This is a genomic window from Paraburkholderia pallida, from assembly GCF_004524855.1.
GTDB classification, from domain to species: domain Bacteria; phylum Pseudomonadota; class Gammaproteobacteria; order Burkholderiales; family Burkholderiaceae; genus Paraburkholderia; species Paraburkholderia oxyphila.
Window position 1 is genome coordinate 1,798,017 of sequence record NZ_CP038150.1, and the last position, 57,671, is coordinate 1,855,687.

The 57,671-nt window shown below is 62.7% G+C and carries 52 protein-coding genes (1 of these 52 only partly in view); 42 read left to right on the forward strand and 10 right to left on the reverse strand.

The genetic code is table 11. The features are described 5' to 3' along the window. From doeB to E1956_RS34510, 15 genes are all read left to right on the forward strand, one after another. Positions 1 to 88, forward strand: the 3' end of a protein-coding gene (gene doeB / locus E1956_RS34440) for a N(2)-acetyl-L-2,4-diaminobutanoate deacetylase DoeB (RefSeq protein WP_134757599.1). The gene continues 941 nt to the left of window position 1, outside the view; the window shows 88 of its 1,029 coding nt (coding positions 942-1,029); its start codon lies off the left edge, out of view; its stop codon occupies positions 86 to 88. 22 nt (positions 89 to 110) lie between these two features. Next, positions 111 to 593: an Lrp/AsnC family transcriptional regulator gene (locus E1956_RS34445; RefSeq protein ID WP_134757601.1), complete on the forward strand. Its 483-nt coding sequence runs from the start codon at positions 111 to 113 to the stop codon at positions 591 to 593. Between the two features lie 188 nt (positions 594 to 781). Continuing rightward, positions 782 to 2,323 carry an acetolactate synthase large subunit gene (locus E1956_RS34450; RefSeq protein ID WP_134757974.1) on the forward strand — a complete coding sequence of 514 codons (1,542 nt, stop codon included), beginning with the start codon at positions 782 to 784 and terminating at the stop codon, positions 2,321 to 2,323. A 43-nt stretch (positions 2,324 to 2,366) separates the two neighbouring features. Further along, a complete protein-coding gene (locus tag E1956_RS34455; RefSeq protein WP_134757603.1) occupies positions 2,367 to 3,833 on the forward strand; it encodes an aldehyde dehydrogenase family protein in 1,467 nt (488 codons plus the stop codon). A 53-nt stretch (positions 3,834 to 3,886) separates the two neighbouring features. Further along, positions 3,887 to 5,098 carry an aminotransferase-like domain-containing protein gene (locus E1956_RS34460; RefSeq protein ID WP_134757605.1) on the forward strand — a complete coding sequence of 404 codons (1,212 nt, stop codon included), beginning with the start codon at positions 3,887 to 3,889 and terminating at the stop codon, positions 5,096 to 5,098. 164 nt (positions 5,099 to 5,262) lie between these two features. Continuing rightward, positions 5,263 to 6,057: a CoA transferase subunit A gene (locus E1956_RS34465; protein ID WP_232071998.1), complete on the forward strand. Its 795-nt coding sequence runs from the start codon at positions 5,263 to 5,265 to the stop codon at positions 6,055 to 6,057. Beyond that, positions 6,054 to 6,785: a CoA-transferase gene (locus tag E1956_RS34470; protein WP_134757607.1), complete on the forward strand. Its 732-nt coding sequence runs from the start codon at positions 6,054 to 6,056 to the stop codon at positions 6,783 to 6,785. The genes E1956_RS34465 and E1956_RS34470 overlap by 4 nt, the downstream gene beginning before the upstream one ends. A gap of 15 nt (positions 6,786 to 6,800) precedes the next feature. Beyond that, entirely contained in the window at positions 6,801 to 7,994 is a 1,194-nt protein-coding gene (locus E1956_RS34475) for a CaiB/BaiF CoA transferase family protein (protein ID WP_134757609.1), read from the forward strand. Positions 7,995 to 8,139: 145 nt separating this feature from the next. Then, complete coding sequence (locus tag E1956_RS34480; RefSeq protein WP_134757610.1) at positions 8,140 to 8,490, forward strand: RidA family protein; 351 nt, start codon at positions 8,140 to 8,142, stop codon at positions 8,488 to 8,490. Between the two features lie 126 nt (positions 8,491 to 8,616). Beyond that, entirely contained in the window at positions 8,617 to 9,270 is a 654-nt protein-coding gene (locus tag E1956_RS34485) for a glutathione S-transferase family protein (RefSeq protein WP_232072000.1), read from the forward strand. A 25-nt stretch (positions 9,271 to 9,295) separates the two neighbouring features. Next, complete coding sequence (gene gorA, locus E1956_RS34490) at positions 9,296 to 10,690, forward strand: glutathione-disulfide reductase (protein WP_134757613.1); 1,395 nt, start codon at positions 9,296 to 9,298, stop codon at positions 10,688 to 10,690. Between the two features lies 1 nt (position 10,691). Beyond that, complete coding sequence (locus E1956_RS34495) at positions 10,692 to 11,252, forward strand: cysteine dioxygenase family protein (RefSeq protein ID WP_134757615.1); 561 nt, start codon at positions 10,692 to 10,694, stop codon at positions 11,250 to 11,252. Between the two features lie 90 nt (positions 11,253 to 11,342). Next, on the forward strand, positions 11,343 to 12,530 hold the full coding sequence (acdA, locus tag E1956_RS34500) for a 3-sulfinopropanoyl-CoA desulfinase (protein WP_134757617.1): 1,188 nt from the start codon (positions 11,343 to 11,345) through the stop codon (positions 12,528 to 12,530). 97 nt (positions 12,531 to 12,627) lie between these two features. After that, positions 12,628 to 13,917 (forward strand): MFS transporter, encoded by a 1,290-nt coding sequence (locus E1956_RS34505; protein ID WP_134757619.1) that lies wholly within the window; start codon positions 12,628 to 12,630, stop codon positions 13,915 to 13,917. An 80-nt stretch (positions 13,918 to 13,997) separates the two neighbouring features. Further along, a complete protein-coding gene (locus E1956_RS34510) occupies positions 13,998 to 14,888 on the forward strand; it encodes a LysR substrate-binding domain-containing protein (RefSeq protein WP_134757621.1) in 891 nt (296 codons plus the stop codon). A gap of 18 nt (positions 14,889 to 14,906) precedes the next feature. Here E1956_RS34510 and E1956_RS34515 read toward each other — a convergent pair whose 3' ends face one another. After that, complete coding sequence (locus E1956_RS34515) at positions 14,907 to 15,365, reverse strand: MarR family winged helix-turn-helix transcriptional regulator (protein WP_134757623.1); 459 nt, start codon at positions 15,363 to 15,365, stop codon at positions 14,907 to 14,909. Between the two features lie 164 nt (positions 15,366 to 15,529). Here E1956_RS34515 and E1956_RS34520 point away from each other — a divergent pair, with 164 nt between their 5' ends. The 12 genes from E1956_RS34520 to E1956_RS34575 all read left to right on the forward strand — a co-directional run bounded on the left by E1956_RS34520 (position 15,530) and on the right by E1956_RS34575 (position 30,503). Next, the gene (locus E1956_RS34520; protein WP_134757626.1) at positions 15,530 to 16,501 is read left to right on the forward strand and encodes an amidohydrolase family protein; all 972 of its coding nucleotides are present in this window, start codon (positions 15,530 to 15,532) and stop codon (positions 16,499 to 16,501) included. 26 nt (positions 16,502 to 16,527) lie between these two features. Further along, on the forward strand, positions 16,528 to 17,997 hold the full coding sequence (locus tag E1956_RS34525; protein ID WP_134757628.1) for a benzaldehyde dehydrogenase: 1,470 nt from the start codon (positions 16,528 to 16,530) through the stop codon (positions 17,995 to 17,997). Between the two features lie 19 nt (positions 17,998 to 18,016). Beyond that, the gene (locus tag E1956_RS34530; protein WP_134757630.1) at positions 18,017 to 19,381 is read left to right on the forward strand and encodes an MFS transporter; all 1,365 of its coding nucleotides are present in this window, start codon (positions 18,017 to 18,019) and stop codon (positions 19,379 to 19,381) included. 61 nt (positions 19,382 to 19,442) lie between these two features. Then, positions 19,443 to 19,913, forward strand: a complete 471-nt coding sequence (locus E1956_RS34535; RefSeq protein WP_134757977.1) for a (2Fe-2S)-binding protein — start codon at positions 19,443 to 19,445, stop codon at positions 19,911 to 19,913. Next, the gene (locus tag E1956_RS34540) at positions 19,910 to 22,135 is read left to right on the forward strand and encodes a xanthine dehydrogenase family protein molybdopterin-binding subunit (RefSeq protein WP_134757632.1); all 2,226 of its coding nucleotides are present in this window, start codon (positions 19,910 to 19,912) and stop codon (positions 22,133 to 22,135) included. The genes E1956_RS34535 and E1956_RS34540 overlap by 4 nt, the downstream gene beginning before the upstream one ends. Positions 22,136 to 22,303: 168 nt before the next feature. Continuing rightward, entirely contained in the window at positions 22,304 to 23,446 is a 1,143-nt protein-coding gene (locus E1956_RS34545; protein ID WP_232072002.1) for a porin, read from the forward strand. A gap of 958 nt (positions 23,447 to 24,404) precedes the next feature. Further along, positions 24,405 to 24,848 (forward strand): nuclear transport factor 2 family protein, encoded by a 444-nt coding sequence (locus tag E1956_RS34550; protein WP_167760205.1) that lies wholly within the window; start codon positions 24,405 to 24,407, stop codon positions 24,846 to 24,848. 387 nt (positions 24,849 to 25,235) lie between these two features. Continuing rightward, entirely contained in the window at positions 25,236 to 26,561 is a 1,326-nt protein-coding gene (locus tag E1956_RS34555; protein WP_134757636.1) for a gallate dioxygenase, read from the forward strand. A 123-nt stretch (positions 26,562 to 26,684) separates the two neighbouring features. After that, entirely contained in the window at positions 26,685 to 28,034 is a 1,350-nt protein-coding gene (locus E1956_RS34560) for an MFS transporter (RefSeq protein WP_134757638.1), read from the forward strand. Positions 28,035 to 28,070: 36 nt separating this feature from the next. After that, positions 28,071 to 29,096, forward strand: coding sequence for an amidohydrolase family protein (locus E1956_RS34565; protein ID WP_134757640.1), 1,026 nt, complete (start codon positions 28,071 to 28,073; stop codon positions 29,094 to 29,096). A gap of 2 nt (positions 29,097 to 29,098) precedes the next feature. Then, positions 29,099 to 29,782: a 4-carboxy-4-hydroxy-2-oxoadipate aldolase/oxaloacetate decarboxylase gene (gene ligK, locus E1956_RS34570; RefSeq protein ID WP_134757642.1), complete on the forward strand. Its 684-nt coding sequence runs from the start codon at positions 29,099 to 29,101 to the stop codon at positions 29,780 to 29,782. 13 nt (positions 29,783 to 29,795) lie between these two features. Beyond that, complete coding sequence (locus E1956_RS34575) at positions 29,796 to 30,503, forward strand: substrate-binding domain-containing protein (RefSeq protein ID WP_134757645.1); 708 nt, start codon at positions 29,796 to 29,798, stop codon at positions 30,501 to 30,503. Positions 30,504 to 30,575: 72 nt separating this feature from the next. Here E1956_RS34575 and E1956_RS34580 read toward each other — a convergent pair whose 3' ends face one another. Continuing rightward, the gene (locus E1956_RS34580) at positions 30,576 to 31,823 is read right to left on the reverse strand and encodes a LysR family transcriptional regulator (RefSeq protein WP_134757647.1); all 1,248 of its coding nucleotides are present in this window, start codon (positions 31,821 to 31,823) and stop codon (positions 30,576 to 30,578) included. A 432-nt stretch (positions 31,824 to 32,255) separates the two neighbouring features. On the opposite strand from E1956_RS34580, the gene E1956_RS34585 reads away from it, so the two are divergent. After that, positions 32,256 to 32,807 carry a hypothetical protein gene (locus tag E1956_RS34585; RefSeq protein ID WP_197732945.1) on the forward strand — a complete coding sequence of 184 codons (552 nt, stop codon included), beginning with the start codon at positions 32,256 to 32,258 and terminating at the stop codon, positions 32,805 to 32,807. 44 nt (positions 32,808 to 32,851) lie between these two features. Beyond that, complete coding sequence (locus E1956_RS34590; RefSeq protein WP_167760206.1) at positions 32,852 to 33,973, forward strand: porin; 1,122 nt, start codon at positions 32,852 to 32,854, stop codon at positions 33,971 to 33,973. A 37-nt stretch (positions 33,974 to 34,010) separates the two neighbouring features. On the opposite strand, the gene E1956_RS34595 is transcribed toward E1956_RS34590, so the two are convergent. Further along, the gene (locus E1956_RS34595; RefSeq protein WP_232072004.1) at positions 34,011 to 34,889 is read right to left on the reverse strand and encodes a LysR family transcriptional regulator; all 879 of its coding nucleotides are present in this window, start codon (positions 34,887 to 34,889) and stop codon (positions 34,011 to 34,013) included. Between the two features lie 194 nt (positions 34,890 to 35,083). On the opposite strand from E1956_RS34595, the gene E1956_RS34600 reads away from it, so the two are divergent. From E1956_RS34600 to E1956_RS34610, 3 genes are read left to right on the forward strand one after another with little or no spacing between them, the layout of a single operon-like run. Next, positions 35,084 to 36,217 carry a C45 family autoproteolytic acyltransferase/hydolase gene (locus E1956_RS34600; protein WP_134757651.1) on the forward strand — a complete coding sequence of 378 codons (1,134 nt, stop codon included), beginning with the start codon at positions 35,084 to 35,086 and terminating at the stop codon, positions 36,215 to 36,217. A gap of 45 nt (positions 36,218 to 36,262) precedes the next feature. Beyond that, entirely contained in the window at positions 36,263 to 37,129 is an 867-nt protein-coding gene (locus tag E1956_RS34605) for an alpha/beta hydrolase (RefSeq protein ID WP_232072006.1), read from the forward strand. Between the two features lie 4 nt (positions 37,130 to 37,133). Beyond that, positions 37,134 to 38,519: an MFS transporter gene (locus E1956_RS34610; protein ID WP_134757653.1), complete on the forward strand. Its 1,386-nt coding sequence runs from the start codon at positions 37,134 to 37,136 to the stop codon at positions 38,517 to 38,519. Positions 38,520 to 38,598: 79 nt separating this feature from the next. On the opposite strand, the gene E1956_RS34615 is transcribed toward E1956_RS34610, so the two are convergent. The 3 genes from E1956_RS34615 to E1956_RS34625 form a co-directional block, all read right to left on the reverse strand. Continuing rightward, positions 38,599 to 39,492: a LysR family transcriptional regulator gene (locus tag E1956_RS34615; RefSeq protein ID WP_134757655.1), complete on the reverse strand. Its 894-nt coding sequence runs from the start codon at positions 39,490 to 39,492 to the stop codon at positions 38,599 to 38,601. Between the two features lie 72 nt (positions 39,493 to 39,564). Further along, positions 39,565 to 40,944 (reverse strand): MFS transporter, encoded by a 1,380-nt coding sequence (locus E1956_RS34620; protein ID WP_134757657.1) that lies wholly within the window; start codon positions 40,942 to 40,944, stop codon positions 39,565 to 39,567. A 94-nt stretch (positions 40,945 to 41,038) separates the two neighbouring features. After that, positions 41,039 to 41,647 carry a flavin reductase family protein gene (locus E1956_RS34625; RefSeq protein WP_134757659.1) on the reverse strand — a complete coding sequence of 203 codons (609 nt, stop codon included), beginning with the start codon at positions 41,645 to 41,647 and terminating at the stop codon, positions 41,039 to 41,041. Between the two features lie 241 nt (positions 41,648 to 41,888). Here E1956_RS34625 and E1956_RS34630 point away from each other — a divergent pair, with 241 nt between their 5' ends. From E1956_RS34630 to gtdA, 7 genes are all read left to right on the forward strand, one after another. Beyond that, on the forward strand, positions 41,889 to 43,211 hold the full coding sequence (locus E1956_RS34630) for a CaiB/BaiF CoA transferase family protein (RefSeq protein WP_232072008.1): 1,323 nt from the start codon (positions 41,889 to 41,891) through the stop codon (positions 43,209 to 43,211). Beyond that, positions 43,208 to 44,428, forward strand: a complete 1,221-nt coding sequence (locus E1956_RS34635; RefSeq protein WP_134757661.1) for a CaiB/BaiF CoA transferase family protein — start codon at positions 43,208 to 43,210, stop codon at positions 44,426 to 44,428. Before E1956_RS34630 ends, E1956_RS34635 begins: the two co-directional genes overlap by 4 nt. Beyond that, entirely contained in the window at positions 44,425 to 45,804 is a 1,380-nt protein-coding gene (locus E1956_RS34640) for an MmgE/PrpD family protein (protein WP_134757663.1), read from the forward strand. Before E1956_RS34635 ends, E1956_RS34640 begins: the two co-directional genes overlap by 4 nt. Before the next feature lie 16 nt (positions 45,805 to 45,820). Next, positions 45,821 to 46,597: an enoyl-CoA hydratase/isomerase family protein gene (locus tag E1956_RS34645; RefSeq protein WP_134757665.1), complete on the forward strand. Its 777-nt coding sequence runs from the start codon at positions 45,821 to 45,823 to the stop codon at positions 46,595 to 46,597. 36 nt (positions 46,598 to 46,633) lie between these two features. Beyond that, positions 46,634 to 47,812: a thiolase family protein gene (locus tag E1956_RS34650; RefSeq protein ID WP_134757667.1), complete on the forward strand. Its 1,179-nt coding sequence runs from the start codon at positions 46,634 to 46,636 to the stop codon at positions 47,810 to 47,812. Between the two features lie 292 nt (positions 47,813 to 48,104). Continuing rightward, complete coding sequence (locus E1956_RS34655; protein ID WP_134757669.1) at positions 48,105 to 48,968, forward strand: fumarylacetoacetate hydrolase family protein; 864 nt, start codon at positions 48,105 to 48,107, stop codon at positions 48,966 to 48,968. A 65-nt stretch (positions 48,969 to 49,033) separates the two neighbouring features. Next, entirely contained in the window at positions 49,034 to 50,092 is a 1,059-nt protein-coding gene (gtdA, locus tag E1956_RS34660; RefSeq protein ID WP_134757671.1) for a gentisate 1,2-dioxygenase, read from the forward strand. A gap of 40 nt (positions 50,093 to 50,132) precedes the next feature. Here the strand turns inward: gtdA and E1956_RS34665 are convergent, their stop codons facing one another. Next, positions 50,133 to 51,053, reverse strand: coding sequence for a LysR family transcriptional regulator (locus tag E1956_RS34665; protein ID WP_134757673.1), 921 nt, complete (start codon positions 51,051 to 51,053; stop codon positions 50,133 to 50,135). A gap of 255 nt (positions 51,054 to 51,308) precedes the next feature. Then, complete coding sequence (locus E1956_RS34670; protein ID WP_335930014.1) at positions 51,309 to 52,433, reverse strand: porin; 1,125 nt, start codon at positions 52,431 to 52,433, stop codon at positions 51,309 to 51,311. Positions 52,434 to 52,853: 420 nt separating this feature from the next. Between E1956_RS34670 and E1956_RS34675 the strand changes: the two genes are divergently transcribed. Further along, on the forward strand, positions 52,854 to 53,168 hold the full coding sequence (locus E1956_RS34675; RefSeq protein WP_134757675.1) for a DUF4148 domain-containing protein: 315 nt from the start codon (positions 52,854 to 52,856) through the stop codon (positions 53,166 to 53,168). A 184-nt stretch (positions 53,169 to 53,352) separates the two neighbouring features. Here E1956_RS34675 and E1956_RS34680 read toward each other — a convergent pair whose 3' ends face one another. Together E1956_RS34680 and E1956_RS34685 are read right to left on the reverse strand one after the other, a co-directional pair. Continuing rightward, positions 53,353 to 54,489 carry an NAD(P)-dependent alcohol dehydrogenase gene (locus E1956_RS34680; RefSeq protein ID WP_134757677.1) on the reverse strand — a complete coding sequence of 379 codons (1,137 nt, stop codon included), beginning with the start codon at positions 54,487 to 54,489 and terminating at the stop codon, positions 53,353 to 53,355. Between the two features lie 53 nt (positions 54,490 to 54,542). After that, positions 54,543 to 56,054: a benzaldehyde dehydrogenase gene (locus E1956_RS34685; protein ID WP_335930015.1), complete on the reverse strand. Its 1,512-nt coding sequence runs from the start codon at positions 56,052 to 56,054 to the stop codon at positions 54,543 to 54,545. A gap of 354 nt (positions 56,055 to 56,408) precedes the next feature. Here E1956_RS34685 and E1956_RS34690 point away from each other — a divergent pair, with 354 nt between their 5' ends. Then, positions 56,409 to 57,107, forward strand: a complete 699-nt coding sequence (locus E1956_RS34690; protein WP_134757681.1) for a pirin family protein — start codon at positions 56,409 to 56,411, stop codon at positions 57,105 to 57,107. Positions 57,108 to 57,154: 47 nt separating this feature from the next. Then, a complete protein-coding gene (locus tag E1956_RS34695; RefSeq protein WP_134757683.1) occupies positions 57,155 to 57,577 on the forward strand; it encodes a DoxX family protein in 423 nt (140 codons plus the stop codon). Positions 57,578 to 57,671: the final 94 nt, after the last annotated feature.

The window sequence follows — 57,671 nt, forward strand, 5'->3', positions numbered from 1 at the left end:
CCGCCACTTTCCGGGGCTCGTGCAGGTCGGCGACACGGTGGCCGTGGTCGCCGACGTGGTCGAGCGCAACCTGCCGGTCGCCGCATGAATGCGATGAGTGAGCCGGCACCGTGATCAAACTCGACCGTTACGACCTCGCGATCCTGCGCATTCTCGAGCGCGACGGCCGCATCACCAAATCGAAGCTCGCCGAAGAGGTCAGTCTTTCGATCTCGCCCGCGTGGGAGCGCGTGCGCAAGCTCGAGGAGAGCGGCGTGATCCGCGGCTATCGCGCCGACATCGACTGGATCGGCGCCGTCAAGGGCAGCCGCATCGTGGTCGAGGTGACGCTCTCGCGGCACACCGCGTACGACATGCGGCGCTTCGAAGAGCGCGTGAGCGCCGCCGACGAAGTGACGCTGTGCTACGCCACAGGTGGCGGCGTGGACTACATGCTGCACGTGATGACGCGCGACATCGATCACTATCAGCGCTTCATCGACCGCTTGCTCATGGAGGATCTGGGCATCGAGCGCTACTTTACCTATATCGTGACCAAGGTCGTGAAGTGCGCGCCCGATCGCGCGCCGGCGTGGGTCAGCGAGGGGGCGTGAATTTATTGTGTAGACCCGCATTGCATTGGAAAAATCGCAAGCGTATGCGCCCGAAAACAAAAAATATCGCGACGCAGCGGGAAAGAGAATGAAGTACAGAGCATCTTCGATGACACATTCATCCAGTTCCATGAGATCTGGAATTTTTAAGGAAGCTAAAGATGACGTTCCCGGCATCTCCCAATGAAATGAATGGCGCTGAAAGTCTCGTGCATACGCTGTTGAAGTCGGGTGTCGACACGTGCTTCGCCAACCCTGGCACGAGCGAAATGCACTTTGTCGGCGCGCTCGACCGCATTCCCGGCATGAAGTGTGTCCTCGGTCTGCAGGAGAACGTGGTGACCGGCATGGCGGACGGCTACTATCGGATCGCGCGCAAGCCCGCGAGCACGCTGCTGCATTGCGGCCCGGGCCTCGCCAATGGCATGGCCAACCTGCACAATGCACGTCGCGCGCGTGCCGGCATCGTCAACATCGTGGGCGATCAGGCCACCTATCATCGTCCGTACGACGCGCCGCTCACTGCCGATACGGAAGGCATGGCCCGCACCGTCTCGCACTGGGTGCGCACCAGCATGCACGCTTCACAGGTCGGCCGCGACGCCGCCGCGGCGGTCCAGGCGGCGCGGGCGATCTCGGGGCAGATCGCGACGCTCGTGCTGCCCGCCGACGCGTCGTGGAGTCAGGGCGGCATGGTTGCCGAACCGCTGGCGGTGCCGGCTGCGCCGCCGATCGATCCGCATGCGGTCGTGAACGCCGCGCGCATCCTGCGTTCGAACAAGAACGTGCTGATGCTGCTCGCCGATCAGGCGACGCTTGGCCCCTCGCAACGGCTCGCGTGGCGCGTCGCCAGGGCAACCGGCGCAGATCTGCTGGCCAGTTATACGAATGCGCACATGGCGCGCGGGCGCGGGCGGCTGCAGCTCGAGCGGGTCCCGTACGGCACGGACGCCGCCATCCAGGCGCTGAGCCGCTACGAGCACATCATCCTCGTCAACGCGAATCCGCCTGTCGGCTTCTTTGCCTACCCGGGGAAGCCTTCCACGCACTATCCGTCGAATGCGCAGATCCATGTTCTGTCGCGGCATGATCAGGACTCCGATACTGCACTGCAGGCCCTTGTCGATGAGCTCGGCGCACCCGAAGCCGCGATCCCGGATCCGGGTCCGCGTCCGGAAGCGCCGGGCGGGGCGATTACCCAGGAAGGTCTCGCACTGACGCTCGCGGCGTCGATGCCCGAGCACGCGATCGTGTCGAACGAGAGCATCTCGTTTGGCCGCGACACGTACAAGCTCACGCATGCGGCGCCGGCGCACGACTGGCTCAATCTCGGCGGCGGGGCCATCGGCGACGGGTTGCCGGTTTCGACCGGTGCAGCCGTGGCCGGCGGCGGCGATCGCCGCGTGGTCAGCCTCCAGGCCGACGGGTCGGCCATGTATTCGTTGCAGGCGCTCTGGACACAGGCACGGGAGAAGCTCCCGTGCACGACGATCCTGTTGAACAACCGCAAGTACAACATCCTGATAGGCGAGTACAAGAACGTTGGCGCGGTGCCCGGCCCGACGGCGATGGGCATGCTCGACCTTTCGAATCCGGACCTCGACTGGGTCCGCCTCGCAAACGGCATGGGCGTGGAGGCGGCGCGCGCGACCACGCTCGATGAATGCGCGGACCTCATGAGGCAGAGTTTCCGCCAACCGGGCCCGTTCCTCATCGACCTCATCATTTGACGCCCGATCAGAAGCCGCCAAAAAGCCGATACAGGAGACGCTTATGCTCAACAAGACCCAGTTTTTTATCGACGGCGATTGGGTATCGCCCTATGTAGCGCGCGAGTTGTCCGTCATCGATCCGTCAACCGAACAACCGTGTGCGGTCATCTCCATCGGTGGCGAGCAGGACGCCGACCGCGCGGTGGCCGCGGCCAGCCGTGCGTTTGAGAGCTGGTCGAAGACCCGTCCGGCGCAAAGGCTCGAGCTCGTGGAGCGACTGCTCGAGGTCTACAAGCGCCGTGCGCCGGAAATGGCTCAGGCCATCAGCCTCGAGATGGGCGCGCCCATCGACATGGCGCTTGCGGATCAGGTCGGGGCCGGGACGTGGCACATCAGCAATTTCATTGCCGCGTTCAAGGACTTCAAGTTCGAGCGGCCGCTTGGCGCGCATGCGCCCGACGATCGCATCCTGATGGATCCGATCGGTGTCGTCGGCCTGATCACGCCCTGGAACTGGCCGATGAACCAGGTGACCCTCAAGGTCGTTCCCGCGCTGCTCGCGGGCTGCACCATGGTGCTGAAGCCCTCGGAGATCGCGCCGCTCTCGGCCATGCTGTTCGCGGAGTATGTCGCGGAAGCGGGGTTCCCGAGCGGGGTGTTCAATCTCGTCAACGGCGATGGCGCGGGTGTTGGCACACGGCTCTCGTCGCATCCCGACATCGAGATGATCAGCTTCACGGGCTCGACACGCGCCGGCATTGCCATCTCGACGGCGGCCGCGGCGAGTCTGAAGCGCGTCGTGCTCGAACTCGGTGGCAAGGGCGCCAATCTGATTTTTGCGGATGCCGATCCCGAAGCCGTGAAGCGCGGGGCGCTGCATTGCTTCAAGAACACTGGGCAGAGCTGCAATGCGCCCACGCGCATGCTCGTGGAGCGATCGATCTACGCACGCGCGGTGGCCGAAGCCAAAGCGGTGGCCGAGTCTCTGCCTGTGGATTCGGCGCACAAGACCGGCAAGCACATCGGGCCGCTGTCGTCGGACGCGCAGTTTGCGAAGGTGCAGGAAATGATTCAAAAGGGCATCGACGAGGGCGCCCGGCTTGTTGCGGGCGGACTCGGACGGCCCGAAGGGCTTGCGCAGGGCTATTTCGTTCGCCCGACGGTATTTGCGGACGTGAACAACCAGATGGCCATCGCGCGGGAGGAGATCTTCGGGCCCGTTGTGTCGATTATCCCGTTTGATGAGGAAGACGAAGCGATTGCCATAGCGAACGACACACCCTATGGACTTTCGAACTATGTCCAATCGACAGACGGCGAGAAGCGCAATCGTGTCGCTGCGCGCCTGCGATCGGGCATGGTCGAGATGAACGGCCGCGCACGCGGCGCAGGCTCGCCGTTCGGCGGCGTCAAGGCCTCAGGCCGTGCCCGTGAGGGAGGGGTTTGGGGGATCGAAGAATTCCTCGAGCCAAAGGCGGTATCGGGCTGGGCGGGGCCGCACGCCGCAAAGCATCCGCGCCAAGGCTAGAACTATCGAGGTCCGAAGGCGTTCGAGGTTTCAACAGGCTATCAGCGACGATCATGTACCCATTTTCCCGCGCGTTTATCCACCCCGCGAGCTCGCCCATACGGGATCTTTTCAAATATCTCAGCGATCCCGAGATGATTTCCTTCGCAGGCGGCTATCCGGATCCCCGGCTGTTCGACGTGGAGGGCCTGGAAGAGGCTTCCCGGCGAGCGTACAAAGACAGCCTCTCCTGTCTTCAGTACGGCAACACCGAAGGCATTGCCAGGCTGAAGACCGAGATCATCCGCCTCATGGAACAGCGTGGGGTGAAGACGAGCTCGGAAAACATCGTCGTCACGACCGGCTCGCAGCAAGCTTTCGACCTCCTGCTGCGGGTCCTCGTGAACCCGGGCGATGTCGTGCTCGTGGAGAGCCCGACCTATTCGTCGAATATCCAGGCCGCCCGCGTACACGGCGCGCGGGTCGTCCCGGTGCAAACCGACGCCGATGGGCTCGACGTGGCCGCCCTCGAGCGGCTGCTCGACGGTATCCGTTCCGAGGCAGACCGCCCGAAGCTGCTTTATACCGTGCCGACGTTCGGCAATCCCACGGGTGCAACGCTCTCACTGCAACGCCGCCTGCGCCTGCTGGAACTGGCCGTCAAGCATCGCCTCGTGATCGTCGAGGACGATCCCTATGGCGACCTTCGATTCTCCGGCGAGCGCATCCCCTCGTTGAAAGCGCTCACGGGCGAGCTCCCGGGCAGCGACGACTGGGTCGTGCACATGGGCAGCCTCTCGAAGATCGTCGCGCCGGGCTTGCGCGTCGGCTGGAGCATTTCACCGGCGCCGATCGCGTATCGCTGCTATATCGCCAAACAAAGCGCGGACGTTGGCAGCTCGCCGTGGACGCAGGGTATTGCGGCTGAATATCTCTCCAGCGGCGCGCTGGAGCCGCATATAGAAAGGATCCGTCGCGGTTATGGAGAGAAGTGCCGTGCGCTATGCGCCGCGCTACGCGAACTGATGGGCGACGCACTCACATTCCATGAACCCAATGGCGGCATGTTCGTGTGGGCCAGGCTCAACGGCGAGGTGCCGGCTGCCGAGCTGTTGAAGGCGTCCATCGACCGCAAGGTCATGTTTGTTCCCGGAGCGGGATTCCACGTCGACGATCCGGTTCTGTCGACGCTCCGGCTTTCGTTTGCCGCCCCGTCGGTCGCGAATATCCATGCGGGCGTCGGGCGTCTCGCCGACGCCTGGGAGGCGATTCATGCCCGCATTTGAATGGCGATGATTTAAAAAATCCGATGCTCAGCGATGCTTTTTTGCGCTTTTCATCGGATTTCGTAATCTATAGCATGAGTGGATGCCACTTCGATGGCAGCCGCGGCAAGCGCGAGCGATGCAAGCCATGCCAGAAAGGAGTAGTGGGTTTCATGAACAGACTAATGAACGTCGACGAGATCGCAGCGCAGGTTACGGATGGATGCCGGCTTGCCTTGCCCGTCGACTATGCAGGGGTCGCCATGGCTGTTACGCGCCCGCTGATCAAGCGCGCGCCGAAGCGCCTCGCGCTCGTGGGCGTGCCGACGGCCGGGTTGCAGTTCGACATGCTCATTGGGGCAGGGCTCGTTGAAAGCGTGGAAACCAGTGCCGTCAGCCTCGGCGAAGCCGGTGGCGCACCCTGTTTCATGCGAGCCGTGGCGCGAGGCGAGATCCGGCTGTTCGACAGTACCTGCCCTGCCATCCACGCTGGGCTGATCGCCGCGCAAAAGGGCGCGCCGTTCTTGACGCTGCGGGGACTGATTGGCAGTGACGTGCTGGCGAATCGCAAGGATTGGCGGGTCATCCAGAATCCTTTTTCCGACCATGACGACCCTGTGGTTGCGATCCCGCCGTTGACCCCCGACGTTGCGATCTTCCACGCACCGATGGCCGACCGCGAGGGCAACGTCTGGCTGGGGCGGCGTCGCGAGCTCGCCACGATGGCCTATGCCAGCCGCCGCACTTTTGTGACCGTGGAGCGGATCAGCGAGCGCAGCCTGTTCGAAAACGAAACGATGGCCGCGGGCGTGTTGCCGGGACTTTACGTGGACGGAATTGCGCTCGCGCCGCGGGGCGCGTGGCCGTATGGCCTGTGGGGCGAGTATCAGCCCGATACCGCTGAATTGCTGCGCTATGCGCAAATGGCTCGTACCGAAGAAGGTTTTCAGACCTGGTTGAACGAAGGAGACGCAGCATGAGCGATGCGACGCCGCGCGAGCTACTCATTGCCACGATTGCGCAGCTACTGGATGGCGTGCGTCACGTTGCGGTCGGCTCTTCATCGCCCATTCCCGCTGCAGCTGCGATGTTGTTGCGCGCGCAGAAGGAGATGGCCGGCGAGCCGCCGGTCAGGCTATCGATCCTTGGATCGGTGAAGCACAACTTCTTCACCAATGGCTCCGGGGAGCTGTTCGATTGCGCCGGCCAAGGTCGTATCGACGCGTTCTTCCTTGGCGGCGGTCAGATTGACGGCCACGGGAATATCAACCTCGTCGGGGTTGGCGACTACCCGGCCACCAAAGTACGATGGCCCGGTTCGTTCGGCTCCGCCTATCTATATTTCGTAGTGCCGAGGGTCATTCTGTTTCGCGAGGAACACACCCCGCGCGTGCTGGTCGACAAAGTCGACTTCATCAGCGCGCCAGGCGTGAGCGCGCCAGAGGTGTATCGCACGGGCGGCCCGCACGCGCTGCTGACCGGCATGGCGCTGTTCATGTTCGACAAGGATAAGGGGCGCTTTCGACTCGTCAGTCTGCATCCGGGGCGCACGCTTGGCGAAGTCCGCGAAGCGACCGGGTTCGAGTTCGATGTCGATAGCGGCCTGCGCACGACCCCGGATCCGGACCCGGCCACGCTTGCGTTGCTGCGGGGGCGTATTCGCGACGAACTGAGCGAAACGTATCCGGAATTCGTATCCCAACTTTGACAGAAAGGGCTACTCATGTGGAATGAGTCTACAGACTCGAAAGGCGCGCTTGCCGGGCTTAGGGTGATTGACGCGAGCCGCGTTCTGGGCGGGCCGTTTTGCGGCCAGATTTTGGCGGACCATGGTGCGGACGTGATCAAAGTCGAGCCCCCCGCAGGGGACGAGACCCGCACATGGGGGCCTCCGTTTGCCGGCGATGCGGCGAGCTATTTTATCGGTGTCAACCGCAACAAGCGCGGGGTGTCGATCGACATGAGCCAGCCGGCCGGCCAGGAACTGCTGATGCGGCTGCTCGAAACCGCAGACGTCCTGATCGAGAACTTCAAGATCGGGACCCTCGAGCGCTGGGGCCTGGGCAGCGAAACGCTGCAGGCACGTTATCCGCGTCTCGTGCACTGTCGAATTTCGGGTTTCGGTGCTGACGGTCCGTACGGCGGGCTGCCCGGCTACGACGCCGCCGTGCAGGCCATGACCGGCATCATGAGCGTGAATGGCGAGGAAGGGGGCGATCCGCTGCGCGTGGGCGTGCCCGTCATCGACCTCGTGACGGGCCTGAACGCCGTGATCGGCATTCTGCTGGCCGTCAACGAGCGCAACGAGAGTGGCCGCGGGCAATTTGTCGAGTCGACGCTCTATGATGCGGGCGTTTCGCTCCTGCATCCGCAATTGCCCAATTTTTACCTGAATGGCAAGGTTCCGGCCCGCTCAGGCAACAAGCATCCCAATATCACGCCCTACGATGCGTTTCAAACGCGGACGACGCAGCTGTTCCTTGCTGTGGGGAACAACCGGCAGTTCTCAACGCTTTGCCGCGTGCTGGGGCGTCCTGAACTGGCTGCCGAGGCCCGCTTCGCCACCAACGCCTTGCGCAACGAGCACAAGAAAGAACTCCGTGCGGAACTCGAGGATCTGTTGCGGCAACATGATTGCGCCGCGATCGCGCGTGAGCTGATTGGCGCCGGCGTGCCTTGCGGGCCCGTGCGCACGCTGGATGAGGTCGTGGACGATCCGCACACGCATCACCGTGGAATGATCGTGGATATGGGCGATTACCGCGGCACGGGGAGCCCGGTCAGGCTCTCGCGCACGCCAGCCGTTTATAAGCGGCGGCCGCCGGCATTCGCTCAGCACACCGACGAGGTCTTGCGCGAGCAGGGGTTGGACCCAGAGCACTATGCGTCGGTGCTGCCGCGTAGCCCAGGTGCGTGAGCAAAGGGCGGGGCCCGCAAGCATTCAGAAGTGAAATCGCGTACGAGACACGTGCGCGATCTTGATGCCGTTCCTGCTCACCGAGTGTGAGTCAATAAATAAGTAGTCTTTAGCATTGTTCAGCCAAATTACACGAGGCAAACCCATGTCGCAGATTACCCGACACGATCGCAACCACCGCCGCAGCCGCGCCGTGGTCCACGGCAACACCCTCTATATCGGCGGCCAGATCGGCACCGATCTCGATGGCGATATCACCACGCAGACCCGCCAGGCGCTCGAGCAAGTCGACCGGCTGCTGGCGGCCTCGGGCAGCGAGCGCAAGAAGGTGCTGTCCGTCACGCTGTGGCTCAAGTCGATGGACGACTTTGCGGCCATGAACGCGGTCTGGGACGCCTGGATCGACACGGACGAGCCGCCCGCAAGATGTTGCGGCCAGGTCGAAATGGCCAACCCCCGTATTCTGTTCGAGATCACGGCGGTGGCCGCTATCTAGACGGCGAACGGGGCTCAGCGCTTCGCGCTTCTCGTTATCGAAGGGTGAATCCCACCATTCATTTCTTCGGATGCTGAGCCCCACAAATTTGCGCTTTAGTTCACGATTACGAAAACATAAGATGACATGGAGATCACTCAGACACCCGGCATCGAGATGATGGAGCTCTATTCGTGGCCGACGCCGAATGGGCACAAAGTGCACATCATGCTCGAGGAATGCGAGCTTCCGTATCGTCTGCATCCGGTCAACATTCGCGAAGGCGACCAGTTCCGGCCTGAGTTTTCCGCGCTCACGCCGAATCAGAAAATACCGGTGCTCGTCGATCATTGCGGCCCGCAAGGGCAGCCCATCCGCATGTTCGAATCTGGCGCCATCCTGCTCTATCTCAGCGAAAAAGCCGGCCGCCTGCTTCCCGCGAGTGCGCGTGATCGCCATGAAGCCGTTCAGTGGCTCATGTTCCAGATGAGCGCAGTCGGGCCGATGTTTGGGCAGTCGAATCACTTCAGGTATGCATGCGCTGAATCCATTCCCTATGCAATCGAGCGCTACGGCAACGAAGTGCGGCGTATCCATGGGGTGTTGGACCGGGCACTGGCCTCGCGCGCCTATCTTGCGTCTGATGAATATTCGATCGCGGACATCGCGGTCTATCCCTGGCTGGTGTCGTCCGAAAAGCATGGCATCAACTGGAGCGATTACCCGAACTTGTACCACTGGCTGGAGCTAGTCGGCCAGCGCCCGGCTGTAAAAAAGGGGATGGCCGTTTTCTCGGCCTGACGTCGTTATCGAAACAGGGAGGCTCATGTCTGCGGATTTTGATCTCATCGTGATAGGCGGGGGTTCCGGCGGCATCGCCGCCGCAAGGCGCGCAGCCTCTTACGGCGCTCGCGTGTTGCTGCTGGAAGCCTCCCGAATTGGCGGCACCTGCGTGCTGCGTGGTTGCGTCCCGAAGAAGTTGATGATGTACGCGGCGTCCTTTTCTCGTGCCATAGCCGAGGCGAGTGGCTATGGGTGGTCCGGTGTCTCCGGGCGCTTCCAGATGGAAGACTGGGCCGAGGCGAAGGTGCGCGAGCTGGACCGCCTGGAACAGATTTACCAGAAGATGCTTGCCGATTCGGGCGTCGAAGTGCAAATCGGCCGTGCGCAGATTGCGGGGGCGCATTCCGTTGCCGTGGCGGGGCGCACGCTGAGTGCGGAGCGAATCCTGATCGCGACCGGCAGCGCGCCGGACCGCATGGCGCTGCCGGGGTTCGCGCATGCGTGGACCTCGGACGACGTGCTGGATTTGCGCAGCCTCCCATCTTCGCTTCTCGTGGTGGGCGGCGGATATATCGCGGTCGAGTTTGCAAGCATATTGGCCGGCCTCGGTGTTCCGGTGACCCTTGCGTTTCGCGCCGACCTTCCGCTGCGCGGCTTCGACGACGACCTTCGAAGCAGCGTTGCTGAAGGGCTGAAAGCGCGCGGCGTCAATGTGGCCGCCAGGTCGCAAATGCAGTCGATCAAGCGAACCGAGAGCGGTTTTGTGCTGCACCGGGCGAATGGTGAGCCGTTGCACGCGCAAGCCGCTCTTAATGCCACGGGCCGCAAACCTTGCGTCGAGTCGCTTGGTCTGGCCACGGCAGGCGTTCAGCTTGACGAGAAGGGCGCCATTGTCGTCGACAACCAGAGCCGCACGACGGCCAATGGAATATGGGCAATCGGCGACGTCACTAACCGCGCAAATTTGACGCCTGTTGCAATCGCCGAAGGCCGGGCCTTTGCGGACACGGAATTTGGCGGCCATCCGACTGAAGTGGACCACCGCATCATCGCGAGTGCGGTCTTTTGCGATCCACCTGCCGCGTGCGTGGGACTGACCGAAACGCAAGCCGGCGCAATGGGCCCCGTCGACATCTACGAGGCGCGTTTTCGGCCAATGCGTACCGCTTTCATCGGAAGCCAGGAACGCACCTGCATGAAGATGGTGGTCGATAGCCGTACCGGCCGCGTATTGGGTGTCCATATGGTCGGCACCGACGCGCCAGAGATTATCCAGGCGTTGGCCGTTGCCGTGACGGCCGGCATCAAGAAAGCGGATTTCGACCGGACGATGGCGTTGCACCCGACATCCGCCGAAGAATTTGTCCTCATGCGAGAGCCGACCCGCACCGCAGGCGGCATCGCCAGCAAAATTCAAGCAGATCTAAAGGAGACGTGAGATGGCTTTGCCCGCAGTGTTCACGCAATTTGTCGAAGGCATGACCCGCATCCTTGACGCGGGAACGCAGGACGAGCCTCGTATTCTTGAAGCGGGTGGAAAGCTGCTTCGCGACCTCGTCGCACGGGACGACTGGTTGCCGGACGAATTCGCCCAACCCCATCCGCAGTACTACGGGCAGTATTTGCTGTACGCCGACCCGGACGACAGGTTCTCGGTCGTCAGCTTCGTTTGGGGCCCGGGCCAGAAAACGCCTGTTCACGACCACACGGTATGGGCGTTGATTGGCATGCTGAGGGGAATGGAGCGCTCCGAACGGTTCTTGCCGCAGGGCGAAGGCAAGCCGATGAAGCTGCTTGACCATGAAGAACTGCATCCTGGCCAGGTCGATTGTGTCTCGCCGACGCTCGGCGACATACACCGGGTCTCCAACGGCTACGAGGACAAGGTCTCGATCAGCATCCATGCGTATGGCGGCAACATCGGCAAGATCCGTCGCCATGTGTACGACCCGGAAAACGGCGCGATGAAGGATTTCGTGTCTGGCTATACGAATGTATAGAGTTCGTATACCTAATTAAATGTACGCCGGTTCTGTCGCGCAATGCTCAAGAACGGTTTGTCGAATTCATCAAGAGTGTGAGGAAGCGTCATGTACAAGCTGACTGCCGAACAGCAGGATCTGCAACTGAAAGCCAGGGACCTGGCGAAACGCGCATTCGCGCCCTCCGCCTCCAATACCGACGTTACGGAAGCTTACCCGTGGGCCAACGTGGACCGCCTGCTCTCGGAAGGGTTCATGGGCATGACCATTCCCAGGGCATATGGCGGCCAGGGGCGCAGCTATCACGACACCGTGATTGTGATCGAGGAAATGGCGAAGGCATGCGCCACCATGGGGCGCATCACGGTCGAGGCCAACATGGGCGCGATCGGCGCGATCATGAGCTATGGCACCGACGAGCAGAAGAAAATTGCCGCCGCGGCCGTGCTTGGCGGAGACAAGCCCGCGATCTGCATTTCGGAACCGAATGCGGGGAGTGCCGCAAGCGAGATGACCACCCGCGCGGACCGCAAGGGCGATCACTATATCCTCAACGGGGAGAAGTACTGGATCACCGGCGGCGGCGTCTCGAAGCTGCACCTCATTTTCGCCCGCGTTTTTGACGATGGCGTCGATCAGGGTATTGGCGCTTTCATATGTCTACGCGAAGGGAGCGCGCCGGAGGGCCTGGTAGTCGGCCGCCGATTGTACGCGATGGGCGTCCGCGGGATTCCCGAGACCCATATCGAGTTCCGCGACCTCCAACTGCACAAATCCATGCTGGTCGTGCCCCCCGGCGGACTGAAGCGGGGCTTTGCTTCCCTCATGAACGCCTACAACGCACAACGCGTGGGGGCGGGCACGGTGGCGCTCGGTATCGCGCAGGGCGCGTTTGAGGAAGCGGTCGCTTACGCAAAAGACCGCGAGCAGTTCGGACGGCCGATCGCCGAGTTTCAGGGCCTGCAATGGATGATGAGCGACATGTCCATCCAGCTCGAGGCCGCGCGCTTGATGCTGCATGCGGCGGCGTGCAGCGGAGAATCCTTCCCCGATATCGCCATGGCGGCAAGGGCGAAGATCTTCGCAGCCGAAACGGCGAACAAAGTGACGAACGATTCGCTGCAGATCTATGGTTCGTCGGGCTATGGACGGCACAACGCGATGGAGCGGCACGTGCGCGACGCCCGCATGTTTACGATCGCAGGGGGCACCGCACAGATTCTTCGGACCCAGGTTGCCAGCAGTATTTTGGGCATGAAGCTACCGCAGACTCGCAATGGGTATATTGCCAAGTAGCTGCGGCGAACGGTGTAAAGAGATCATCCACGCGTGAGCCGCGCAGGCGGATTGCCAGGCGATGGTTGCCGGACCTGGTTTCAGGAAGGCGGGTTCAATGCATAAGGAACGTAGCGCTCGCTCTACGCGCGCCACGGCGTGGTATTTCGGGTGGAACATCGTGGTTGCGTCTGCAGTCGTGACACTGTTGACGGTTGGCATGCGAATGGGCATTGGCCCGTTCGTTTTGCCGATGACAAAAGATCTGGGTTTCGGTCGAAGTCTGCTATCGGCAATCGTCGCTGTTGGCATGTTGAGCTACGGCATCGCCATGCCCCTTGCGGGCTATCTGGTTGCCAAACTGCAGACCCGGACGGTGCTGCTGGCGGGAACGGCCATTGTCGTTTTATCGGCGATAGGGACAGTGTTCTCGCACGATCCAGGGAGCTTCGGATTTTCTTATGGAATCGCGATGTCCCTGGGGCTCGGCCTGTGCAGTCCCGTAGCCTTGACGCCCATTATCAGCAAGTGGTTCACGCGCAGACGCGGCATGGCGTTATTTTTCCTTGCGACTGGGTCGATGGCGGGCATCGCGGTCATGACGCCGTTATTCATGATGCTAATCGAGCACATCGGGTGGCGGCATACGATACTTTGCTACGCGTTCTTTTTCGCCGTGGTCAACGTGCCCGTCGCGGTTTTCATCATGAAGGACGATCCGCCACCGCAGACGGATCAACTTGCGGGCCAGCGCGAAGAGAATCGGGCGACCGCAGCCGCGAGCACGTCACCGATGTCGATACGGGAGGTGCTCGGCACCGCCCCGTTCTGGCAAATCGCGATTGGGCTGTTTGTTTGCGGCATCAGCATGAATCTGCTTGGAACGCATGCCGTTCCCATGCTCATGGACCATGGATTCGGCGCAACGGTTAGCTCATTGGGTGTTGGTTTGATTGGCCTCGTGGCGATCTTTAGCACGCTACTGCTGGGGCAGCTTTCTGATCGGCTCGAGCGCCGTGACATCCTTGCGGTGATCTATCTCGTGCGTGGGCTTGGCTTCATCGCGCTGGTTGCCGTGCATACGCCGGGGGAATTGTATGCTGCCGCGGCAATCGGCGGGCTGGCGTGGTCGGGGAGTGTGGCGATGTCCTCGGCGATTCTCGCCGATCAATATGGCGTGCGCCTCGTAGGATATCTGTATGGGTGGGCCTATCTGGGCCATCAAGTGGGCGCGATGTTGAGCGCGTGGTTCGGCGGCTGGGCATACGAGACCTTTGGCAGTCACTGGCCGGCATTCGGCGGGACAACCGTGCTGCTGCTGATGGCAGCGGCAATATCAAAGAGATTGCCCGCGAGGGGGACCCCGGCACAATTGGATTCAATCCGAAGACGCGTCCAGCACGAATAGGCCGCAAAACAGGGCCTCGCCGTGCAGACGCTTCGCGCGATCTGGCGTAAGATTGAGCGATCGATGGCCTTAGATAGACAATGCTCATACGCGCTCTACACTCGTTTCTGGCGCTGCACCGTTACGGTACGATCGTTGCAGCAGCGGAGAAGGTCCATCTATCGCAGGCCGCCGTCAGCGTTCAGCTCAAGAATATCGAGGAAGAGCTCGGGCTGAGTCTTTTCACCCGGACCAAGCGTTCACTCGAATTCACTCCGGCAGGCCATCGGCTGGTCCGGCTTGCCGAGCAAATGGTCTCCATTTACGAGGAAATGAAGGCGCTACAGCATGGTGGCGCCTTGGGCGGCGTGCTGACACTTGGCGTGATCAATAGTGCGCTTACGGGGGTGCTGCCGCGTTTGCTCAGAAAGATGATGCGCGAGAATCCCAATCTCGAGATCAAGATCATCGCGGGCATTTCGAGCGATCTGGTGGGCATGGTGGATGCGGGATCGCTTGACGCCGCCATTGTGACGCAACCGCCTGAACAGTTTCCGATCAATCTGAGCAACCACCATCTCTATAGCGAGCCGTTCGTCCTGATTACCCCGGCGGAGACGCCATACGATGACGTGGGCGAGGCGCTGGCGTCGCCAATTCCTTATATTGCCTTCGATCGCAGTACTTGGGCGGGGCGGCTCATCGACGAGTTCAGAATGAAGCGCGCAGTCATGACGCGTCCCTCCATGGAGCTCAATTCGCTCGACGCAATTGCCGCGCTCGTGAGCCAGGGATTGGGCGTCTCCATTGTCCCCCTGATCCAGGGGGCGAGCTGGCACAAGAGCGCCAACCTCAATGTCGTGAGACTGCCGAATTTCGATCGACCGGTGTCGCTCGTCGAGCGCAAGTCGCACGCTCGAGTTGCCCTGACGGCCATGCTGGTCTCATCGTTCGACACGTTGCTAGCGGATCCTGAGACGGCGCAGCCGTAGATAATCAGTACAACGACACTACAGCAGATCGTCTAGCGCCTCCGCGTTCTCGTAAACTTTGAGCAGCATCGCCCGCAGCGCCTGCACGTCGGTTGCATCGAAGTCGCGCAGCACGACCGCTTCATGCCGCTTCGCGATGGGCACGATGCTCTGGGCCAGTTCTTCCCCCTTTTCAGTCAGGGCAATCCTGATCGACCGCCCATCGGTCGCGCTTCTCTCCCGCTTGACCAAATCCTGATCCTCCAGACGGTCGATGATCCGCGAAAGCGCGGAGATGTCCGAAGTCGCATGCACGGACAGTTCGGACAGGGTCTGCCGCGGCACGTAGAGCAGCGAAGCGCAGACGCGCCACTCGCTGAGACCCAGGCCAAAGGGCTTGAGCGCCTTCGCAAAGGCGTTGCCCATCCTCCCGCCTGCCCGGGTGAGCAAGAAGGGGATGGCCAGTTCGAGTTCCTGCGGTCGCTTCGGTGTCTTCATGGTCGTCGGTGGACTGAGGGTTTACGTGGGGCATTCATATTTGATAAATCAACTATACTCCATTCCCAGATACTTGAATAATCAAGTAAAAGACGGGTGCCCTGGCCGGTACTGCGTCTTCCACGAGACGAGCAAGGCGGAACCCGCTGAACTGGAGCACATTCATGAAAGACAAGATTGCACTTGAAGAGCACTTTGCGATTGATCTGACGATTGACCAATCGAAAGGCTATGCACCCCCCCATGTCTGGGAGATGTTGAAGTCGAATTTGCTGGACATCGAGCAGCAGCGGCTCGAGCGGATGGAGCAGGGTGGAACCGCGTTTTCCATCCTGTCGCTCAATTCCCCCGGCATCCAGGGGATTCCAGACATCGCCGAATCGATCGATGTCGCCAAGCGCGCCAACGATGTCCTGGCCGAGCACGTGGCCCGTCATCCCTCACGTTTGGGCGGCTTTGCGGCGTTGCCGATGCAGGACCCGGAAGCGGCCGCCCGCGAACTCGAGCGCTGCGTGAAGGAACTGGGGTTCCACGGTTTCATGGTGAATGGCTTTTCCCAGGTCGGCAATGCGGAGCACGTCGTCTATTACGACGCGCCGCAATACACGGACTTTTGGGCGAACGCGGCTGCGCTGGGCAAGCCTTTCTATATGCATCCGCGCGATCCGCTGCCCTCGCGTGAACCGATCTACGACGGCTTTCCGTGGCTGACCGCCGCGACCTGGGCGTTCGCGGTCGAGACGAGCATTCATGCGTTGCGGCTGATGACTTCGGGTCTCTTCGATCGCAATCCGTCGTTGCAGATGATCCTCGGCCATCTGGGCGAGGGCATTCCGTTCAATGTCTGGCGCGTCGACCACATTCTGCAGAAGGCGCCGCGAGGGCTGCCGTGCCAGCGCAGCGTGGGCGAATATCTGCGGGAGAACGTCTACGTGACCACGAGCGGCAATTTCCGGACGCAGACGCTGCTGGCGACGATGCTCGAAATGGGCAGCGACCGGATCATGTACTCGGTCGACTATCCGTTCGAGACGCATGATGAAGCGTCGCAGTGGTTCGATCACTGCTCGATCAGCGAAACGGACCGCGTGAAGATCGGGCGGGACAACGCACGCCGTCTGTTCGGTCTTCAATGATGCACGCGGGCAACGGGAGAGATCTGATGCAAGCTAACGGGTTGGCGCCTGTGCAGGTGTGGCGCGAAAAGATCTACAGCGGTGGATGGAAAACCGCAGAGGCGGGCGTGCTCGAGGTGACGGAGAAGGCCACGGGCGAGCGAATGGGCGCAATCGGTTGTGCCTCGCCCGCGGACGTGTCGTTGGCCGCCGCCATGGCCAGGGACGCTCAGCGGGCGTGGTCGGCCACGCCGGGGCCGCAGCGCGGCGATGTCTTGCGCGAGGTCGCCCGGCTGATTCGCGAGCACCGTGAAGAGATCGCGCTGCAGATTGTTCGGGAGACCGGATCGATTCGGCCCAAGGGGCATGCCGAAGTGGAGCTGGCGATCCGCGAGATTCTCGAGGCCGCGGCGCTGGCCAGCCAGCCCACCGGCATGATCACCACCAGCGACGTGAAGGGGCGGCACAGCGTGGCGCGCAGGATTCCGCTGGGCGTGGTGGGCGTCATCACGCCGTGGAATTCGCCGTTCCTGCTGGCGGCGCGGGCGATCGCCCCAGCGCTGGCCACGGGCAATGCGGTGCTGCTCAAGCCCGATCCGCAATCGCCGGTCTGTGGCGGTGCGATCTATGCGCAACTGTTCGCGGCCGCGGGGCTGCCCGAGGGGCTGTTCCATGTGCTGCCCGGCGGCGTGCAAACGGGTGACGCGCTGGTCCGCGATCCGCTTGTCAACATGATCAGCTTCACGGGGTCCACGCAGGTCGGCAAGCAGATCGGCGCGGTGGCGGGCGGCCTGCTCAAGCGCGTGAACCTCGAGCTGGGCGGAAAGAACCCCTATATCGTGCTGGACGATGCGGATGTCGAAGCCGCCGCGAGCGCCGGAGCGTGGGGCTCGTTTCTGCATCAGGGGCAAATCTGCATGTCCGCGGGCCGGCACCTCGTTCACGAACGGATTGCCGAGGCCTACATCGCGAGCCTTGTGCGGCGAGCGAAGGCGCTAAAAGTGGGCGATCCCTTCAAGGGCGATTTTCACATCGGCCCCATCGTCAATGAACGGCAAGCCGCAAACGTCGAGCGCATCGTCGCGGATTCCGTGAGCAAGGGGGCGAAGATTCTCGCCGGTGGCTCGCGCGACGGGCTCTTCTTCGCGCCGACGGTCATGGTCGACGTAGCGCCTGGCATGCCGGTATTCGAGGAAGAGATCTTCGGCCCGGTCGCCGCGGTCACGGTGGTCAAGAGCGACGACGAAGCAGTCTCGCTCGCCAATCAGACCGGCTATGGCCTGGTGGCGGCCGTGGTGTCCGCCGATCTGCGCCGCGCACAGCGTGTCGCCGACCGGCTGCACGCCGGCATCGTCCATATCAACGACCAGACGGTCGTGCACGAAGTATTCGGGCCGATGGGCGGTCTCGGTTTGTCCGGCAACGGGCATAACTACAGCACGCTGACCAATGCGGACCAGTTCACGGAATGGCAGTGGATGACGAGCCGTGACGACGTCCCTGCCTATCCGTTCTAGACAAACCCACGCGAGGTGCATGGTGACTTCCGAAACCGCGCAGCGAGTGCAAGAGGCGCAATCGTCGATCGTCGACATTAGTGCGTTGATCGATAGCCAGCCACTGAGCAGGTTCCAGATCTGGATCATGGTCATGATCGGCTGCTCGGTGGTGATGGACGGCTTCGACGTGCAGACGATGGGCTTCGTGGCGCCCGCGATCGTGCAGGCGTGGCACATCAGCCCTGCGCAGCTTGGGCCGGTGTTCGGCGCGGGTTTGCTGGGGATGCTCGCGGGGTCGATCGTGCTCGGCGGCATGGCCGACAAGGTGGGGCGCCGGCCCGTTCTGGTGGGCGCGACCGTGTTCTACGGGTTGTGCATGCTCGGCACGACCCTGGTCCACTCGGTGCCGGAGTTCCTGGCCATGCGCTTGATGACCGGCTTCGGCATCGGCGGGGTGATGGGCAACGCCATCGCGCTGGTGAGCGAATACAGCCCGCAGAAGCACCGCGCGTCGCTGATGACGTGGGTGTCATGCGGCTTCACGGGCGGAGCCATCGCGGGCGGCCTGCTCTGCGCGGCGCTGTTGCCGCAGATGGGCTGGCGCTCGGTGTTCTTCGTCGGCGGCATCCTGCCTCTCTTCATTGCCGCGGCGATGCTGAGGTACCTGCCGGAATCGCTCCAACTGCTGGTGCTCAAGCAGCGCAGCCCGGAAACGATTGCCCGGTGGCTCGGCAAGATCGCGCCGGGCGTGCAAATCGGCGCGCAGACCCGCTTCGCTGTGCACGGGCAGGCGCGAGCGAAAGCCACGGTGGCCGAGCTCTTTCGCCATGGCCGCGGCGCGACCACGGTGCTGCTCTGGGGCATCAACTTCGCCAACCTGCTCGATCTCTTCTTTCTGTCGAACTGGCTGCCGATGCTGTCCTTGCGGGTCGGCCACGGCGTCTCGACGGCCGTGCTCATAGGCACCTCGTTGCAGATCGGCGGCACGGCGGGCGCGCTCCTCATGGGACCGTTGATGGACCGCTTCGGCTTCTATCGCGTACTCGCCTGCAGTTTTCTGGTGGCGACATGCTCGGTCGCAGCGGTGGGACTCCCCGATCTGTCGACGGGATTGCGCTACGCCGTCGTGCTGATCAGCGGAATCTGCATCGTGGGCGGGCAGCCGGCGGTCAACGCGCTGACGGCAACGCTCTATCCCACGCCGCTGCGCGCCACGGGTGTGGGCTGGAGTCTGGGCATCGGTCGCGCGGGCTCGATCATCGGCCCGGTCGTGGCGGGGCAGTTGATCAAACTGCAGTGGTCGAATACGGCGTTGTTTTTTGCGGCAGCGGTGCCCGCGCTGGCGTCGTGTCTGATGCTCGTTTTGCTCAGCCGCGTTGCGGCGAGAAATCAGGTCGGCTGAGCCGCACGCTAGTGGGTCACGACAGGCCGTGGCCCAGCAATGGGAAGTCAGGAGAGGCGAGATGCCCGTTTCTATCACGGTAAATGGCAAGCACCACCGTCTGGATGTCGCTGCGGATACGCCGCTGCTTTACGTGCTTCGTAACGATCTGCAGTTGAACGGTCCGAAGTTTGGCTGTGGCGAGGCGCAGTGTGGTGCGTGCACGGTCCTGGTTGGCGGCAATGCAACGTACTCCTGTGTATTTCCGGTTGGCGCGGTGGGCCAGGCCCATGTGAGCACCGTCGAGGGCCTGGGCCTGGGCGAGGGCGAACGGCTGCACGCCTTGCAAAAGGCTTTTCTCGCCGAACAGGCCGCGCAGTGCGGCTATTGTTCGAGCGGCATGCTGATGGCCGCCAAAGCGCTGCTGGCGCGCAACCCCAATCCGGACCCGGCAACCATACGGCGCGAACTGGCGGGCCAGAAATGCCGGTGCGGCGCGCACAACCGGATCGTGCGCGCGATCGAGCGCGCCGCGCAGGAGTTGCGCGCATGAATAACGTCCGGCTTTCGCGGCGCGCGTTCGGCAAACTGGCCGGCGCGGTTCTCGCGACGTTCACGCTCGCACCCTTTGCGGAGTTTGCGTTCGCCGAGCCCGACCTGCCGCGCGATCTTCATGCGAATCCGCGGCTCGACGGCTGGATTCGCGTCGACGAGGCGGGCACGGTCACGGTCTTCACGGGTAAAGCCGAGCTGGGGCAGGGGATACTCACGGCCCTTGCACAAATCGCCGCCGACGAACTCGACGTGGATCTGTCCCATGTGCACATCGTCTCCGCGGATACGGCCCGCAGCCCGAACGAGGGCTATACGTTCGGCAGCCAGTCGATCGAGCAGGCCGGCGCGGCGTTGCGTGTGGCCGCCGCGCAGGCGCGGGCGGTTTTACTAGGGGCCGCGGGAAGTCGGCTCAATGTTCCGGAATCCGAACTGCTCGTGGATGGAGGTGTCGTTCTGACCACCGACGGCCGGCGCCTGCGCTACGCAGACATCGTGAGGGACGACAAGGCGCTGCTTGCGCGCGAGGTGGCCGCAGCCACGCCAAAGCGTCCCGAAGAATACAAGCTGGTGGGCAAGCCGGTGCCGCGCATCGACTTTCCCGCGAAGTTCACGGGTGGGGCGGCGTTCATTCAGGATATGCGTCTGCCCGATATGTTGTTTGGCCGCATCGTGCGGCCCCCGCGGTCTGGCGCGAAGCTCCTCTCGGTCGATGTCGCTGCCGTCAAGCAGCTCCCGGGCGTGGTCTCGGTCGTTCGCAATGGCAGCTTTCTCGGTGTGATCGCCAAGCGGGAAGAGCAGGCGATAGCGGCGCGCAGCGCGTTGATCGAGGCGGCGCAGTGGAGTGCGGATTTCGTCGCGCTGCCCGACGTGGACCACCTCCAGACGGCGCTGCCGCAGTGGCGCAGCGAAGACAAGGTCATCGGTGTGTCGGGCCAGGACGTGCCCGCCGTCAATGGCACGACGCAACTGGAGGCGAGCTACGTTCGCCCCTATCTCTCGCACGCCTCGATTGGCCCTTCCTGCTCAGTGGCGTTGCTCAAGGACGGGCATATGACGGTCTGGTCGCACACGCAAGGCGCGTTTCCTTTGCGCGGCGATCTTGCGAAGGTGCTCGACATGCCGGCCAACGCCGTCGATGTCGTGCACACGCCGGGTTCGGGGTGCTACGGCCACAACGGCGCCGACGATGTGGCGCTCGACGCGGCGCTGCTGGCTCGCGAGGTGGCGGGCCGGCCGGTCAAGGTGCAATGGATGCGCGAGGACGAGTTCGCCTGGTCGCCCATCAGCCCGGCAATGGTCATGCGCGTGAAAGCGGCGTTGTCCAAAGACGGGCGCATTGCTGACTGGAATTACGACGTCTGGAGCAATTCGCATGCGATGCGGCCAGGCGAGCCCGGTGGCGTGAACCTGCTGGCCGCGTGGTCTCTCGAGACGCCATTTCAGCCTGCGCCACCTGCATGGATTCCGCAGCCGTACGGCAATGGCGACCGCAACGCGGTGCCGCTCTACGACCTTCCGCGCAAGAAGGTGACGAACCATATGCTTCTGGACGCGCCCATCCGCAATAGTTCGCTGCGCACGCTGGGCGCTTATGGAAACGTGTTCGCGATCGAATCGTTCATGGATGAACTGGCGCTCGCGGCTCAGGCGGATCCGGTCGAGTTTCGCCTGAAGCACCTGAGCGACCCGCGCGCGATTGCCGTGGTGCAGGCTGCCGCTCGCGAGGCAAGGTGGCAGCCCGGCTTGAAGGGCGACGGCCAGCGTGGACGTGGCTTTGCCTGGTCGCGCTACAAGAACATCGGGGCCTACGTGGCGGCCGTCGTCGATGTCCTTGTCGATCGAGCGACGGGGGCGGTCAGCGTGACGAATGTCACCGCGGCCGTTGACGTCGGCCGCGTGATCAATCCAGACGGCGTGAAGAACCAGATCGAAGGCGGCATTGTTCAGGCACTGAGTTGGGCGCTCAAGGAGCGCGTCATGTTCAGCCGCACCGAGATCACGACGCGCCATTGGCAGGACTATCCGATCCTGTCTTTCGAGGAAGTGCCGCCTGTCGATATCGTGCTGCTCGAGGGCAACGATGAAGCGTCGCTTGGGGCAGGGGAATGCTCGCTCGGTCCGACGGGCGCTGCGTTGACGAATGCCGTGGCGAATGCGTGCGGCGCCCGGTTCCGCGAACTTCCTTTGGTGCCGTCAAAGGTCAAGGAGCGTCTTACCTGACGCATACGGACTGCAGCCAGTCTGTAAGTATCTTCATATTAATTAGTATCGCATATCAATTGTATTTATATAAAGGAGCGCGAGCCAGTTAAATCGTAGTGCGAATAAATAACAAGTCCACGCTGTAAATATTAAAAGGCAATGGATTGGAGGCTGATGATGGGTTACATGTCGAATCGAATCAGGGCGGGCCGCGCGCGTCGGCGCGTGGCACGGTGCGGACTCGCGATGCTGGTGGCAGGCCTCGCGAGCGCGGCTCACGCGCAAAGCTCCGTGACCTTGTACGGGGTGATCGATACGGGTGTCGAATACGTGACGAATGTCGGGCCCAAAAAGTCCAGCGTGGTGCGCGTGCCGACGCTGACGGCTTCGCTGCCCTCGCTGTGGGGCCTTCGCGGCAAGGAGGATTTGGGCGGGGGGCTCAGCGCCGTCTTCGTGCTGGAATCGGGATTCGCGCCTTCGCAGGGCTCGCTGAATCAGGGCGGGCGTCTGTTTGGCCGGCAGGCCTATGCCGGTCTTTCTGGACCGTGGGGGACGGTGACGCTCGGCCGGCAATATTCGCAGATCTTCTGGACGGTGTTGACGGGCGACACGCTGGCGCCGAACATCTACGCCGCGGCCGACCTGGACCCTTACCTGACCCAGCCGCGCGTCGACAATGCGATCACCTACAACTTCACGTCATCGGGATTGACCGTGGCCGCGACGTATTCGTTCGGGCGTGACGCCGTGGACAGCGCGGCGGCGGGTGGTTGCGCTGGGGAGTCGCCCACCGACTGGCGGGCGTGCAAGTCGATGTCCGCCATGGTGAAGTACGACGCGGGGAAATGGGGCGTCGCGGCGGCCTTCGATCGCAACTATGGTGGCGGTGGCGCGGGCTCGCCGTTGCCCCTTAGCTCGCAGACCGATACGCGTGCCGTTATCGACGGTTTTGCGAAGTTTGGTAACGCGACTATTGGCGCGGGTTTCCTTCATCGGATTAATCATGGAGAGCAGACGCCTACCATTTTCGATGCGACCAGTAACTACTGGTGGATTGGCGGAAACTATCTCGTGCGACCCGATTTTTCGCTCGATGCGCAGTTTGGGCAGATTACCGTGAGCAATAAGGACGCAGGGGGCTCCGTCATTGCGGCGCGGGCTATGTACTTCTTCTCCAAGAGTACCTCGGTGTATGTCACGGCCGGGCATGTGTTTAACCAGCGTAACGGTGCGTTTACGATTGATGGCGGCACAGTGCCGCCTGCTTCCACGCCGTTGCCGGGTGTTGGGCAGACCGGTGCTATGGTGGGGATGCGGCACCTGTTTTGAATGCGGTGTGGGCGCATTGGACCATGCTGGTGGGTCCTGTGTTGGCCTTAACTTGTATTCGCGGCGGGCCGCAAGCGTTGCCCCTGTGCGGGGCGGCACCTACTTTTCTTTGCCGCGGCAAAGAAAAGTAGGCAAAAGAAAGCCGCTCACACCGCCAGTGTGACGCAGTTCACCACTGCCCTGTATATCGGAGCGGCTCCGGGGCGTCTGTCATCACTTGCTACTCGCCGGAGTGACTAAGGACTCATTCATCCGGCGGCGCTGCGCGCGCCGTGAGGCATGTCCAAAACCAGTGGGATGCACACGCGTTCGTCGCTCTAAAATATATTCGCTCGGCGCCTTGCCCACGCATTCGCCAGCCAGCCAGCACGCCCGTGCGTTAACCGATTAGCATCCCAACGCATTCACTGATTGGCACTCCAGTGCATTCAACGGTTAGCTCTGCAGCGCATTTACCGGTCAGCACCGCCACGTAATTACCTGGTGGCATCCCTAACGCAATCGGCAGCCCGCCCGGTTTTCTTGCAGACCCTTCCGCCCGCGCGTAGCGCGCGGCGGGAAGGATGAGCCCTTTGTCACTAACGTGAAGTGTGCGAGGTGACGGATGCCCCGGAGCCGCTCCGATAAGAAGGGCAGTGGTGGACTGCGTCACACTAGCGGTGTGAGCCGCTTTCTTTTGCCTACTTTTCTTTGCGGCTGCAAAGAAAAGTAGGTGCCGCCCCGCACAGGGGCAACGCCTGCGGCCCGCCGCGAAAACAGGTTAAGGCCACCGGCCGTATTACCCACAACAAATGAACCTTGCCCCATTGCCATTAAAATTTTACGAGTGTATAGTTAAGCGGAAATCCACCGAGCATCAAGCGCCGATCGCAGCGGCCATAGCGGGCGTCTTGCTGCCGATCACCCGGCGCACGTCTCGCGCCCCCAGCAACCGCATAGTCTGATGAAAAGGTTCGACATGGCACCCCAGAACGGCGATTCGAGAAATCTCGCCACCGTAAAGGAATATTTCGTTCGCCTGGACGCAGGACAGGCAGACATGCTCGATCTGTTCGCGGACGATTTCCAGTTCTATTTTCCAAAATTCGGTGTGGGCAAAGGCAAGGCCGAGCTTGCGGAGCTCGCGGGCGGGCTAGGGGCCACAGTCAACTCGGTCTCACACGACCACAACGCAATGAACTTCTTCGAGGGCCCCAACTTTGTCGTGGCCGAGGGCCTCACCAGGGGCGTGCACAGCGATGGCACCGCGTGGCAGGGTGGCGAGACGCCCGGCGGCCGCTTCTGCAATGTCTTTGAATTCGGCAACGACGGACTCATCCAGCGTCTGCACATCTATCTCGACCCGGATTACGCAGGGCACGACGCTGACCGGTTCCTCTGGGGAAAGAACCGCTCCTGGTAATAACAGGGGCACCAAGCTCGCGCTCGAAGGCGCGAACGCGCTTCGCTCAAAGCCGGCAGCGCGCCCGTCACGCCACCGAATGCCGTGCCGGCACCGGCCAGTCCCGCAATGCGGACGCAATCTTCCGTCGCGTCTTGCGACTTCATTGTTCCGCTATCGAATTCCTTTATCCCTGTCTTTTTCCGGTGCGCCTCGGCTTGAGGTCCACCGGATCTTGCCTTTTCCGGGCCTGGCAAGGGGTTTCGGCGCTTCTACCCGGCCGGTGACCCGCCAGAACAGGCCAGAATCGGCACTTTTTCCCGATCGAATCTCGCTAACCCCTACTTCCAACGCAAGGGCCGCCCACATAACCTCCGTGCAACGATCCGCACACGGAGTACGACTGACATGGCGAAGATTATCGGAGGCATCGCGGCCTCGCATACGCCCACCATTGGATTTGCGCTCGACAAGAACAAGCAGGACGACCCGGTCTGGGCGCCGATCTTCGAAAACTTTGCCCCCGTAGCGTCCTGGCTGGCCGAAAAGGGGCCCGACGTCTTGCTGCTCATTTACAACGATCACGTCACCTCGTTTTTCTTCGACCACTATTCGGCATTCACGCTGGGCGTCGGCGAGGAGTGGAAGGTCGCCGACGAGGGCGGCGGCGCGCGCGATCTGCCGCCGATCAAGGGACATCCGGCGCTGGCCGCGCATATCGGCCACTCGCTGATGACCGATGAATTCGACATGGCCTTCTTCCAGAACCGGCCGCTCGATCACGGCTGCTTTTCTCCGCTCTCGATGCTCTGCCCGCACGAGCCTGAATGGCCGGTCAAGCTGATTCCGCTTCAGATGGGGGTGCTGCAGATGCCCATTCCCAGCGCGCGGCGGTTTTATAAGCTGGGCCAGGCGCTGCGGCGCGCGATTGAAAGCTATCCGGAAGATCTGCGCGTGGCGATCGTCGCGACAGGCGGTCTGTCCCACCAGGTCCACGGCGAGCGCGCGGGCTTCAACAATCCCGAATGGGACCAGCGTTTCCTCGATCTTTTCGAGCGCGACCCCGAGCAACTGGCCGATATCACCCTTGCCGAATACGCCGAGCGCGGCGGCTTCGAGGGCGCCGAGGTCGTCATGTGGCTCGCCATGCGCGGCGCGCTGCCGGCCGGTGTCGTTTGCAAGCATCGCAGCTACTACCTGCCATCCATGACCGGCATAGCGACGGCCATCTACGAGGGCCTGGAGGACGACGCAGCGCCCGCCAACCTCGAGCGGCACCGCAATCGCATGGCGAGTCAATTGGCCGGCATCGAAAAGTTGCAGGGCACCTGGCCTTTCACGCTGGAGGTCGCGGTGAGGGCGTTCCGGATCAACGACTACCTGCATCGCATGATCGAGCCGGCCCATCGCAAGCAATTCCTCAGCGACCCGGAGGCGAGCTTCGAAGCCGCACGTCTCACCGAAGTAGAGCGCGACATGATCCGCCGGCGCGACTGGCGCGGTTTGCTCCATTACGGGGTCATCTTCTTCATGCTCGAGAAGCTCGGTGCGGTGACGGGCGTGTCGAACCTCCACATTTACGCCGCGATGCGCGGGGAAACGCTGGAAGTGTTCCAGCGCACCCGCAACGCCCCTGGCGCCCTGTATTCCGTGGCAGGCAACGCCGCCGGAAATCTGAGCTGGGATCAGGCAACCGCGCGGGACAAGCACCAAGAAAGCGCTCAAAAGCGTTGAAAGGCGCAAGGACGCCTAGGCCCCCCGAGCGTCCGCGCTACGTGCTCGCGAGTGACCGGATCGGATCGCAAAGACAGCCCGGGCGGTCAGCCGGTGCGTCGCCATAGACCAAGGAGACAGGTGATGACAAGCGGAAAAACAATCGATATCAAGTCCTTCATTGATGAGAGGCCGATCTCGGCCTACCAGTGGTTGCTGGTGGCACTGTGTTGCCTCGTGGTCGTCGCCGATGGCATGGACGTGGCCATCATGGGCTTTGTCGCCCCTTCGATCATTCATGATTGGGCCATTTCGCGGCCCGCGTTCGGCCTCGTGATGAGCGCCGCCCCCATCGGCCTCGTGATCGGCGCATTGGCGGCGGGCCCGAGTGCCGACCGGTTCGGACGGAAGCCGGTTCTGATCCTGTCCGTTTTCTTCTTCGGCATCCTCACCATTGCGACCGCCCATGCCGCCTCGCCGGTGCAAATGGCCGTGCTGCGTCTGTTGACGGGTATCGGTCTTGGCGCGGCGATGCCCAATACCACGACGCTGCTGGCCGAGTACGCCCCCCAGCGCAAACGCGCCCTGATGATCACCCTCATGTTCACGGGCTTCAACCTTGGCTCGGCGCTGATCGGCTTCGTGGCCGGCTGGCTCATTCCGGTCCACGGTTGGCGGGCGGTGCTGGTGTTCGGCGGCGCCTTGCCGCTCGTATTGATCCCGCTACAGGTGTGGCTGCTGCCCGAATCAGCACGCTTGCTGGCGGTGCGCGGCGCGCAACCGGCCCGCATTGGTCAGGTGCTCGGCCGCGTGTGTGGCATGCGATTTTCGGGCAATGAGGTGTTCGTCTCGAACGAACCGCCGTTGCCGACGCGCAAGCCGATCGGCGTGCTCTTTTCGCAGGGCTACGGCTTCATGACCGTCATGCTCTGGGTGACCTATTTCATGGGCCTGCTCGTCATCTATCTGCTGACCGGTTGGCTCCCCACGCTGATCAAGGACGCAGGCCTCTCCGTCACCACGGCTGCGAACGTGACGGCGATGTTCCAGATCGGCGGAACGATCGGCGCCATTGCGGTGGGCTGGCTCATGGACAAGGTGCGGCCGGCGCCCGTCATCGGCGCCGCTTACCTGGGGGGCGCCGTGTGCGTGCTCGGCCTCGCGTGGATCGGGGCATTGTCCTCGTCGCTCGCGTTACTGGTCTTCGCCGCGGGCTTTTGCATGAGCGGCGCGCAGACGGGCCTGAACGCCTACGCACCGGGGCGCTATCCAACGGTTGCGCGCGCAACGGGTGTGAGCTGGATGCTGGGGATGGGGCGCTTCGGCAGCATTTTTGGATCAGCGGTCGGCGGCGCGCTGCTCGGGATCGGCTGGGAGTTCGGCGCCATTCTCGCGATGCTCGCCGTGCCGGCGACCCTCGCCGCGATCGCCATCGTGTTGACACAGCGCGCGCGTGCCGTCGAGCCGACCGTGCAGGCGAATACCGCCCATTGAAAACGCGTGCAATGAATTCGGTTTTTGGGAGCAAAGATGATCATTGATGTTCATGGCCATTACACCACGGCGCCGAAGGCGCTGGAAACGTGGCGCAATCGCCAGATTGCCGGCATGGCGAATCCGTCGGAGATGCCCGCAGCGTCCGAGCTGCGGATCAGCGACGACGAGCTGCGCGAATCGATCGAATCCAATCAGCTCAGGCTGATGCGCGAGCGCGGCATCGATCTCACGGTGTTCAGCCCGCGCGCGAGCTTCATGGCGCATCACATCGGCGACTTCGAGGTGTCGAGCACCTGGGCGGCAATCTGCAACGAGTTGTGCTTCCGCGTGAGCCAGCTGTTCCCCGATCATTTCGTTCCGGCCGCGATGTTGCCGCAGAGTCCTGGCGTCGATATCGCCACGTGCATCCCCGAGCTCGTCAAGTGCGTGGAGCAGTACGGCAACGTGGCGATCAATCTCAATCCCGATCCCTCGGGCGGCCACTGGAGCGGGCCACCCTTGTCGGACCGCAGCTGGTACCCGATCTACGAGAAGATGGTCGAGTACGACATCCCGGCCATGATCCATGTGAGCACGAGCTGCAATGCCTGCTTCCATACGACGGGCGCGCACTACCTGAACGCGGATACGACCGCGTTCATGCAGTGCCTCACGTCCGATTTGTTTCGCGATTTCCCGACACTGCGCTTCGTCATTCCGCATGGCGGCGGCGCGGTGCCGTACCACTGGGGCCGGTTTCGCGGACTCGCGCAGGAGCTCAAGCGGCCACCGCTCAAAGACCATCTGCTCAACAATATTTTCTTCGATACGTGTGTCTACCATCAGCCGGGCATCGACCTGCTAACGCGCGTGATTCCCGTGGACAACATCCTGTTCGCCAGCGAAATGATAGGCGCGGTGCGCGGCATCGATCCCGAGACGGGCCACTATTTCGACGACACGAAGCGCTATATCGAAGATGCAGCGCTCGACGCGGGCGAGCGGTACAAGATTTACGAGGGCAATGCGCGACGGGTGTTTCCGCGTCTCGATGCCATGCTAGAAAGCAAGGAGCACTGATCATGTATGAGCTGGGAGTCGTCTACCGCAACATCCGGCGCGCGGATAAGGAGGTGGCCGGGAGGCTCGGCGCATTCGGCGCGGCCACGGTGCACGAAGCCATGGGACGCACGGGTTTGCTCAAGCCGTATATGCGCCCGATCTATCATCACGCACAGGCTTGCGGAACGGCCGTCACCGTGCTGCTGCAGCCGGGTGACAACTGGATGATGCATGTCGCCGCGGAACAGATTCATCCGGGCGATATCGTGGTCGCGGCGGTCACGGCCGATTGCACCGACGGCTACTTCGGCGACCTGCTCGCCACGAGCTTCCAGGCGCGCGGCGCGCGGGCCCTCATCATCGACGCGGGCGTGCGCGACGTCCGCGTGCTGGAAGACATGAGGTTTCCGGTCTGGAGCAAGGCGATATCGGCCAAAGGCACGATCAAGGCGACACTCGGCTCCGTCAACATCCCGGTCGTCTGCGCGGGCGCGCTCGTCAATCCCGGCGACGTGATCGTCGCGGATGACGATGGCGTGGCCGTCGTTCCCGCGGCTCGCGCCGCCGAGGTGCTGGAAAAGGCGCAAGCGCGCGAAGCCAATGAGACGGCCAAGCGTGCGAAACTGGCCTCCGGCGTGCTGGGCCTCGACATGTACGACATGCGCGAGCCCTTGAAGCAGGCTGGACTGCGGTACATCGATTGAAGCAGGGCGGGCAATGGACGTGCAACACATTGAGGGTGACGCGATCACCGGCATCTCGTCGATGGCGACGCGCCACGTGCTGACCGCGCTCGCCGGCGCGTACGAGCGGCAGTCGGGGCAGCGGGTGCGCATTGAGTCCACCGGCGGCGTCGATGCGGCGCGGCGCGTCCTTGCGGGCGAGCCGTTCGATTTCGTCGTGCTGGCGTCGCAAGCGCTTGAGGGGCTTGCTGCCGCCGGCCGCATCGATCCCGGCAGCCAGATCGGCATCGCCCGTTCGCGGATGGCGATCGCGGTGAAGGCCGGCGAGCCGCTTCCCGAAACCGGAACCGAGACGGCGCTGCGCGAGGCCTTGCTGTCCGCGCGTAGCATCGGCTATTCGACGGGGCCGAGCGGGTCGCATCTGCTACGGTTGTTCGAGCGGTGGGGCGTTGCCGAACGCGTCGCGCCGCGTATCGTGCAGGCGCCGCCCGGGGTTCCGGTTGGGACGCTCGTGGCGCGCGGGGAGGTCGCGCTGGGTGTTCAGCAGCTAAGCGAATTGATCGATTTGCCGGGTATCGATGTCACCGATGCTCTCCCGCCCGAAATCGAGGCCACGACGCTTTTTTCGGCTGCACTGTGCGCGCCGTGCCGGCGGCATGAGGCCACCAGGGCGTTGCTCGCGTTTCTCGCCTCGCCGGAAGCCGGCCCAGCAAAACTTCTCCACGGCATGGAACCGGCTTGAGCCGTATGAGCCGCATGAGGCGCTCGCCTCGCGCGACCGAAGCCGCACACGCGCCCACAAACTTCGGCACCCCTAACGACGAATGACGCGTGTCGTCCGGGCGACCTCGCCCACCACGACCCGAATGGCGTCGATCAACGCGCGTGCCGCGGGCGATGGCGTCCCGCCGGCGCGCAGCGTCAAGCCGATGTCGCGGCTCGTGTCGCGTGTCGGCGCATCGAGCACCACGAGCTGGCCGGACTGGCATTCGTAGTGCAACTGCTGGGCCGACAGCACCGCGAGCATGTCCGTGCGCAGCAGCAAGCCGCGTATCACCGCGAGATCGGCGGATTCGACGGACGGCATCGGTGGCTTGACTTTCACGCGCTTGAACATCGCTTCGAACAGGCCGCGCGTTGGCGACTGACGACGCGAGAGGATCCATTGCGCCGCCGCTAGCTGCCGGATCGACAAGTTGCGCTCGCGGGCCAGCGGATGGTCGTGACGGGCCAGCACGACGAGATCCTCCGTCATCAATTTCTCGTTCTCGAGGCCGCTCGCCGCATCGTTTGCGCGCAGCGCACCAAGGATGAAGTCGACATCCCCCGCCCGCAGGCCGCCCACCAGCATTTCGTATGCGCTTTCGTCCGTTACCACCCGTACGCCCGGATACTGCCCGACCACGCGCGCGATGGCCTCGGGCAAGATCAGCGTGCGCCCGAGCGGCAGCGCACCCACTGTCACGATGCCCTGAATGCTGCCTTTCAAGGCCGCGACGTCGTCCGAAATGTGGCGCAACTCGTTCAGCGCGCGGCGCACATGGAGCAGAAAGGTCTCGCCGTCGCTCGTCAGCAGGAGTCCGCGCGGGTTTCGCGTAAAGAGCGGCATGCCGGCGCCGCTTTCGAGAATGCGAATGGCACTGCTCACGGCAGGCTGCGTGATTCCGAATGCTCGCGCCGCGCCGGGCATGTGCTTGTGCCGCGCGAGCGCGACCAGCAATTGAAGCCGGCGCGTGTTGAGCAGGTACGGCGGCAAGTTGCCTGGCACGAGCGCCTGCCTTGGCGACTGCCGGGCCCGGCTCCATCGCGCCAGTTCCTCGAGTTCTCCGAAAACACGCTCCGCGCGCTTGAGCACCGTGCGACAGACGGGCGTCGGCAACATGCCTGAGGGCTTGCGGTCGAACAGCCGCTCTCCGAGTGCGGACTCGGTCTCCTGAACCGCTCGCGTGACGGCGGATTGCGCGCGATACAGCGCAACGGCGGCCCGGCTCACGCTGCCCATTTCAGCAATGAGGCGCACCGCGTAGAGATGGGCGAGGTTCAGCAGGTCGCTATCGTTCATAAATCCGGGTTGCCACGCTCATCGCGCCGGTCTTGGCTGGCAGGAAGTATAGCCGCAAGCGCACTGGACAGGCACGCTCGCGCACCGACTTGCGAGTTCGTTCTCGCGCCATCGTTTTTCTTTATCGGAGGTCCTGCACAAGGGGGCGCCGCACAAACGCGCGAGGGAACCGCGGGAAGCTTCCGGACCCTTGCTGCACGGGGCTTTCAGCGCGCCATGCCCGGCACGGCAGGGACCAGGCGGCGCATTCCAAAGACGCGATCGCTTGCCCGTTCACGTTTACCCTCGCTGTCGATGGACACCACCCACTTCGTATCGTTGCGTCCATGCGGGGCGCGCTCTGCTAGCGGAAGGCAGCACGTACTGCGGCAGCGCACAAGCCACGTCATCCAGAAACGGGGCCATCGAGCCAACATGATAAGGAGAGCGAACGTGAGTGGACATTACAGCATGAGCAACGGCGATGTAGGTGGTGAGCGCAACAGCGTCGTGCCGGACCAGCCCGGCGTGAGGCTGACCCTTCGCGCAGGTCTGGCCGGCGGACTGACCGGGGCCGCGCTGATCTGGGTCTACGAGGCGCTGGTCTGGGTGGGCGTGCAGCACCTGATGCCGCTTGCCGGGATTCCCCGCAACGCGACAGGCCTCGTATTCGGCAAGGCCGTGCAGGACGAGCTCGGCATCTGGGCGCATTTGCTCGGCACGGCGATTCACTTCGTTTTCGCGCTTTCGTGGGGTGTCCTGTTCGCCGCGATCTGGCCATACTTTCGCCGCCGCGGTTACGAAGCAACTTTTATTGCGCTGTTCTACGCGATGTTCGCGTGGATCGTGATGCACACCCTCATCATGATCGCTTCCGCCAATCACCCGAATTACTTCGACCCGAACGTGGTCATTGGCGGGTTCATGTCGCATTTTGTCTTTACCGTGCCGCTCGCGCTGGTCGTCAAGCGCATGCTCGCACCGCATCAGGGCGCTCAAAGCTGACAACACGAATTTCGGTGCGGTTCATGGAGAGACCTGGAGACAAAATGCATAACAAGACCACGGCGGTAGTATTCGGCACGTTGATTGCAAGCTTCTGCGCAACGCAGGCTTATGCGCAATCATCGATTACGTTGTACGGCATTCTCGACGAGTTCGTCGGCTACCAATCGGCGAAAAGCGGCGGCAAGAACACGTCTTTGACCACCCTGGGCAACAACGGCGAGCTCACGAGCCGCTGGGGGATACGCGGCTCGGAGGATCTCGGCGGCGGATACCGCACCACCTTCGATCTGGAGAACGGTTTCGATCCCGGAACCGGCAAGCAGCAGAACGCGTATCGATTCTTTGACCGGCAAGCATGGGTTGGCGTGGCTGCGCCTTATGGCGAAATCAGGTTTGGCCGCCAGAATACGCCGATGTTCGCGTGGAGCGGCAACATGGACGCGTTCGGCGCGGCGACGTACGGCTCCGGCTTCAACGATTTCGCCAACTGGCTCGCGCGTGTCGATAACGACATCAGCTATCTTTCGCCGAAGCTGGGGACGACCCAGGTCGAACTCCACTATTCGGTCGGCGGGCAGCCGGGAACGCTCGCGGGCAATGCGGTTTATCAGGCCGGTGTGCAGACGACGCTCGGGCCGGTCTATGTCGCGGTGGCCTACCTGAATGCGGCGAACAGCACGACAAGCAATCGCGTTCAGGAAATCATGGCCGGCGGCAACTACGACTATGGCTGGGGCAAGATCTACTTCGGCTATTTCAGGGCGAACGACGTGATCTCTGCCACAACCGGCAATGCCTTGAGCAATCCCGCCGGCAAATACGACCCGTCCGTGGGGCCGGTAGGCAACACGCCCGGCAACTGGCACAGCACCTATTCCATTTCGGCCGACTACCGCTTCAACCCGTTCCTTTCCGTGGGCGCTGGCTATGCCTATATCAAGGACAGTTCGTCGTTGGGCAACGACGCCAGCCAGATGAGCGCAATCGTCAACTACGACCTGTCGAAACGCACGCGCCTGTATGGCGTGGTCTCGCGCCTGAACAACTACAAGGGCGCCCAGTTCAAGATGGCGGGGGCCAGCATCACGACGGGCTCATTTCTCACGCCGGACGCGGGACAGAACGAAACGGGCGTGCAAATAGGCATTCGGCATCTGTTTTGAGCCGTGTTTCAATCCGGCACGACGATGGCGAACAGCATTACTCAGCCAGCGCCGCGAGCAACTGGTTCTTGACGATTGCCGTGGCGCGGGGCTGGCGGCCAAACTCGTACCACACGACCGGCCGGCGCCAGGTCGTGCCGGGAATGGACCTGGCGATCAGCCGTGGATCGTTGGTCCATGCAGCGTGCCGCAGGCGCGGCACGATCGAGAGTCCCACGTTCTGCCGCACCAGATCGGCAATGGCGGCGATCGAATTCATTTCCAGCACCGGGGTGACTTCGACGTGCAGCCGGCGCAACAGGCTCGTGACATGCCTGCCGGTGAGCGAGGCCGCTTCGAAGCCGATAAACGGAAAGCGCTTGAGCAGCGAGGTCACCGAGGCCTCGTCGGGGGCCATGGCGGGATTGGCCAGCAGCACGAGCGGCTCCTCGTAAAGACGCTCCCACGATTCGGGCAGCGTCGTCGTGCGAGGCTCGCTGATGATGACCGCGGCGTCGATCTCGCCGGAGCGCACCTGACGCTCGAGCTCGGGGCTGCTGCCATGCGTGAGGCGCACGTTCAAGGCGGGATACGGCACCTTCAGCTTGATGACGTTGGCGGCGAGAAAACCCATCGACGATACGGTTGCACCAATCGTGACGGTGCCCTCGACGCCGTGCGTATCGGCAACGCCGCGAAGCAGCGAGTCATAGGCCGCCACCACCGTGCGCGCCTGCTCGAGGATCGAGCGCCCGGCATCGTTGAGCTGGATGCTGCGGCCGCTGCGGTCGAATAGCTGGCGCTGGCATACGCGCTCCAGCGTGCGCATCTGTGCCCCGACCGCCGCGTGGGTCAGCGCCATGCGATCGGCGGCGGCGGCCATCGTGCCGTGCTGCTCGATCGCCAGAAAGGTCCGCAGCATCCGGATTTCGCTCATGTTCTGTCTCCTCGGCTATTCGTCTGAACCTCCCGCTCGCGGCGCTGGCGCGCGGTGTTTCCGTGCCCGCATGATCGCACGAAACGAAAAAAAATCTTTCCTTTCAATAAAGAAAATAACGCTTTTTATTTTGTTTTCATCGACTGAAAATCACTGCGTCACAAGCACATCCGTTTCAGCTTGGGAGTCGCACGATGCCGCAGATTCAGCCGTTTCCTTTTGTTTCCGTTTCCGGCAATGCTTACGAGCGCGGGGTGCAATATGGCCGCGCGGTAGGCGACCGTGTTCGCCTGAGTGCGTCGCGCTATGGCCAGACGCTACGCAACGCCGGCTATAGCGAGGCTTCGCAAAAAGCGCTGATCCGGGCGCTCGAACAGGCGATCGGCGAGTTCCAGCCGGCGTATCTCGAGGAAATGCGTGGCATCGCGGCGGGGGCGGAGGTGCCGTTCGACGACATCGTCATGATCAATGCCCGTACCGAAGTGCTGGCGAAGGCGCGCGCCGAAAAGACCCTGCCCGCCGACGCGGAAGACGAGGACGGTTGCACCGGCGTGCTGGTGCTGCCGTCGCGTTCGTCGACGGGGCAGTTGATCCACGCGCAGAACTGGGACTGGAAAGCCGATTGCGTGGACACCGGCATCGTCCTGCGCGTGCGCAACGACGAGGGGCCCGACTATCTGACCTTCGTCGAGGCGGGCGGCCTCGCGCGCAGCGGCCTGAACGCGGCGGGCGTGTCGATCACCGCGAATTACCTCGAATCCGACCGCGACTTCACGCAACTCGGCGTGCCGCTCTCGCTGCTGCGCCGCCGCGTGCTCGAGGAGCCGGTGTTCGCCAATGCGCTGCGCGTGATCGCCACGACGCCGAAGTCGTGCTCGAACAACCTCATGCTGGGCATGGCCGAGGGCTTTGGCATCGATTTCGAATGCGCACCGGACGAGGCGTTTCCGATCTGGCCCGGCGACGATCAGTTGATCGTGCACGCGAACCATTGGGTCAATCCGGTGGCGCGCACGAAGCTGCGCGACACCGGCTGCGAGAGCTCGCCCGACAGCTACTACCGCGACTGGCGCGTGCGCCAGTTGCTCAACGCGGCGCCGAAGCTGGACCGCAACGCGGTGAAGGCCGCGCTATTCGACGCGTTCGGCACGCCGTATTCGGTGTGCCGGCCGCCGCGTCCGGGCACGCGTCACACGATGTCGGCAACGGTTGCGATGATCGTCATGCAGCCAGCCAGCGGCGAGATGGACGTCGCGCCGATGCCGGCGCTGAACCGCGTCTTCACGCGCTACAGCCTGCAGCACGATCCGGTTGCCGAGGCGGTTTGAGCCTCGCTGCACGCCATAACAAAAGCCATGATGGAGGAGACACCGATGTCCGAGGTTGCCGAAAAGCCGCCCGCAACGGGCCATGCGAAAGCCGAAGCGCTTTATGATCTGGGCGCGACGACCGTGTATGCGAGCCGCTACGATGCGCGCTTTCCCTACACGCTCTACGTGCCGCCGGAAGTGACCGTGCCCAGCAACGACGTCGAGCTGGTCGTCGTGATGCACGGCACCGGCCGGCAATTCATTCAGTACCGCGATGCATTCGCCGGGTTCGGCCGCTGGCATCGCTGCATCGTGCTGTGCCCGCTCTTTCCGGTGGGCGTGCGCGGCGACGGCGATCGCAACGGCTTCAAGCGGCTCGCCGAAGGCGATATCCGTTATGACAAGGTCCTGCTCGAGATGGTGCGCGAAGTTGGCGAGCGCTATGGCAAGCGCTTCGACACCTTCGCGCTGTTCGGCTACTCGGGTGGCGGCCAGTTCGTCAACCGCTTCGCCTATGCGCACCCGGAGCGCCTGTGGGCTGCCTCCATCGGCGCGCCGGGCAACGTGACCCTGCTCGACGAGTCGAAAGCGTGGTGGCTGGGCGTGGGGGGCTTCGAGCGCCATTTCGGCAAGCCCTTCGATCTCCCCGCATTGCGCCGCGTACCGGTGCAGATGGTGGTGGGCCGGGCGGATCTCGAAACCTGGGAGATCACGGTGCGCGAGGACAGCCCGATGTACCTGCCGGGCATCAACGACGCCGGCAGAACTCGCCCGGAGCGGCTGAGGGCGCTCAAGGCCTCGTTCGAAGCGGCCGGTATTGGCGTACGATTTGACGAGCTCGACAATATCGCCCACAACGGCCTGCAGGTGGTCGAGGTGGTCCAGGACTTCTTCGCAGACAGCCTGCGCACGCTGCGCACGGGAGACTGAGCCCATGGACACCACGAACGAAGCCCGCAGGATCCGCAAAGTCATCATCACGACCGTGGCAGGCGGCACGTTCGAATGGTTCGACTTCGCGGTGTACGCCTATTTCTCGGGCTTGATTGCGCGCACGTTCTTTGCCGGCGTGAATCGCGGCGAGTCCTTGCTGCTGACCTTTGCGACGTTCGCGGTCGGGTTTCTCGTGCGGCCGATCGGCGGCGTCGTAATGGGCATGTACGCGGACCGGGCAGGGCGCGTGAAGGCGCTGTCCTGGATCATGGTGGCGATGTCGGTGGCCTCGCTGCTGCTCGCGTTGACGCCGGGCTACGCCACGCTGGGGCTGGCGGCGCCCATCCTCGTGGTCATCGGCCGCCTCGTGCAGGGCTTTGCGGTGGGCGCGCAGTTTGCGCTCTCGTCGGTCACGATCTACGAAGTGGCGCCGCCCGGCAAGAAGATGTACTACGGCAGCTTCAACATGGTGTCGCTCGGCGTGGCGGCCATGATGTCCTCGGGCTGCAGCTACCTGCTGACGAGCCATCTCTCGCATGCGGCGCTGGCCGCCTGGGGATGGCGCGTGCCGTTTCTGATCGGCGCGCTGGTCGGACCGATCGGCTTTTATATCCGGCATCAAATTGGCGAGTCGGACGATTATCAGCGCATGCAGGCGCGTCCGGCCGCGCAGGCGCCGGCGCTCGCGCGTGCGCGCCAGTTCTTGCGCGAGAACGGCGACGCGCTCGTGTGCGCAATGGGCGTCATGATTGCCGGGACATCGCTCAATTACGTATGGAACGCGTATCTGCCGAACTACGCGCAGTACCAGCTGCACCTTTCGCTGGGCTCGACACTGCGCGGCGTGTTCGTCACGAGTCTCGTGACTGCGGTGCTCTCGCCCGTTTTCGGCAAGCTTGCGGACCGCATTGGCGCGTATCGCTTGTTCTGCTTCTTCATCGTGGGATGGATGACGTGCGTCTTTCCACTGTTCTGGTACCTGCTCGGCGAGCCGACCGAGCACAGGCTGATCTTCGTGCAGATGGTCGGGATGTTGTTCCTGACGCTGCAAGGCGCTGCTCACCCAGGGATGCTCGTGAAGATCTTCACCGTGCAAGGGCGCTCGACCGGTGTTGCAATCGCCTATAACACGGCGGTGATGCTGTTCGGCGGGCTGGCGCCTTTCTATATCTCGGTCGTGGCCCGGTTCACGGACGCCCGGTTCATTCCGCCAGGCTATCTGTTTGGCACGAGTCTGCTCGCCATCACGCTGGTCTTGCTGACGCGCACGGGGCGGCGGGTTTTGCGCGACGACCGCGCGGAGCGCGGCCATGCGGCGTTCGCGAATGACGCCCCCGATTCGAGCAGCGCTGTGTCTGCTCGTGAACAAACGCATCTACGTATGTAGCGGCGAGCGCCGCGGCGACGCTGCGCCAGGCGCGCACAGGACACGCGCGCTTGGCCCTGCCAAAAGCGGCGCAATAGCGCTAGCGATTCAACAGGGAAACGAGGGTTTCCATCGCGAGGCGCGCCGCTTCCACCGGCAGTGCGGTGTGGGGTCGCTTGACGGGCGTGATCATCGAAAGCGTCACCTCGATCTCGGGCGCGACGATCCGTTGCCAGTGCAAGGTGGGATGGTTGCTGGCCCGTATCGAGTTGATCGGCATGACGGTGTAGCCTATGCCGCGCTCGACCAGCTCGATGATGGAGCGCACCGCGTCGATCTCGAGTTCCATGTTCAACATGATGCCAAGACGCGCTGCCTCGAACTGGAGCAGCGGCTTGATCGCATGCGAAGCGTGGGGCATGATCAACGGGATTCGGGCGAGCTCGCTCAACGCGACTTCTTCGGCCGAAGGACCGATCGGATGCAAGCCGATCAGATAGAGCCCCTGCGTTGCAATGGGTTCGATGACGAGGCTAGGCGACGTGGCAGGGTTTAGAACGATGGCAAAATCCAGTTGCCCGAGCAGCATCTGCTCGTGGAGCGGAAGCGAATAGCCTTCGACCAGACTGAGCGAGGCCTTCGGAAAACGCTCGACGAAGCGTTCGACGAATGTCGGGATCAAGGTTCGGCCGACACTTGGCGTGAGGCCCGCCACCACGCGCCCTTCGTAGACCGCTGTGCCGTCCTTCAACGCAATCAGCGCCGAGTCGGCGGCGTGAAGCACACCGCGTGCATGTTCGAGAAACCGGCGGCCCGCCGGCGTCAAGATGACGCCGCGCCCGTTGCGCGAGAAAAGCGACGTCTTGAGCTCGACCTCGAGCGCGCGAACCTGCCTGCTCAAAGTGGGCTGGGCGATCGACAAGACATCGGATGCCTTGCCGACGCTGCCCAATTCAGCGATGCGGACGAAATAGCGAAGCTGCTTGATGTCCATGGTTGGAAAAGACCGCTCTAGTAGGGCCCCATGCCTGTCGTCGTGACCATTCTAGCGTGATCCACGCGGGCCCTACGCGGATTTCTCGCTTTCGGCGCCGGGCCGGGACGCAAGCCTTGCCGGGCCCGATTCATCGGCAGATTCGTTGGGAATTTGAGCGGTAGTCCTGACTACAAAGAGAATCACGCATGCGCCGAGTGCGAGCAGGAGCGCCATGAAGTACAGGCCGAAATCGAAGCTCCCGGTATACGTTTTGACCCAGCCCACGACAAACGGGCTCAGGAAACCACCCGTCTGGCCAATCGAATTGATCAACGCGATGCCGCCGGGAGCCGAAGAGCGCGGCAGCAGGGTCATGGGCACCGAGAACAGAATCGGCATGGCGCCAAAGACCGAGATCGTAGCCACGCTCAATGAAGCGAGCGCGAGCGGAAAACTGGACCAGACGAACGGCAGCGATCCGAGCGCGGCGGCGCCCGCCAATGCGCAGCCCGCGGCATGCCAGCGGCGCTCCAGTGTGCGATCCGAATGAAGGGACAGCACTAGCATCCCGATTGCGCCGAGACCATAGGGAATGGTGGACCACAGGCCGATTTGCGAAGCCGTGTGCAGCCCCGCATGGCGCAGCATCAGCGGCAGCCAGAACGAAATCACATAGGTTCCGCAAATGACGGTGAACCAGGCGAGCGCGATCGCGTAGACGTTGAAATCGCGCAGCGCGCCGGCAAAGCCAGCGTGTTTCCCGTGACTTTCTTGCGACGCCCCTTCCAGGACGGACTGCCGTTCATCGTCCGAAAGCCATCGTGCCTCATGCGGGCCGTTCGGCAACCACAGCAGGCAGGCCAGGCCAAGCAGCACGGACGGCACGCCTTCGAGCAGGAAAAGCCATTGCCAGCCGCGCAGGCCGTGCAATCCCGCCATCGAATCGACGATCAAGCCGGAGAGCGGCGAGCCCACCAGGCCGGCAAGCACGCCGCCGCTCAGGAACAGCGCCGTGACCCTCGCGAGCCTGGCCTTGGGATACCAGAGCGTCAGGTAGAACACCACGCCGGGCGTGAATCCCGCTTCGAACATTCCGAGCAGGACACGCAGCGTGTAGAACATCGCGGGCGTGCGCACGAACATCATGCAGCTCGAGGTGATGCCCCAGCAAATCATGATGCGGGCCAGGGTCAGGCGGGCGCCAATTTTCTGCAAGAGCAGATTGCTCGGCACTTCAAAGGCCAGATAGCTCGCAAAGAAAATCCCCGCGCCCAGTCCGTAGACGGCGTCGGTGAATCCGAGGTCTGCCTTCATGTGCAGCGCGGCGAATCCGATGTTGATGCGATCGAGGTAGGCGAAGATATAGCCCAGCAGCACCAGTGGAAAAATTCGCCAGCCAATGCGCGAATAGAGCTGCGTTTCATCGCGTGATGGCGCCTGCGCGACGGCCGGCGCAGCACTGTCTGCCATAGGTGTCTCCAGAAGGATGGCAAAGGGGAGCGGATCGGACCATATCTTTGACTTCAAGTCCGTATCCTGTTGCAGGTGTGTGTACCCGGCGGCCTCAAACGCTCAAGGTATCCTGCGTGCGGCAATAGCTGCGGCCTGCAATCCGGCCCAACGGGCGCAGCGCGTCGTGATTGACCCGGTGCCCTTCGCGTACTCCTTCCGCGCAGTGAACCAGCACGACTTCGCCGACGAGCATTGTCGTGGGCGAGCCCTCCGTGCCGAATTCGTGGTGCTCATGAAGGCGGCATTCGAATTGAAGCGGCGATTCCTTGATTCTTTTCGGCAGCACCGTAACGGAAGGCAGCGTGCTGAATCCGACCTCTTCGACCTCGCTGACCGTCGACGGATATTCGACCGCGCATTGCTGCACCTGCTCCGCCATGTTTTCCGACACCACGTTGATGACGAACTGGCCGCTACGCAAGATGTTGCGCACGGTGTCCTTGTACCCGGTGGTGCGAGTCTGGGCGACGATGCCGAGCAACGGCGGGGTCACGCACAGAATCACGAACTGGCTGAACGGCGCGGCGTTGAGGACGCCTTCGTCGTTCTGGGACGTCACCAGCGCGATGGGGCGCGGAACGACGGAGCCCGTGAGGAATTTATAACGATTTTCCTCGGTGAAACCCAGAAGGTCCACCGTTTCGTATGAAGTATGGTCCATATGCCGAAGTGAGCAGTGTTGGTTGATCCGCTTCCAGCTTGAGCGGGTGAGTCCATGCTAGGGAAGGCGGCCCGCACCAACAAGAACGGAATGTTTCTTTCTGATATGCCGTTTCTTGCTGCTTTCTGTTCTCGCGCGAGCGACGCGCGCCTTTCTATGCCGCGCATGCATAACAGAAAGAAGGTTTCCGTTCTTGTTCCGTTGCCTGCGTGGGCATAACTTTCACTCCGAAAGCGCTGGCATGCGCCAGCATGGTGGAGAGAGAGAAGGCATCTACATGAACAACACAGTGAATAGTGGCGTGGCCGACGCTCACGAAGCGTTGAAGAGACCTTCGGCGCTCGAAGGGCTCAGGGTCGTGGACATGTCTGGCCTGGCCGGACAATATTGCGGCAAGCAGTTTTCGGATCTCGGCGCGGAGGTGATCCTCGTGGAGCCGCTGAACGGGTCGAGCGTGCGTCGGGAAGGGCCATTCCTCGACAACCACGTCGATCCGGAATACAGCCTCCCTTTCACGTATTTCAATGCCGGCAAGAAGAGCGTCTGCCTCGATCTCGACCGGCCCGAAGGGCAGCGCGCTTTTATCGAGCTCGTCAAGCGAGCGGATTTGCTGATCGAATCCGAGAAGCCGGGCGTGATGGCGAAGCGGGGCCTGGATTACGCATCACTGGCCGCGGTGGCGCCGGATCTCGTCATGACCAGCATCACGCCGTTCGGTCAAGACGGTCCGTATTCGAATTACGAGTCCGAGGATATCGTCGCGCTCGCGCTGGGCGGCATGCTTTACCTCGGCGGCTACCCAGATAGTCCGCCGATCGCGGCACACGGCAATCTGGCCTATCTGGCCGCTGCGCAATTCGCCTCTGTCGCTTCCATGATCGCGCTGCTGGGTCAAACCGGCGAGCCGGGGCGTCAAGGCGGCTCGCATATCGATGTCTCGATCCAGGAGTGCGTGGTCATGGGGATGGAAAATGCCATCCAGTTCTATGACCTCGAACGCGTCGTTCGCAAGCGGGAGTCCGGCCAGCTGAAAATGGCCGGAACCGGAGTCTTCGACTGCGCGGACGGACAAATCTATCTGATGGCCGGGGGAATCGCGTCGGCGCGATTCTGGGAGTCGACGGTGCAATGGATGATCGACGACGGCGTGTCCGAAGCGGCCCAGCTACTCGAAGACGCGTGGAAGGATCACGACTATCTCGTCACCGATGAAGCCAAGCATCGCTTCTCCGAGCTGTTCGTGCCGTTCGCCAAGAAGCACACCAAGGTCTGGCTGTATCAAACCGGCCAGGAGCGCCGCATCCCGGTCTGCCCAATTAGCATGCCGAAGGACATCATCGAGAACCGACAGCTCGCTTATCGGGAGTTTTTCGGCTCGATCAAGCATCTGCCTTCCGGGCAGGACATCGTCGCTCCGGGCGCGCCTTATCGATTCTCGGAGACGCCATGGCGCGCACCGTCGCCCGCCCCGCTCATGGGTCAACACACGGAAGAGATTCTGGCCGGGATCGGCTACGGCAAGGCAGAGCGCTCGGCGCTACAACAGGCAGGAGTTTCGAATTGAACAAGCTTCCTCTTGAAGGCATTCGGATTGCCGACTTCACATGGATCGGCGCGGGCTCGTTCACGACCAAGCTCTTCGCCGATCACGGTGCGGACGTCATCAAAGTCGAGAGCGCGGACCGCCTCGATGCGCTGCGAGGCAGCCGTCCCTACGCCCAGGGTGTGCCAGGCGTCAATCGCAGCGGCTACTTCGCCGACCGCAACAGCAACAAGAAGAGCATCACGCTCAACCTCAAGACCGCAGAGGGTCAGGAATTGGCCCGGCAACTGATAGCAACGAGCGACATCGTCGCCAATAACTTCACTCCGGGCACGATGGAGAAGTTCGGTCTCGGCTATGAGGCGGTGAAGAAGATTCGCCCTGATGTGATCTATCTGGCGATGTCGATGCAAGGTTCGTCCGGCCCGGAGCACAAGTACCTTGGGTTCGGCCTGACGATCGGCGCGCTGACCGGGCTTCAGTTTCTCTCCGGGTTGCCGGACAAGGAGCCGGCCGGCACGGGCACCAACTTCCCCGACCATATTCCCAATCCGTGCCATGCCGCCTTTGCCGTGCTGGCGGCCTTGCGCCACCGCCGGCGCACCGGGCAGGGGCAGTACATCGACGTGGCGCAGACCGAGCCTACCGTTGCACTGCTCGGCCCGACGATGATGGATTGCGCGGCAAACGGCAAGGTGGGCGGCCGTACGGGCAATCGGCATCCCGCGGCTGCGCCGCATGGCGTCTATCCGTGTGAGGGCGTGGACCGGTGGATCGCCATCTCGGCGGGGACCGAAGCGGCATGGAGCGGCCTTGTTGCGGCGCTTCCCGAAGCGGATGGGCTGCGCGCGGCGCAGTTCTCGACCGCACAAGATCGCATGGCAAACGCGGATGAACTCGACGCGGCGCTGGCGCAGGCGACCAGCCGCTATGAAGCGGATGCGCTGATGGCGAAACTGCAGCGTCATGGCGTGCCGGCTGGGGTCGTGCGCAGCGCGGAGGATATCGTGGAGCGCGACCTGCAGTTGCAGCATCGGCAGCACTGGGTCCGGCTGCAACACCCGGAGATGGGCGATGCGATCTATAACGCACCGCCATTTCGTATCGGTGGACACACGGAGACCGTGCGCTGGCCGGCGCCGCTGTTGGGACAGCATACCGACGAGGTTTGCCGGGACGTCTTCGGCATGGATGAAGCCGGGGTCGCGAGCTTGCGCCTGAAGGGGGTGTTGACATGAGAACGGCGCAGCCTTCGACGAGTGAAATACTCGCGCAATTCGCCTGCTCGTTTGATCCCTCGAGGGTTAGCGAAGGACACCTGAGCGTGTGCGCCAGAGCGATCGCGGATACCTTTGCGGTCTGCGTAGCAGGGAGCAAGGAGCCAGCCGCGACCCGCGTGAAGAACTACCTTCACGGCCTTTCTGGCGACTTCAGCGGCGCGCAGAAGGCACGCCTGTGGGGATTGGGCGTCGCAACGACGGTAGAGGAGGCCGCGCTATACAACGGCGTTGCCGCTCATGTGCTGGACTTCGACGACGCATCATCGTCGATGGGCGGCCATCCGAGCGTGGCGTTACTGCCGGCGCTGATTGCGTTGGCTGAGTCGCGCGATATCAGCGGATTGCGGTTGGCCAGCAGCTACGTGGTGGGATATGAAATCGCGAGCAAACTGGGCAGCGCTCTCAGCAAGACCCACTACGATCGCGGATGGCATATGACCTCGTCGGTCGGGACTGTCGCTGCCGCTGCCGCTTGCGCACATCTGCTGGCCCTGGATTTCGACCAGACGGTCTCGGCCATTGGCCTTGCGGTCTCGCAAACCGCCGGAACGCGCCAAAGCTTCGGATTCGACGCCAAGTCGTTTCAGGCCGGCCAGTGCGGTGCGGCGGCCCTGCGCGCCACGTTGCTCGCCGAGCAGGGCTTTACCGCGTCTCCGCTCGCAATGGATGGTCAGGCCGGTTATACGAGACTGTATTCGGAGTCCGAAAATATCTCGATGGCGCTTGTTTCACTGAATACAGCGCCGCTAGAAATCGACCGCGTGGGCGTGGAGATCAAGAAGTATCCGGCCTGCTACGCGGTTCATAGGCCGCTGGACGGCCTATTCGATCTGAAGCGTGAGTTCGGTTTCGGACTGGACGACGTCGAGATCATCGACATCAGGACGAGCTACGGAACGTTATCCCCGCTATTGCGACGATTGCCCGAAAACGGCATCGAGGGGAAGTTCAGCATGGAATATGCGCTCGCGGCGGCGCTGGAAGACGACGCGATTCGCCTCTCGACGTTTACCGATGAGGCGGTGCGTCGACCTCAGCTTCGCAAGGTAATGGCTTGTGTAAAAGCCCACGAAGCGCCTGGCGAGATCACGCCGCGCTGGGCGGAGATTTCCGTGACATTAAGGGACGGCCGCAGCGTTTCGCGGCGAGTCGACACGTTGCGCGGCGACGCCTCCAATCCGCTTGCCGATGAAGACTTGCTCGCCAAGCTTGCGGACTGCCTCGCATGGGCGAACAGCCCGATCGACGCGAGAGCGCTCTATCGCGGCGCGAAAATGATCGGGACGGCCAGCGTACGCGATGTCCTGAACGCGATCGAGCGCAACAACACATAACTGCATGAGGTAAGGGATGAGCATTCAATATGAGGTGACGGATTCCGTCGCAACCATCGTTCTTAACCGGCCAGAAGCGCTGAATTCGCTCGATCCGGAGACGCTTGCGGAGCTGAATCGCACGTTTGAAATCGCCAACAGGGACGACCGGGTTCGCGTGGTCGTGCTCACGGGCGCTGGCGAAAAGGCGTTCTGCACCGGGTCCGATCTGAAAAAGACCATGCCGCCCAAAGAGAGCTTCGCAGAGCTGACGTTTGGACGGGAAAAGTGGCTCTATCCCTTCGCGGGGCTGGAGATCGACAAGCCGATGATCTGCGCCGTGAACGGCTTTGCGCTCGCGGGCGGGATGGAGCTCGCACTGGCGTGCGATATCCGGATCGCGTCGAGCAATGCCCAGTTCGGGCAGTCGGAAGTGTGTGTCGGCAGCATTCCGGCTGCGGGCGGAACGCAGCGGCTGCCGCGCATGGTCGGCATGTCCGATGCCATGCTGATGATGTTGACGGGCGATCGCATCGACGCGGAAACCGCCTTGCGGATCGGCCTCGTGAGTCGCGTCGTGCCGCTGGAAAACCTGAGGGACGAGGCCATGAAGATTGCCCGGCGGATTGCCGACAATGCGCCGCTGGCGGTGCGGGCCGTGAAGCGGCTCGTGCGCGATGGACTCGACTTGCCATTGTTGACTGCTATTCAGTCGGAACAGTTCGCGCTCGGTTTGCTTCGCGATACTGAGGATCGGCTGGAAGGGCGTCGCGCGTTTCAGGAGAAGCGCAAGCCGGTATTCACGGGCAAGTAACAGGCAAACGCAGATACACGCATTTTGGGAGGCGAGATGAGACGGGTGGTTGTAGCAGGCATTGGGCAAACCGTATTCGGTAAATTTTTGCACCGCACGGTGCGATCGCTGGCTGAGGAGGCGCTGTCCGCCGCCCTGGCCGATTCAGGTATCGAAGCCGAGCAGATCGGCGTGACGTACTTCGCGAATGCACTATCAGGCCTGGTGACGGGCCAGGAGACGATTCGAGGTCAGGTCGCCCTGCGCAATACCGGCGTGATGGGCCGCCCCATCATCAACGTGGATAACGCGTGCGCATCGGGTTCGACGGCATTTCACCTCGCATGGCTGGCGGTGGCGTCGGGTCAGACGGACGTGGCGCTGGCCATCGGGGCGGAGAAGCTGACGCATGAAGATAAAGCCGTGACCTTCGGCGCGTTCGCCTCCGGCGTGGACGTGGAGGAGCGCGCGCGGCTCCAGATGGACGCGCCTCAGGGGCACTCGGTGTTCATGGACATCTACGCGGAGCGAGCGCGTCGTTACATGGCGTTCAGTGGCGCCACGCCGGAGGACTTCGCGCTTGTCTGCATCAAGAGCCGGCAGGCCGCGTCGACCAACGAGTGGGCGCAGTTCCGCGCACCGGTGACGGCCGAGGAGGTGCTCGGCAGCCGCATGATCAGCACGCCGCTGACGCTGAACATGTGCTCGCCGATCGCCGACGGTGCAGCGGCGGCCATTGTGGTCAGCGAAGCCTTCGCGCAACGCCTCGCGAAGCCGCGCGTCTACGTCAAGGCATCGGCCATCGTGTCGGCGAACCAGGACGGCCTTGGCAAGACCGCTGCCGAAAGGGCCGCGAATGCCGCCTATGAGGCGGCAGGATTGGGTCCCGAAGATATTCACGTGGCGGAAGTTCACGACGCTTCCGCGCCGGCGGAGATCATGCTCTACGAGCGCCTGGGATTCGCCGCGGCCGGCGAGGGCGTCGCGCTGCTTCGCGACGGCGTCACGTCGGTTGGCGGGCGGCTTCCGGTGAACCCGGGCGGAGGGCTGTTGAGCCGCGGCCATCCCGTTGGGGCCACCGGCATTGCGCAGCTGATCGAGCTCACGACTCACCTGCGTGGCACGGCCGGCGCGCGTCAACGGGAAGGCGCGCGGGCGGCGCTCGCCGAATGCTCCGGCGGGCAACTCGGTGCGGATTCGGCGCTCGCGGCCGCGACGATACTCACCAACTTCTAATGAAGAGCCTGCGCGCATGCCTGACCGGCGTGCGCGCTTTGCTGCTGAAACGCCATCAAAGCCGGCGCGATTCCGCTTCGCCAGGGCCTTTCAAAATAATTGATAGGGTCTATCTCGCTCCCGGGATCGACCGGCCGCGAAGCAGCGATTACCCTTCATCTAAAGCCGCATCCGGGGCCGTCGTCGGCCCGGTTCGCCACCCTGGCGAGCCCGGTGAACCCCTGTTTGTCGGTGCCGTTGTGCTGCGCGAGAGCAGCCGGCCCAATCGCATCAAAGTGAGGAGCTTAGTGTTATGAAGATTTGCCGCTTTGGCAGCGGTCGCCTCGGTGTTGTCGAAGGCGAACGCGTGTATGACGTCACGTCGGCTCTCGACGTGCTGCCTTCCTCCCGGTATCCGTTCCCGGCATTCGATGTTCTGGTCGCCAACCTGCCGCACGTTCGCGAACGAATTGAAGCCTTGCTCGCCGATGCCGTGGCGACGCCATTGACTGAGGTCTCGCTGCTCAGCCCGGTTGCGAATCCGGGCAAGATCGTGGCCGCGCCGGTCAATTACACCAAGCATCTGCTCGAAGTGATGGCCGACCGGGGGCTGAACCACGGCAATCTCGTCGAGCAGATCGAAAAGGTCGGTCTGTTCCTGAAAGCGAGCAGCTCGGTCGTGGGTGCCGCCGAAGGCGTTCAGCTCAGGAAGCTCGAGCGCCGCAACGACCACGAAGTGGAGCTTGCCGTCGTGATCGGCAAGCCAGCCAGCAATGTGAGCCGGGAAGACGCGCTCGACTATGTCGCCGGCTATTGCATCGGCCTCGACATGACCGTTCGCGGCGGCGAGGAGCGCAGTCTGCGCAAATCGCTGGATACCTATACGGTGCTCGGGCCCTGGCTCGTGACCGCCGACGAGTTGCCGGAACCGGGGGCGCTGGACCTCGCTATCAGCGTCAACGGGCAAACCCGGCAGAGCGCGAATACGCGCGACCTGATCATGGACGTGCCGGCGCTGATCGAATTCACTTCGTCGTTCTATACGCTGATGCCGGGCGATGTGATCTTGACTGGCACACCGGATGGCGTTGGACCGGTTCGGCCCGGCGACGTGATGGACGCGTCGATCGAGGGAGTTGGCCGCATGGTGGTCAACGTGAGCACGGCATCCGCCTGAGAACCCGAATCGTTGCGAGACGCGGGACCAGGGGCCTGTGTCGACGTCGAGAACTGGAGCGTTTCATGAATTCGAGCACATTCCACGAGCAACCGACCCAAACGCCGGAACGGCTGGCGTTTTACGCCGAGCTTGATCGACACGACCTCGGCGCATTATGGGAGGTGCTCGGGAAGTTGGGTTCGCTGGAGCCACGGCCCGCATCCGTGCCGGCGCACTGGAATTACGACGATCTGCGTCCTCTCCTGATGAAATCCGGCTCGCTGATTTCGGCGGAGGAGGCCGAGCGCCGGGTGCTCGTTCTGGAGAATCCGGGCTTGCGCGGCCGTTCCCAGATCACCGGCAGTCTGTACGCGGGATTGCAACTCATTTTGCCCGGCGAGATTGCGACCAGCCATCGACACGTGGCGTCCGCATTGCGATTCATCGTCGAAGGGCAGGGTGCCTATACGGCAGTTGATGGGGAGCGTGTTTCCATGCGTCCTGGCGACTTCATCATCACGCCGTCGTGGACATTTCATGACCACGGCAACATTGGCGAAGAGCCAGTCGTATGGATGGACGGACTGGACATCCCGATCGTCAATCTGTTCGATACGGGCTTCGCGCAGAAGTATGCGGGCAGCACGCAGCCCGTCACGCGGGCTGAAGGCGACGCGCTCGCCCGCTACGGAACCAACATGCTTCCGGTCGAGTACACGCGTTACGGCTCGACCAGCCCGGTATTCTCCTACCCCTACGAGCGTAGCCGTGAAGCGCTTGCGCGCCTCGTGCGTAGTGGCCCGCTTCATCCTTCGCACGGCGTGAAGCTCCAGTACGTGAACCCGGCAACGGGCGGCGCCGCAATGCCGACCATTGGAACCTGGTTGCAGCTTCTGCCAGCCGGATTCGACACGGCCGCTTATCGCTCGACGGACGGCACGGTGTTTAGCGTGGTGGAAGGAAGCGGATACAGCGTGATAGGCGGAAAGAAGTTCGCCTGGAAGCCGAAGGACATTTTCGTGGTGCCTTCGTGGGTGAATGTCGAGCATCACGCCGATGATGACGCGGTGCTCTTCAGCTTTTCAGACCGGCCCTCGCAGCAGGCGCTCGGCCTTTGGCGTGACGAGGCCATTTCGTCCTGAACCGATGGCGCACTGCCGCGACGCGTCCTGCAAGGGATGGCTAGGGCAGTGCGTCGAACAGATTGGCGAATGAGGTTCTCAGCCATTTGAGGCCGGGATCGCGCATATAGCGCTCGTGCCAGTGCTGCATGACCAGATACTCGGGCACGGGGAAGGGCAGCGGATGCATTTTTACCCTGCCTCCCAGCGCCCATTGCACGGCCAAGCGCTGCGGGACCGTTGCAAGATGGTCGCTTTCCGCCACAATCGATTCGACACCGAAAAAATTAGGCATGCTGACCGCAGAGACGCGTTGAATTTTCTGTTCGCGCAACGCCCGCTCGAGCAGCGAATGGCCTGTCGCGGATGAATGAACGGTAACGTGTGACTCCGCAACGAACGACGCCAGGCTCAGAGTCGCGCCCACGCGCGGGTGATCCGCTCGTGCAATGCAAACGAACTGCTCGGAAAACAGCCGCTGGCCAAAAAATCCCGCGTCGAGCGTCGGCAGGAAGCCCGCCGCGAGATCGATCTCGCCGCGTTCGAGCATGACGGGCGTGTCCTCCGAGAGCGCACTGATCTCCAGTCCAACGTGGGGCGCGGCTTCCTTTAGCCAGCGCAGCAGGACGGGCAAAAACAACATCTGCCCCGCATCCGAAAGGGCCAACCTGAATATCCTGTCCGAGCTGGCGGGATCGAACGCCATGTTGTGATTGAGCGCGGTCTGCAGCAGCACCATTGCGTCGCTGGTCAGACGCAGCAGCTCTTGCGCTAAGGGCGTCGGCGCCATCCCCGTGGTCGTGCGCACGAATAGCGGGTCGGAGAAATGCCGGCGCAGCTTCGCGAGACCCATGCTGATGGAAGATTGCGTCAATTGCAGATTCCTCGCCGTCTGCGAGACGCTGTGGGTCTTGTTCAGCTCATCCAGCATCTGAAGCGTTTTCAGATCGATGTTGTCAATGCTAAGTTGAGAGTCGCTCATCGCCGTATCTGACCCGATCGTTCAGTGTCCGAATGCAGGTGCTCTCGATATCGATCGGGCTATGCCCAGTCATCAAGCCCCTGCGCCCGAAGCCGATCTCAAGACTACACCGTTTTTGTGGGGCGGGGGCGATGCAATCTCGACACTCGCATCGCGCCGGTTTCTTTCGCTCGCGGGAGCAGTCCTGCGTGCCGTGGAATTCGCGCTTGCCGCGTTGACGAAAGGTGAACCGGCGTCTGAGCGAGTATTCGATTGCTAGAACCCGTGGCGAATGCCGACGATCGCACCCATGGTCGTCCCTGTTGGGCCGTACAGCGCGCCGTTTGCCGAAAGGCCGACATCCATCAGGCCGTGATTGTTGACCATGGCGAGATCACCGTAGACGTATGTGCGCTTCGACAGCGCGTATTTCAGCCCGAGCGCCGCCAACAGCCCGTGGTTGGTGGAGTTGTTTGCATCTCTGACAACCCAGACGCCCGCGTCTGTAGAGAACGCCGGTGTGAATTGCCAGGCGCCGCCCGCCGTATAGACGCGTTCGTTAAAGGAGCCCGCAACCTTATAGTTGATGTAAGCCGCCTTGAGTGTGGCGGCACCCCATGCGTAAGCGGCGCCAAGCATACGCCCTGTGAAAGGCACCGTCGTGGGCAATGGAGTCGGGCTGGGGCCCGCGTTGCCGCTGTAGAGCGCAGACTCGATCCGCAAGCCTCCGTGCGTGTAGGTGAGGCGTGCGGCGTACTGGCGTCCGGCCTGGAAGTCCCCGGCTTGCCCGCCTAAAGCGATCATCGCGCTAGCCTGCAACCCCGCGATAGTCGGACTCGTGTAGGTAATGGCGTTGGGATTGAAGAGCCCGGTTGAAAAGAGCCGGCCGATATAGATCGCGGCGCCGCTGCCGAAGTACGATCCAGTCCGCGGATCGGTCATGATGATGGCGAGCACGAATGGCGAATACTGCGTGCCCGCCTTTACCTCGCCAAAATCGCCGGACAGACCGACGTAGGACTGGCGGCCGAAGAAACTTCCGTTGGAGTTGTTGAGTCCTCCATTCACGGTGCTGATGCCGCTTTCGAGTACGAATTCGGCCTTCAGGCCGGCGCCCAGGTCTTCCGTGCCTGTAAACCCAAAACGTGACCCCTCAGTGCCTCCGTCCGTCAAGGCGAATTGGTGGGCTCCGTTTTGCCCTGTAGAACCGGAGCCCGTGCGGCTCGTGTAGAGCAGTCCGGTGTCGAGAACGCCATAGAGCGTGACGGAGCTTTGTGCGCGGGCAGAACTGGCGGCTCCCATCGTCACAGCGCAGACGGCCAGAGCAATAACGCTTCGGCTAATAACTCGACCACGCGTCGTCGTTGATGAAATTTCGCGTTGCATCAGTGCGGCACCCATTCGTTGTCTCTTGAAGTCGATATTGTTGAGGGAGTTTCGTAATAACGCTGGCTGAATATAGTGATTCGTTATGCGAATGAGTTTATTGACACGAAAATCACGAGCAAGTTATGGAAAACCCTTTTTCGTCGCAGTCAATGCATCGGTCGCCGGAAAATTTCGTGCTGAGCGGTTCTGGGCGGGGTGCGCGCTCCGACGCCGATGTGTTTCAATGAAATTGATAGAACGTATCGCGAATTCAAACACGCGAGGTGTTATGCCTATGGCGGCTGCTTGCGCGCCCATTGCCGCGTTTTCGACAACGGAGAATCACGGCGTTAGGGGTTTCTCCTGAATTATTTTTTCAGTATTTTGTTCATAAGAACTGCAAACCAATTGATGTTTGCGCCATCCATCGAACTAGCAAGAGAGGTGTGAATCATGATTTCACTCATCAGCAAGGCAGCGTTGGCACTCGCATGTATCTTCCCGGTGGTTGCGTTTGCACAAACCAGCCAGCCGGTAAGCCGGGCACAGGTTCGGTCCGAACTGTCTGCAATCGAGCGCGCCGGTTACAGTCCGACTACGGCTAGCGACTACGACTACCCGTCAAAACTGCAGGCCGCCGAGGCGCGCGTAGTGGTTCAAGCCAGCATCGCCAGAACCGACAATTCCGGCTACGGCACCAGCGCCGGCGGGACGTCGCAAGCTGGCCGGGCCGGGGAAGCGAGCTCGAGTCCGCTGCGATCGTGGTAATAGCGGGGCAGTGGCATTGCTACCAGGAAGCCTCCTTGCGCGTGCACGCTCGCCGGGCATGCGCCAAAAGCGTATCGCCCGAGGGATCGGGCTTGAGGAGTCCACGGCCTTCTACCGCACCCGTCAAAAGTACTCCGGTGCGGCGCTGCGGGCCGATGAATGCCCGCGCACCGCGACTGCGTTCTCAGGCCGAGATCAGATGGGAGTTGGGCCTCAGAATCGGCTTCAGAACGCGCCCGCTTTCCGAGTCGGCACAAGCCTCATTGATCTCATCCAGCGCATAGAATTTGACGAGCTTGTCGAATGGGAATCGACCTTGCTTCCAGAGCTCGATCAGGCGTGGAATAAAGACATCGGGAACGCTGTCCCCCTGAATGACCCCTCGCAGGGTGCGGCCGAACAGGATGGTATTCATGTCGAATGTGGCTTCGGTGCCGAATGGTGCACCGCCCACGAGTGCGCAAACTCCGGTGGGCCGCAGGCACTCCAATGCTTGGCGCAGCACCTTGGGATTCGCGGTGGATTCGATTGAATATTCGGCGCCGAGTCCGTTGGTGAGCGCGGCCACTGCCTTGACGACATCGACGCCATCGGGATGACGCGCATTGATCGCTGCAGTGGCGCCCAATTCTCTCGCCAGTTGCAGACGGCTCTCCACGATGTCGACCACGACAATCGTGGCGCAGCCCGCCAGTTTCGCGGCCATGACGGCGGAAAGGCCAACGGAGCCCGCGCCGAAGACGACGATGCTCGATCCCGCGGCCGGGCGCAGCGCGTTCAGGACGGTGCCGGCGCCGGTGGAAATGCCGCAGCCCAACGGGCCCATCAGGTCGAGCGGCACGGACGGGTCGATCTTGACGACATTGCGCTCGGTGGCAAGCGAATAGGTTCCAAACGACGATTGCGAGAAGAAATAGCCTCCAACGGACTCGCCTTCTTCAGAGCGGTAAGTGCTGCTGCCGTCGCCGCGACGCGCGCCGAAATTACGGGGGAAACCTTCAATGCAATACCCGGCCTTGCCGCTTTGGCAGTTTTCGCATTTGCCGCAGGAACCGTAGGCGAGTACCACGTGGTCGCCCACCGCCACTTTCGTGACCGACGCGCCGACCTTCACGACAATGCCGGCTCCCTCATGACCCAATACCGCGGGCAGCGGCACGGGGTAATGCTGGTCCCGCACGGTCAAGTCCGTGTGACAGACCCCCACGCCCGCAATCTCGACAATGATTTCGCCTTCCTGCGGCTCATCGAGCAGCAGATGTCTGATCTGGAAGGGCTTCGCCTTCTCAGTGGCCACCGCGCACGTGCAATTCCATACCATGTTGCTCTCCTGTCTCATCTTCTAATGGGTGAACCGGTCCTGCCAGTCGATTGCTAGAACGGATAGTCGGGGACCGTTTCGGCGACGGTCAGCCATCGCCAGTACGTGTATTCATCGAGCGAAGTCACGTTTCCTGAACGGGCGCTGTTGCCGGATGCCCCTGTTCCGCCGATCGGGCCGAAAATCTCGTGAACCACCGTCTGGTCGTTCACGTGTGCAATGCCTGTCTTCAGGCGCTTCGCGATACGAACCGCGCGCGCCTCGTTGGCGCTGAAGACCGAAGCCGCGAGTCCATATTCCGTGTCGTTGGCGAGTGCAATGGCTTGCTCGTCGGTGCTGAACGAGGTGATGGGCGCCACCGGAGCGAAAATCTCTTCGCTGAATACCGGCATCTGCGCAGTGACGCCGCTCAGCACGGTGGGCTCGAAGTAGAGACCGTTCACCTTGCCGCCGGCTTCTATCTTCGCGCCACGGGCGACACTGTCGGCCACGATCTGGCGGGCGCGCTCGGCTTGCTTCAGATTGATCATCGGGCCGATATGCACGTGTTGACGGTGCGGATCGCCCACTTGCAATGCGGAAGCCCGACGCGCCAGCAATTCCGTATAGTGGTGAAGCACCGACTCGTGAACGAGATGCCGCCCGGCCGAGAAGCAAATTTGCCCCTGGTGAAAGAACGACGAGAACGCGCCTGCGGAGCTGGCCCGCTCGAGGTCGGCGTCGTCCAGAATGATCAGCGCGTTATTGCCGCCGAGCTCCAGCGCGGTTCGCTTCAGCAAGCGCCCAGCCACCTCGCCAATGCGCCGGCCGACGTTCGTGGAGCCGGTGAACGAGATCATGCTCACATGCGGCTCGGCCACCAGCGCTTCACCCGCTTCCGGGCCACCGGGGACCACGTGCAATACCCCGGGCGGCAACCCGGCCTCTTCAAAGAGTCGTGCGATCAGCAACCCACCGGAGACAGGGGTTTGAATGTCAGGCTTGAGGACGACAGCGTTGCCCAGCACAAGTGCGGGAAATAGCGCGCGCGCCGCGAGGATGAGGGGGGAATTCCACGGCGTGATCAGGCCAACCACGCCCACTGGAACGCGTTCGGCGTAGCTGGGCCGGCCACCCGTAGTCGCCAGCATCTCCCCGACCGGCCTGCTGCCGAGCGCCGCCGCCTCCAGTGCCTCGCGCGCGGTTGCCGCAATCTCGAAGCGTGCCTTCGGCTGAATCGATCCGGTTTCCTGAACGATCCATGTCGCCACTTCATCGGCGTGGGCTTCAAGGAGTGCGCTGAATTTCCGAAGGACGTCCGCCCGGAGTGGACCGGGGACGGCCGCCCACTCCACCTGGGCATCCCGGGCGGCCACCGCGGCTTCGGCGACGTCCCGGGCGTTTGCGACGCCAGCCTGGAACAGCCAATCTCCGGTCGCTTTCTCTACGACTGCGATCGTGCCGCCGTGTGCCGACCGCCAGTCCGTGCTGAAGATTTTTTCGGATTGAGAGGACCCAATGAGATGTTCAGTGGATGTGTTCATGCCTAGCCCAGAGTGATTTTCAAATTTGCCGTATCGCCGCACGTTGGAGCGTGGCGAAGCCGAACTACCGCAGGGAGGCGAACCTTGTGTCTTGACGGGGGCCCAACGTCTCCTGGGATGCATCCGTTATAGGCCCTGAGTTCTCGCCGGTCGATAGGCGGGCGAATGATAGGGGCTATCAATATTTTTGATTCCTCTCTGACGCCGGCTCTAGCCCCGCACTCGCGGCCGATTCACATCGTTCTACGGGGAGCAATGTTGCGTTGCTCACTGGCGAGTAGGCACACGCTGCATGCGGATATAGCATGCCCCTCAATCGAACCATCAACCGTGATTTCGGCGCGCTGCCGATTTCGCCCTTACCCGTCATTCGGGTGCAAGAAGAGGGACGCACACATGCTTACCCACCGGCGTTGGGACTCACTGGACGCAGCGGACGCAGGCTGGCTCCGCGCGAAATATCACTTCGTGGTCAGCGCGGACGGCAACCACGATCATTCCGCATTGGGACCGTTGATCGTCTGGAACGACGACGAGATTGATGTCGGTGCCGGCTTCCCGATGCACGGGCACCGCGACATGGAAATCATCACCTACGTCCGCCAGGGCGTGATCGAGCATCGCGACACGCTGGGTTCCGAGGGCCGGATTCAGGCGGGCGACGTACAGGTGATGAGCGCCGGCACGGGCATCCGTCACTCCGAATTCAATGGTGGCGACGTGCCGCTCAAGGTCTATCAGATCTGGCTGCGCCCTCGTAAAGGCGGCGGCGCGCCGCGCTGGGACACGAAGCCGTTTCCCAAAGGCGACCGGTCCGGACGCTTCGTTGTCCTTGCCAGCGGCTTCGAAGAGGATGCCGACGCGTTGCCCATACGAGCGGCCGCGCGCGTGCTCGGCGCAACGCTGAAGACGGGCGAGCGCATTCGACAGGCGCTGAGCGAGTCGCGGTGTGCCTATCTCGTCGTGGCCTCGGGATCCATCGAAGTGAATGGCGAACGTGTGGGGCCGCTGGATGGCGTGACCATCACGCAAGTGACGGCCGCCGAGATATCCGCCCTCGAAGATTCTGAGCTGGTGATGGTGGACATCGGCTGAGCTCCTTATTTCACAATCCACTCAATAACGATATTTCGGAGGTTTTTATGGATCGCTACAAGTTTCTTCCGCTGCTGGGTCGCATTCTGATCGGCGCACCGTTTCTGATGAGCGGGCTCGGCAAGCTGGCCGCTTATGGCGCGACAGTCGGCTATATCGCCGCCGTCGGTCTGCCGGTGCCGCCGCTCGCGTTTATCGTCTCGGTGCTCATCGAGGCGGGCGGCGGCCTGCTGCTGATCTCGGGCTATCGGGCCCGCCCAGTGGCAGCGGCCATGGCCGTGTTTTGTGTGGTCACCGCGATGTTCTTCCATCACAATTTCGCGGATCAGAACCAGATGATTCACTTCCTGAAGAACGTGATGATGGCGGGCGGCCTGCTGCAGATCGCGTACTTCGGCGCTGGCGCATTCAGCCTGGACGCGCGCGCCGGGCGGGCATCCGCGCGTGGGGCGGCGGTCAGCGCGAGCTGATCGTCGGTCATCCGCTGCGGTCATCGCGGGGCCGCGCCATGTCGATCGGTACATGGACTACATGGCGGTTGAGGGATGGGAGGCGCGTTCGCTT

Coding starts and splice junctions, on each gene's coding strand:
- E1956_RS34450 (WP_134757974.1), top strand. CDS start 782: ATGAATGGCGCTGAAAGTCTCGTGCATACGCTGTTGAAGTCGGGTGTC.
- E1956_RS34455 (WP_134757603.1), top strand. CDS start 2,367: ATGCTCAACAAGACCCAGTTTTTTATCGACGGCGATTGGGTATCGCCC.
- E1956_RS34460 (WP_134757605.1), top strand. CDS start 3,887: ATGTACCCATTTTCCCGCGCGTTTATCCACCCCGCGAGCTCGCCCATA.
- E1956_RS34465 (WP_232071998.1), top strand. CDS start 5,263: ATGAACGTCGACGAGATCGCAGCGCAGGTTACGGATGGATGCCGGCTT.
- E1956_RS34470 (WP_134757607.1), top strand. CDS start 6,054: ATGAGCGATGCGACGCCGCGCGAGCTACTCATTGCCACGATTGCGCAG.
- E1956_RS34475 (WP_134757609.1), top strand. CDS start 6,801: ATGTGGAATGAGTCTACAGACTCGAAAGGCGCGCTTGCCGGGCTTAGG.
- E1956_RS34480 (WP_134757610.1), top strand. CDS start 8,140: ATGTCGCAGATTACCCGACACGATCGCAACCACCGCCGCAGCCGCGCC.
- E1956_RS34485 (WP_232072000.1), top strand. CDS start 8,617: ATGGAGATCACTCAGACACCCGGCATCGAGATGATGGAGCTCTATTCG.
- gorA (WP_134757613.1), top strand. CDS start 9,296: ATGTCTGCGGATTTTGATCTCATCGTGATAGGCGGGGGTTCCGGCGGC.
- E1956_RS34495 (WP_134757615.1), top strand. CDS start 10,692: ATGGCTTTGCCCGCAGTGTTCACGCAATTTGTCGAAGGCATGACCCGC.
- acdA (WP_134757617.1), top strand. CDS start 11,343: ATGTACAAGCTGACTGCCGAACAGCAGGATCTGCAACTGAAAGCCAGG.
- E1956_RS34505 (WP_134757619.1), top strand. CDS start 12,628: ATGCATAAGGAACGTAGCGCTCGCTCTACGCGCGCCACGGCGTGGTAT.
- E1956_RS34510 (WP_134757621.1), top strand. CDS start 13,998: ATGCTCATACGCGCTCTACACTCGTTTCTGGCGCTGCACCGTTACGGT.
- E1956_RS34515 (WP_134757623.1), bottom strand. CDS start 15,365: ATGAAGACACCGAAGCGACCGCAGGAACTCGAACTGGCCATCCCCTTC.
- E1956_RS34520 (WP_134757626.1), top strand. CDS start 15,530: ATGAAAGACAAGATTGCACTTGAAGAGCACTTTGCGATTGATCTGACG.
- E1956_RS34525 (WP_134757628.1), top strand. CDS start 16,528: ATGCAAGCTAACGGGTTGGCGCCTGTGCAGGTGTGGCGCGAAAAGATC.
- E1956_RS34530 (WP_134757630.1), top strand. CDS start 18,017: ATGGTGACTTCCGAAACCGCGCAGCGAGTGCAAGAGGCGCAATCGTCG.
- E1956_RS34535 (WP_134757977.1), top strand. CDS start 19,443: ATGCCCGTTTCTATCACGGTAAATGGCAAGCACCACCGTCTGGATGTC.
- E1956_RS34540 (WP_134757632.1), top strand. CDS start 19,910: ATGAATAACGTCCGGCTTTCGCGGCGCGCGTTCGGCAAACTGGCCGGC.
- E1956_RS34545 (WP_232072002.1), top strand. CDS start 22,304: ATGTCGAATCGAATCAGGGCGGGCCGCGCGCGTCGGCGCGTGGCACGG.
- E1956_RS34550 (WP_167760205.1), top strand. CDS start 24,405: ATGGCACCCCAGAACGGCGATTCGAGAAATCTCGCCACCGTAAAGGAA.
- E1956_RS34555 (WP_134757636.1), top strand. CDS start 25,236: ATGGCGAAGATTATCGGAGGCATCGCGGCCTCGCATACGCCCACCATT.
- E1956_RS34560 (WP_134757638.1), top strand. CDS start 26,685: ATGACAAGCGGAAAAACAATCGATATCAAGTCCTTCATTGATGAGAGG.
- E1956_RS34565 (WP_134757640.1), top strand. CDS start 28,071: ATGATCATTGATGTTCATGGCCATTACACCACGGCGCCGAAGGCGCTG.
- ligK (WP_134757642.1), top strand. CDS start 29,099: ATGTATGAGCTGGGAGTCGTCTACCGCAACATCCGGCGCGCGGATAAG.
- E1956_RS34575 (WP_134757645.1), top strand. CDS start 29,796: ATGGACGTGCAACACATTGAGGGTGACGCGATCACCGGCATCTCGTCG.
- E1956_RS34580 (WP_134757647.1), bottom strand. CDS start 31,823: ATGAACGATAGCGACCTGCTGAACCTCGCCCATCTCTACGCGGTGCGC.
- E1956_RS34590 (WP_167760206.1), top strand. CDS start 32,852: ATGCATAACAAGACCACGGCGGTAGTATTCGGCACGTTGATTGCAAGC.
- E1956_RS34595 (WP_232072004.1), bottom strand. CDS start 34,889: ATGAGCGAAATCCGGATGCTGCGGACCTTTCTGGCGATCGAGCAGCAC.
- E1956_RS34600 (WP_134757651.1), top strand. CDS start 35,084: ATGCCGCAGATTCAGCCGTTTCCTTTTGTTTCCGTTTCCGGCAATGCT.
- E1956_RS34605 (WP_232072006.1), top strand. CDS start 36,263: ATGTCCGAGGTTGCCGAAAAGCCGCCCGCAACGGGCCATGCGAAAGCC.
- E1956_RS34610 (WP_134757653.1), top strand. CDS start 37,134: ATGGACACCACGAACGAAGCCCGCAGGATCCGCAAAGTCATCATCACG.
- E1956_RS34615 (WP_134757655.1), bottom strand. CDS start 39,492: ATGGACATCAAGCAGCTTCGCTATTTCGTCCGCATCGCTGAATTGGGC.
- E1956_RS34620 (WP_134757657.1), bottom strand. CDS start 40,944: ATGGCAGACAGTGCTGCGCCGGCCGTCGCGCAGGCGCCATCACGCGAT.
- E1956_RS34625 (WP_134757659.1), bottom strand. CDS start 41,647: ATGGACCATACTTCATACGAAACGGTGGACCTTCTGGGTTTCACCGAG.
- E1956_RS34630 (WP_232072008.1), top strand. CDS start 41,889: ATGCGCCAGCATGGTGGAGAGAGAGAAGGCATCTACATGAACAACACA.
- E1956_RS34640 (WP_134757663.1), top strand. CDS start 44,425: ATGAGAACGGCGCAGCCTTCGACGAGTGAAATACTCGCGCAATTCGCC.
- E1956_RS34645 (WP_134757665.1), top strand. CDS start 45,821: ATGAGCATTCAATATGAGGTGACGGATTCCGTCGCAACCATCGTTCTT.
- E1956_RS34650 (WP_134757667.1), top strand. CDS start 46,634: ATGAGACGGGTGGTTGTAGCAGGCATTGGGCAAACCGTATTCGGTAAA.
- E1956_RS34655 (WP_134757669.1), top strand. CDS start 48,105: ATGAAGATTTGCCGCTTTGGCAGCGGTCGCCTCGGTGTTGTCGAAGGC.
- gtdA (WP_134757671.1), top strand. CDS start 49,034: ATGAATTCGAGCACATTCCACGAGCAACCGACCCAAACGCCGGAACGG.
- E1956_RS34665 (WP_134757673.1), bottom strand. CDS start 51,053: ATGAGCGACTCTCAACTTAGCATTGACAACATCGATCTGAAAACGCTT.
- E1956_RS34670 (WP_335930014.1), bottom strand. CDS start 52,433: ATGGGTGCCGCACTGATGCAACGCGAAATTTCATCAACGACGACGCGT.
- E1956_RS34675 (WP_134757675.1), top strand. CDS start 52,854: ATGATTTCACTCATCAGCAAGGCAGCGTTGGCACTCGCATGTATCTTC.
- E1956_RS34680 (WP_134757677.1), bottom strand. CDS start 54,489: ATGGTATGGAATTGCACGTGCGCGGTGGCCACTGAGAAGGCGAAGCCC.
- E1956_RS34690 (WP_134757681.1), top strand. CDS start 56,409: ATGCTTACCCACCGGCGTTGGGACTCACTGGACGCAGCGGACGCAGGC.
- E1956_RS34695 (WP_134757683.1), top strand. CDS start 57,155: ATGGATCGCTACAAGTTTCTTCCGCTGCTGGGTCGCATTCTGATCGGC.